Annotated in this window: 38 protein-coding genes, 1 tRNA gene, 1 other RNA gene and 1 pseudogene (1 of these 41 running past the window's edge); 29 read left to right on the top strand and 12 right to left on the bottom strand. The window is 44.7% G+C overall.

Annotation, left to right across the window (positions count from 1 at the left end; genetic code table 11):
- From B5G04_RS08565 to aroB, 4 genes and pseudogenes are all read right to left on the bottom strand, one after another.
- A pseudogene (locus tag B5G04_RS08565) lies at positions 1-269 on the bottom strand (TaqI-like C-terminal specificity domain-containing protein) (its annotated part extends 514 nt beyond the left edge of the window); the annotation flags it as partial.
- Between the two features lie 8 nt (positions 270-277).
- Positions 278-886, bottom strand: a complete 609-nt coding sequence (locus B5G04_RS08560; RefSeq protein WP_087396787.1) for a master DNA invertase Mpi family serine-type recombinase — start codon at positions 884-886, stop codon at positions 278-280.
- A 220-nt stretch (positions 887-1,106) separates the two neighbouring features.
- Positions 1,107-1,181, bottom strand: a tRNA-Pro gene (locus B5G04_RS08555).
- 303 nt (positions 1,182-1,484) lie between these two features.
- Positions 1,485-2,546: a 3-dehydroquinate synthase gene (aroB, locus tag B5G04_RS08550; protein ID WP_087210933.1), complete on the bottom strand. Its 1,062-nt coding sequence runs from the start codon at positions 2,544-2,546 to the stop codon at positions 1,485-1,487.
- Positions 2,547-2,694: 148 nt separating this feature from the next.
- Between aroB and B5G04_RS08545 the strand changes: the two genes are divergently transcribed.
- The 3 genes from B5G04_RS08545 (at position 2,695) to B5G04_RS08535 (ending at position 11,842) form a co-directional block, all read left to right on the top strand.
- The gene (locus tag B5G04_RS08545; protein ID WP_087210930.1) at positions 2,695-5,547 is read left to right on the top strand and encodes a TonB-dependent receptor; all 2,853 of its coding nucleotides are present in this window, start codon (positions 2,695-2,697) and stop codon (positions 5,545-5,547) included.
- Between the two features lie 297 nt (positions 5,548-5,844).
- Positions 5,845-7,296 (top strand): transposase, encoded by a 1,452-nt coding sequence (locus B5G04_RS08540; RefSeq protein ID WP_087394992.1) that lies wholly within the window; start codon positions 5,845-5,847, stop codon positions 7,294-7,296.
- Between the two features lie 112 nt (positions 7,297-7,408).
- Positions 7,409-11,842 (top strand): hybrid sensor histidine kinase/response regulator transcription factor, encoded by a 4,434-nt coding sequence (locus B5G04_RS08535; protein ID WP_087396784.1) that lies wholly within the window; start codon positions 7,409-7,411, stop codon positions 11,840-11,842.
- Positions 11,843-11,980: 138 nt separating this feature from the next.
- Here B5G04_RS08535 and B5G04_RS08530 read toward each other — a convergent pair whose 3' ends face one another.
- Both B5G04_RS08530 and B5G04_RS08525 read right to left on the bottom strand, forming a co-directional pair.
- The gene (locus B5G04_RS08530; protein WP_087210923.1) at positions 11,981-14,305 is read right to left on the bottom strand and encodes a BamA/TamA family outer membrane protein; all 2,325 of its coding nucleotides are present in this window, start codon (positions 14,303-14,305) and stop codon (positions 11,981-11,983) included.
- A 27-nt stretch (positions 14,306-14,332) separates the two neighbouring features.
- On the bottom strand, positions 14,333-18,934 hold the full coding sequence (locus B5G04_RS08525) for a translocation/assembly module TamB domain-containing protein (protein WP_087250662.1): 4,602 nt from the start codon (positions 18,932-18,934) through the stop codon (positions 14,333-14,335).
- 139 nt (positions 18,935-19,073) lie between these two features.
- Here B5G04_RS08525 and B5G04_RS08520 point away from each other — a divergent pair, with 139 nt between their 5' ends.
- Together B5G04_RS08520 and B5G04_RS08515 are read left to right on the top strand one after the other, a co-directional pair.
- The gene (locus B5G04_RS08520; RefSeq protein WP_013617806.1) at positions 19,074-19,979 is read left to right on the top strand and encodes a nucleotidyltransferase; all 906 of its coding nucleotides are present in this window, start codon (positions 19,074-19,076) and stop codon (positions 19,977-19,979) included.
- A 192-nt stretch (positions 19,980-20,171) separates the two neighbouring features.
- Complete coding sequence (locus tag B5G04_RS08515) at positions 20,172-21,488, top strand: NAD(P)-dependent oxidoreductase (RefSeq protein WP_022040335.1); 1,317 nt, start codon at positions 20,172-20,174, stop codon at positions 21,486-21,488.
- Positions 21,489-21,686: 198 nt separating this feature from the next.
- Here the strand turns inward: B5G04_RS08515 and B5G04_RS08510 are convergent, their stop codons facing one another.
- Complete coding sequence (locus B5G04_RS08510) at positions 21,687-22,583, bottom strand: Rpn family recombination-promoting nuclease/putative transposase (protein WP_204247006.1); 897 nt, start codon at positions 22,581-22,583, stop codon at positions 21,687-21,689.
- 381 nt (positions 22,584-22,964) lie between these two features.
- On the opposite strand from B5G04_RS08510, the gene B5G04_RS08505 reads away from it, so the two are divergent.
- From B5G04_RS08505 to B5G04_RS08490, 4 genes are all read left to right on the top strand, one after another.
- Complete coding sequence (locus B5G04_RS08505) at positions 22,965-23,897, top strand: transposase family protein (RefSeq protein ID WP_087395870.1); 933 nt, start codon at positions 22,965-22,967, stop codon at positions 23,895-23,897.
- Between the two features lie 107 nt (positions 23,898-24,004).
- Positions 24,005-24,808 carry a helix-turn-helix domain-containing protein gene (locus tag B5G04_RS08500; protein WP_087396782.1) on the top strand — a complete coding sequence of 268 codons (804 nt, stop codon included), beginning with the start codon at positions 24,005-24,007 and terminating at the stop codon, positions 24,806-24,808.
- Positions 24,809-24,906: 98 nt separating this feature from the next.
- Positions 24,907-25,269 (top strand): VOC family protein, encoded by a 363-nt coding sequence (locus B5G04_RS08495; protein ID WP_162612723.1) that lies wholly within the window; start codon positions 24,907-24,909, stop codon positions 25,267-25,269.
- 99 nt (positions 25,270-25,368) lie between these two features.
- Positions 25,369-26,190 (top strand): helix-turn-helix domain-containing protein, encoded by an 822-nt coding sequence (locus B5G04_RS08490; protein ID WP_087396780.1) that lies wholly within the window; start codon positions 25,369-25,371, stop codon positions 26,188-26,190.
- 192 nt (positions 26,191-26,382) lie between these two features.
- Here B5G04_RS08490 and ssrA read toward each other — a convergent pair.
- Both ssrA and B5G04_RS08480 read right to left on the bottom strand, forming a co-directional pair.
- Positions 26,383-26,779: a transfer-messenger RNA gene (gene ssrA, locus B5G04_RS08485) on the bottom strand.
- A 210-nt stretch (positions 26,780-26,989) separates the two neighbouring features.
- Positions 26,990-27,991 (bottom strand): malate dehydrogenase, encoded by a 1,002-nt coding sequence (locus B5G04_RS08480; RefSeq protein WP_022039409.1) that lies wholly within the window; start codon positions 27,989-27,991, stop codon positions 26,990-26,992.
- 374 nt (positions 27,992-28,365) lie between these two features.
- Between B5G04_RS08480 and B5G04_RS08475 the strand changes: the two genes are divergently transcribed.
- The gene (locus B5G04_RS08475; protein ID WP_087250656.1) at positions 28,366-30,588 is read left to right on the top strand and encodes a cation:proton antiporter; all 2,223 of its coding nucleotides are present in this window, start codon (positions 28,366-28,368) and stop codon (positions 30,586-30,588) included.
- Positions 30,589-30,598: 10 nt separating this feature from the next.
- Here the strand turns inward: B5G04_RS08475 and B5G04_RS19765 are convergent, their stop codons facing one another.
- Positions 30,599-30,769: a hypothetical protein gene (locus tag B5G04_RS19765; RefSeq protein ID WP_158100075.1), complete on the bottom strand. Its 171-nt coding sequence runs from the start codon at positions 30,767-30,769 to the stop codon at positions 30,599-30,601.
- Between the two features lie 877 nt (positions 30,770-31,646).
- On the opposite strand from B5G04_RS19765, the gene B5G04_RS08465 reads away from it, so the two are divergent.
- From B5G04_RS08465 to B5G04_RS08420, 10 genes are all read left to right on the top strand, one after another.
- Positions 31,647-32,222 (top strand): DUF3575 domain-containing protein, encoded by a 576-nt coding sequence (locus B5G04_RS08465; RefSeq protein WP_087396776.1) that lies wholly within the window; start codon positions 31,647-31,649, stop codon positions 32,220-32,222.
- 21 nt (positions 32,223-32,243) lie between these two features.
- Positions 32,244-33,650 carry a DUF3868 domain-containing protein gene (locus B5G04_RS08460; RefSeq protein WP_087397080.1) on the top strand — a complete coding sequence of 469 codons (1,407 nt, stop codon included), beginning with the start codon at positions 32,244-32,246 and terminating at the stop codon, positions 33,648-33,650.
- Positions 33,651-33,837: 187 nt separating this feature from the next.
- On the top strand, positions 33,838-34,119 hold the full coding sequence (locus tag B5G04_RS08455) for a hypothetical protein (protein WP_143270447.1): 282 nt from the start codon (positions 33,838-33,840) through the stop codon (positions 34,117-34,119).
- A gap of 179 nt (positions 34,120-34,298) precedes the next feature.
- Positions 34,299-36,434 (top strand): fimbria major subunit, encoded by a 2,136-nt coding sequence (locus B5G04_RS08450; protein WP_087396772.1) that lies wholly within the window; start codon positions 34,299-34,301, stop codon positions 36,432-36,434.
- A gap of 87 nt (positions 36,435-36,521) precedes the next feature.
- Positions 36,522-36,842 (top strand): hypothetical protein, encoded by a 321-nt coding sequence (locus B5G04_RS08445; protein WP_087396770.1) that lies wholly within the window; start codon positions 36,522-36,524, stop codon positions 36,840-36,842.
- A gap of 66 nt (positions 36,843-36,908) precedes the next feature.
- Complete coding sequence (locus B5G04_RS08440; protein WP_087396768.1) at positions 36,909-37,961, top strand: FimB/Mfa2 family fimbrial subunit; 1,053 nt, start codon at positions 36,909-36,911, stop codon at positions 37,959-37,961.
- Positions 37,962-38,089: 128 nt separating this feature from the next.
- Positions 38,090-39,988, top strand: coding sequence for a hypothetical protein (locus B5G04_RS08435; protein WP_143270446.1), 1,899 nt, complete (start codon positions 38,090-38,092; stop codon positions 39,986-39,988).
- Entirely contained in the window at positions 39,981-41,636 is a 1,656-nt protein-coding gene (locus B5G04_RS08430) for a DUF4906 domain-containing protein (protein ID WP_087396764.1), read from the top strand. Before B5G04_RS08435 ends, B5G04_RS08430 begins: the two co-directional genes overlap by 8 nt.
- Positions 41,637-41,663: 27 nt before the next feature.
- A complete protein-coding gene (locus B5G04_RS08425; protein WP_087396762.1) occupies positions 41,664-44,000 on the top strand; it encodes a DUF1566 domain-containing protein in 2,337 nt (778 codons plus the stop codon).
- 20 nt (positions 44,001-44,020) lie between these two features.
- Positions 44,021-46,924 carry a hypothetical protein gene (locus B5G04_RS08420; protein ID WP_087396760.1) on the top strand — a complete coding sequence of 968 codons (2,904 nt, stop codon included), beginning with the start codon at positions 44,021-44,023 and terminating at the stop codon, positions 46,922-46,924.
- Between the two features lie 97 nt (positions 46,925-47,021).
- On the opposite strand, the gene B5G04_RS08415 is transcribed toward B5G04_RS08420, so the two are convergent.
- Complete coding sequence (locus B5G04_RS08415) at positions 47,022-47,255, bottom strand: hypothetical protein (RefSeq protein WP_087396758.1); 234 nt, start codon at positions 47,253-47,255, stop codon at positions 47,022-47,024.
- Positions 47,256-47,352: 97 nt separating this feature from the next.
- Here B5G04_RS08415 and B5G04_RS08410 point away from each other — a divergent pair, with 97 nt between their 5' ends.
- Together B5G04_RS08410 and B5G04_RS08405 are read left to right on the top strand one after the other, a co-directional pair.
- Entirely contained in the window at positions 47,353-48,315 is a 963-nt protein-coding gene (locus B5G04_RS08410) for an Rpn family recombination-promoting nuclease/putative transposase (protein WP_087396756.1), read from the top strand.
- A 50-nt stretch (positions 48,316-48,365) separates the two neighbouring features.
- On the top strand, positions 48,366-50,111 hold the full coding sequence (locus B5G04_RS08405) for an ATP-binding protein (protein ID WP_087396755.1): 1,746 nt from the start codon (positions 48,366-48,368) through the stop codon (positions 50,109-50,111).
- Here B5G04_RS08405 and B5G04_RS19760 read toward each other — a convergent pair.
- Positions 50,051-50,380 (bottom strand): hypothetical protein, encoded by a 330-nt coding sequence (locus B5G04_RS19760; RefSeq protein ID WP_158100074.1) that lies wholly within the window; start codon positions 50,378-50,380, stop codon positions 50,051-50,053. The genes B5G04_RS08405 and B5G04_RS19760 overlap by 61 nt on opposite strands.
- Positions 50,381-50,484: 104 nt before the next feature.
- Between B5G04_RS19760 and ruvX the strand changes: the two genes are divergently transcribed.
- From ruvX to rplT, 7 genes are all read left to right on the top strand, one after another.
- On the top strand, positions 50,485-50,904 hold the full coding sequence (gene ruvX, locus B5G04_RS08395) for a Holliday junction resolvase RuvX (protein WP_087396751.1): 420 nt from the start codon (positions 50,485-50,487) through the stop codon (positions 50,902-50,904).
- A 201-nt stretch (positions 50,905-51,105) separates the two neighbouring features.
- Positions 51,106-51,660: a peptide deformylase gene (def, locus tag B5G04_RS08390; protein WP_022040187.1), complete on the top strand. Its 555-nt coding sequence runs from the start codon at positions 51,106-51,108 to the stop codon at positions 51,658-51,660.
- Positions 51,657-53,666 (top strand): tetratricopeptide repeat protein, encoded by a 2,010-nt coding sequence (locus B5G04_RS08385; protein ID WP_087396749.1) that lies wholly within the window; start codon positions 51,657-51,659, stop codon positions 53,664-53,666. The genes def and B5G04_RS08385 overlap by 4 nt, the downstream gene beginning before the upstream one ends.
- A gap of 205 nt (positions 53,667-53,871) precedes the next feature.
- Positions 53,872-55,815 (top strand): threonine--tRNA ligase, encoded by a 1,944-nt coding sequence (gene thrS, locus B5G04_RS08380; RefSeq protein ID WP_087210722.1) that lies wholly within the window; start codon positions 53,872-53,874, stop codon positions 55,813-55,815.
- A 103-nt stretch (positions 55,816-55,918) separates the two neighbouring features.
- On the top strand, positions 55,919-56,524 hold the full coding sequence (infC, locus tag B5G04_RS08375; protein WP_087396747.1) for a translation initiation factor IF-3: 606 nt from the start codon (positions 55,919-55,921) through the stop codon (positions 56,522-56,524).
- Between the two features lie 55 nt (positions 56,525-56,579).
- Complete coding sequence (rpmI, locus tag B5G04_RS08370; RefSeq protein ID WP_022040183.1) at positions 56,580-56,777, top strand: 50S ribosomal protein L35; 198 nt, start codon at positions 56,580-56,582, stop codon at positions 56,775-56,777.
- Positions 56,778-56,883: 106 nt separating this feature from the next.
- Positions 56,884-57,234, top strand: coding sequence for a 50S ribosomal protein L20 (gene rplT, locus B5G04_RS08365; RefSeq protein WP_087210727.1), 351 nt, complete (start codon positions 56,884-56,886; stop codon positions 57,232-57,234).
- Positions 57,235-57,671: the final 437 nt, after the last annotated feature.

Here is a 57,671-nt window from a genome sequence, read left to right as displayed (position 1 = left end):
CCACGCAGAATCGGTCGTATAAGTTCAGCCGTTCGTGTACGCTCGTCTTCCGATTGGCAGTTGGCAAGTATTTCCTCTCGTTTCTCTGTGGGAATAATAAATGCCTCATTGTAACCAGTAAGAACACCGCGGTAGATATTTATATCCCAATCTTTAAGAGGCGTGCCCACTGCTTCAATCTTTCGCTTGATACTTTGTTCTATCGGCGACAATATTACCCACGAGTCAGAGTCGTTGAAATCACATTCCGACCCGTTTTGCTGCACGAAAACGCTCGTTATATGTCTGCCAAAAATGTTTTGATGTAACGAGCCAATGTGTTTCTATCTACCTTACATATTACAGCTATCTTTCGTTTAGATATATTTGCATTCAGAAGTTCTTGAATCAAGCGTCTTTTCTTGTGCAACTTATATTTTTCAGGAGAACTTCTCTTCCCTTTTGGACGACCTAAGATTACACCCTCTGCTTTTTTTCGTGCTAATGCTTCTTTTGTACGTTGACTAATCAAGTTACGTTCAATTTCCGCAGATAAACCAAAAGCAAATGCCAATACTTTGCTTTGAATGTCCTCGCCTAAACGATAGTTATCTTTAATTGTCCAAACTTTACACTCTTTGGTCATGCAAAGGTTAAGAATCTCCATTATCATAAAAAGATTCCTTCCTAAACGTGAGAGTTCTGCACAAATTATAAGGTCATCCTTTTTAATTTGCTTGAGCAGTTTACCTAATTCCCTTTTGTTATAGGATTTAGTTCCACTGATAGTTTCTTCTATCCAACCATCAATTTTGAGATTTTCACGTTCACAAAAATTGTTGATTTCAAAACGCTGATTCTCTACAGTCTGCTTATCACTGCTTACTCTAATGTATCCGTATATCATAATAAACTATTGTTTTTATCCAATAGGCTACGGAAATATGTTAATAAAAGAGTTACAGTAAACAGATATAAATAGCAAGAAACATCCCTCTATCTACTTTGCTTTTGTTTGTATAAAAGCGTTGGCTTAATATAAAATGGGGCAGATTGTGTCATAAATGTGTCATTCACAAAAGCAAAAAGGAGCTAAGCCAATCGCTTAACTCCTTCATTTCCACCAGTCGGGGTGACTGGATTCGAACCAGCGACCACACGCCCCCCAGACGCGTACTCTAACCGGACTGAGCTACACCCCGTCACTTTTGTTTTGCGAGTGCAAAGGTAACACTTTATTTTGAATCTGCAAACAAAAAAAGATTTTTTTTGCTTTGTCCTCAAGAGGCTATTTAAATTTATATGAATATCAGGTAATACCCGTTAGCGGAATTAATGTTGTATATAATTCTATTAGGGCTACTTCATTCTATGTCCTCCAATGAGGGGATGTATATCCCCGGTATGGAGGGCATAAAACCAAACCGTTTGCGGATGGGGGTTATGAACCAAGATAATAGCTAAACTATGAGCGTGTTTTTCATTGTTTCTCTACTACAATTCTGTTATCCCATCGTTTCTGAATAAAAATCAAGCATATCATAAATATCATCTTGGGTGGCAGTCTGGTTGATATGAATATCACCTACTTCGCTGATTAGTGTAAAGTTAACCTTTCCTTCAGCACTGTTTTTCTTATCATGACACATAAAAGCATACAAACGCTCATAATCCTCGCAGGTGAAAGCCACACGGCCATAATTTTCTTTAATAAATTGCAAAGTCTGACGAAGTTTTTCCTTGGGGAATCCCATACGTAAGTGAGAATAATACAGTTCGCATACCATCCCGGCCGCTACAGCATAACCGTGCAAAATAGGACGACCATTTTCCAAAGCAAGACTTTCGAAAGCATGTCCTACCGTATGCCCGAAATTTAACGCTTTACGGATACCTTTTTCAAATGGGTCTTGTCTTACAATCTGCTCTTTCACCTCAATGGACTTACCTACCAATCTTTGTAGGCACCCGTAATCAATCCGGTTCAAATCAAAACCAACCAGTTCGCTCCAGTGGCAGGCGTTACTGATTAGCCCATGTTTCAACATCTCCGCATAACCAGAAAGCAGATTTTCCCGGTCAAGCGATTTCAGAAATCCGCAGTCTATCAATACAGATTCGGCTGGGGCAAATGCGCCGATTTCATTCTTCAGCCCATTGAAATTTATGCCAGTCTTTCCTCCCACAGATGCATCTACCATCCCCAACAATGTGGTCGGAATATTAATCATCGAAATACCCCGCTTAAAAGTAGCAGCTGCAAAACCTCCTAAATCGGTTACCATACCTCCGCCTAAATTTATCATCAGCGAACGACGTGTAGCCCCTTTCAAACTCAATTGCGTCCACACATACGCCAATGTTTCCAGGTTTTTGTGCACATCCTCTACCCCTATACAAATTTCAACGGCATTTTTCAAGAAAGGAAACCTACAGATAATCGGAAAACAAAAGACATGTGTGTGTTCATCTGTCAAGACAAACACTTTGTCGTGTTCACTTTTCGTTACCGCTTTCTTTAAATCATTTTCCAACTGATTGCAAATTACTACTTCCTGCATACTCATAATTATTTGTTTAATTTGGGGCAAAAATAGAAAAAAGTTAGCAGCAAGACGAAAGCATTAACAAATATTCAGGATGAAAGATTAAACCTTATCTTGCTTTTTCTGTCAAACAGGCGACAAACATTTAGACATTAATTAAAAGAAGACAATGAAAACGTGGGTTATGGGGTTACTACTGATGTTCGCAGGAACAGCAACCTTTGCACAAGGCAACAGTAGATTAGGAAAGATTTCAGGACGTGTAATTGATGCAGATGACCAATCACCGGTAATGGAAGCTACAGTACAAGTGTTATCATTACCAGACAGCACAATGGTGACTGGTCAATCAACCGATTTGAACGGACGGTTCTCGATCAATGTACGTCCGGGAAATTATGCATTGAAAATATCATTTATAGGCTATACATCTGATGTAAGAAGGGTGTCTATTACAAAATCCAAACCAAATCTGAATATCGGAACGGTAAAAATGCACATGGATGCCGTAATGTTGGAAGCGGCAACCGTAGTAGCCCAGGCTCCCGAAGTAACCGCAGTAGCAGATACACTGGTGTACAACAGTTCGGCATACCGCGTACCTGAAGGCTCTGCCCTGGAAGAACTGGTAAAAAAACTTCCCGGGGCAGAAGTGGACGAAAATGGAAAAATCACCATCAATGGCAAAGAAATTACGAAAATCATGATTGACGGAAAAGAGTTTTTTGCAGATGACCCTAATATCGCCATGAAAAACCTTCCAGTCAACATCATCGACAAAGTACGGGCATACGACAAACAATCAGATATGGCACGTGTGACAGGTATTGAGGATGGTGAAGAGGAAACCGTGCTTGACCTAAGCGTAAAGCCGGGTATGAACCACGGATTTTTCGGGAACGTAGACGGAGCGTACGGTACAGAAGACCGATATAGTGCCAAACTGCTTGCCAACTACTTCAAAGACAAAAAACAATTCACCGTTATAGGTTCGGCAAACAACGTAAATGATAATAGTTTTCCCGGTGGAGGTGGCGGTTTCCGCCGTCAGGAAAACGGCCTGACAGCTGTGAAAATGCTGGGAGCGAACTTTGCTACCGAAAACGACAAGTTCAAATCGGAAGGAAGTATAAACTTCAATTACAAAGATGCTGACCAAATCAGCAAACAGTCGTCTGAGACATTCGTTTCCACCGAAAGCAGTTCGTTCAAGAATGCTATGGACCATACACGCAATAAAACGACCAATCTGACAGCAGATGCTTTCATGGAATGGCGTCCGGACACAATGACCACGCTGATATTCCGGCCACGTATCCGTTATGGAAAAACTGACAACAGCAACGGACAGAATTCATACACTTTCGACCAAGACCCTGTATATTCTACAGATGAACTGTTCAACACCGATGATATTACCTCACTGGTTCCCGAAGCCAACATTGTCAATAGCGTGTTGAAAAACTCGTTGAGCAAGAGTGATGATATTACTGCCGGAGGTTCGGTGATTATCAACCGCAGACTGAACAGCGAAGGACGCAACATCACCTTCCGCGGCAGATACAACTATACGAATAGCAGCAGCGAACAATTTTCACTTTCAGAAACCGAATATTTCCAACAAACGGATGAAGAACGATTCGAACGTTTAAACCGGTATATCAATACTCCCACCAAAAACAGTGAATACAATGCGCGGCTGACCTATAGCGAACCTATATTCAAAGGTGGGTTTTTACAATTCGGATACAACTTCCAGTATAGCCACTCTACCACTGACCGTTCTACTTACGACATGCCCGAAGAGTGGACCCTTGACGGCAACACTTCCGGAGGAACACTCAATACCGACTTAAGTAAGAATGCCACCTATAATTATTACAATCACCAGGTAGATGTTTCATTCCGTTGGATACGCGAAAAGATGCGTTTCAATATCGGTATGTCCTTCCAACCCCAACGCTCTACACTTAGTTATTCGCAAGGCGACTATCAAGTAGATACTGTACGGAACGTGTTCAACTTCACACCGACCCTAGACTTCCGCTACCGCTTCTCCAAAACCAGCCAGTTGCGTATCCGCTACCGTGGAAGAAGTTCACAACCTGATATGATAGATTTGCTTCCGATTTCGGATAATACCGACCCTCTGAATGTAACGGTAGGAAATCCGGGACTGAAGCCAACTTTCACCAACCATTTGCGCGTGGAATACAACATATTCAAAACCGAAACCCAGCGTGGTATGTTCTCGTTCTTCAGTTTCCAAAACGTACTAAACGACATCAGCAACCGACGTATTTATAACTCTGAAACCGGAGGATACACCACCATGCCTGAAAATATCAACGGAAACTGGAACTTATTCGGCATTGTGGGAAGTAACATTGCCTTACGTGACAAACGTTTTACCATCAACACCTTTACACGTGCCAATTACCAAAATATGGTGAGCTATATCAGTGATAACCAGACCACAACTGATGCCGATAAGAACACTACCAAACGACTGTCATTAGGCGAACGTTTACGCGGAACGTTCCGAAATGACTGGTGGGAGTTATCACTCAACGGTTCACTGGATTATACCCATTCGCGCAACAGTTACCAAACATCGAACAATATGGATACTTACCAATTTTCGTACGGAGCCAGTACCAACGTGCGCCTGCCTTGGAACATGACTATATCGACTGATATTTCTCAAAATTCACGTCGTGGATACACCGATGCCAGCATGAACCGAGACGAACTGATATGGAATGCACAGATAGCTCAAGATTTCCTAAAAGGCAATGCAGCTACAGTAAGCATTCAGTTCTATGACATTCTGAAAAATCAAAGCAACATCAGCCGTACCATCAGTGCAGCCATGCGACAAGATACCGAATACAACGCTATCTACAGCTACTGTATGGTACACTTCATCTACCGACTGAACCTCTTTGGAGGCAAACAAGGACAAATGGGTGGTCCCGGTTTCCGTGGAGGACATGGTCCGCACGGACCTCGCCGGTTCTAAAAAACGATCAACAAACGGGCACTTATACTTTATTATACTCACCGCTATCATTCACATCCAAGAAAAGGCTCACAGCGTCGCCGACAGAACACCTGTGAGCCTTCTTTTTGCATAGAGCCAAGACATGCTGACATAAAACCATTTTCTTAACCTAACTATACAAGTCTTATACAAGTTTCAAGTTTCGCAAGTTAATAGATAACCTTCTTCTTGGGATATAAAAGAGGCACAGGGATTTCCACATATCGCAGAAAATGAGTAATTTTATAGTTGCAAATCAAAACATTACTCAGCCCTATGCCCTTGCACAAAGTTACAGACTTTCTTTCAGAAATCAGCGCATTTTTTAGAAAAAATGACGCGCATAAAGCGATGTATTCCATACTGGACGTTATCAAATGGTTAAGAATGAATGAATCCACCTTGTTCGGCATGAAGAGCAAGTGCAACAATGTGTATCCGTTGTTGCAGGTGTTCCAGGCTTTGCTGTTGTACCCGTGTTTCATGGTCCGTAACCCTTATCGTTTCACCGGGTCTTCCTTAAGCGGCTTGCTGGGATGCAAGAAAGACGTGTTCTACCGTTTCATGAGTAATCCCAAGATAAACTGGCGGAAGTCCGTCTATCACCTCACCCTCCAGCTTTGGTCGAAGATCAGACTCCGCTCCGGGCGCAAGGAAGGCACGGTCTGTCTGATAGTCGATGACACGGACTATCCCAAGACGGGACGGCGCATGGAGAACATCGGCAGGGTGTTTTCCCATGTCCATCACAGGTGCATCCTCGGTTTCAAGGCATTGTTCCTTGCCGTCACGGACGGGACAACCCAAATGCTTCTGGATTTTGCACTGCTGGGTGAAAAAGGAAAGGATGGAAAGTTCGGGATGTCCGATGAAGAGCTCGCAAGACGTTTCACCAAAGGACGTGACAGCGGCGACGCCTTGCAGGAGCGTATCGGTGAATACACGGCAAAGAAAACCGACCTGATGATTGCCATGATAAGACGCGCCATCCGCAAAGGGGTCAGGTTCAGGTATGTGCTGGCAGACAGCTGGTTCGCCTGCAAGGATGTCATCCGGTTCATCCGCTCCCGCCACGTCAGGTGCGATTACCTGGGCATGATCAAGGTGGGAGAAAACAGCAGGACAAAATACTGTCTGGACGGGAAGCCTTATACCGCGCCGGCCTTGATCAGGCACCTTAACAGGCAAGGCAGGCGGAAGTACAGCAGGAGACTGCGTTGCTATTACATCGTGGCGGACGTGACCTTTGCGGATACCAAGGTACGCCTGTACTTTGTCAGGAGAAGCAAACGGGGCGCATGGAACGGCCTGATGACCACGGACATACGGCTTGAGTTCCTTGAAGCGTACCGGATTTATGCCCAAAGGTGGTCTTTGGAAGTCGTGTTCAAGGAAGCGAAGGGGCTGTTGGGGCTGGGCAAATGCCAGGCCGGCAACTTCGCCTCGCAAATCGCGGCGACATCCCTGACGGCTTTGCAATACAACATCCTTTCCTTAGTGAAGAGGTTTGCAGCCTACGAGACCATGGGAAAGCTCTTTGAAGACGTAACCAAGGATTCTTTGGAACTGTCCGTTGCGGAAAGGATATGGGGCGTCATGCAAGAACTGGTCATTGCGGTTGCGGAACTCTTCGGATTGACTGATGAAGATATCTATCAGGCTATCATCAACAGGGAGGAAGATATGAAACATATTTGCGACATTTATAGATTAAAACCTGCAAGTTGAACTTGCGAAACTTGAATACAAGTCTTACCGGACATCGAACGGATTATTCCGGTATCTGTTTGGCTCGTATCAAAATATTGCTTACATTTGCTTACTTTATCAACCAAGAACCATGAAAACAATCTTCTGCTACATATTTTTATCTCTGCTGACATTCCTTCCTGTCCGGGCGCAACTGAACTGCACATTCACACATTATTCGCAAGAGAACGGACTTTCGGAAAACACCGTAATGGCTATGGTACAAGACCATGACGGCATGCTATGGTTTGCGACATGGGATGGAATCAACCGCTTCGACGGGTATGACTTCCAAGTTTACAAAGCACGCAAAAGCAATGAAGTGGAATGGGCATCCAATCGCATCGATTACCTATATGTAGACGCCAAAGGTAATATATGGTGCATCGCCTACGACGGACATGTATTTCGCTTTGACAAACGTCGGGAAACCTTTGACGAAATTTTATCTCAGGAACCGGAAAGCAATCTTGTAATAACCAACATTGTAACCTTGAAAAACGGAACAGTATGGTTGCTTGCCGGAAACGATGGAGGCATACGTATTACACCTGCAACCTCACAGCAGAAGGAAGGACAAAAAACTTACCTTTCGAGCGCATGTGGGGAAAAGGGCACACGCATCTACAACATACATTTGGATAGCAAAGGAAGAGAATGGCTGCTTAGCGAAAACGGTTTGCTCCGTATAGACCCTGATGGGAAAGAAACAAGTTATTTTGCCGATACCCATCCCCGGAAAAGACAGCAGGAACAACCGTTTTTCGATGTACTGGAAGTAGAAGGAATGTTGTGGTTCACCTCACGGCAAGGACGTGTATGGATATACAATACAAACAATGACATATTCACATTGAAAGAACTTCCCATACAAGACAACATTATCGCCATCCGCCAGCTAAAAGACGGACGTATGGTATTCGCAGCCCCCAAGCAAGGCATCCTGATAACTGATACACAGACAGAATCCATATATTTTTATGGAGCAGAGCAAGGATTTGACTTTGCCAGTTCACCCATCATCTCGATCTACGTAGACAGTCATGACGAAATATGGGCAGGTGTAGACCGTTCGGGGTGTGTATGCCACTTGAACCCAGACGAAAAACAACTGAAAGTAGAACAGATAAAAGTAGAAAAAGACCCGGCCGACCGCTCGATACCTGTATTCTCTATCTGCGAAAACCGGGACGGAAACTTATGGGTACATCCTGTAGGCGGAGGATTGTCCTGGTTCGATCGTGACTCAGGCAGGCTATTGCCTTTTTACGATGAAGCCGGAAGCAGTGAATGGCGCTTCTCAAATAAATTGCATGCCATGATGACCGACCGCCAGGGGAATCTGTGGCTAGGTACCCATTCGAAAGGACTGGAAAAAGTTTCGTTCTTCGATAATGAATTCCGCCTATACAAACCCTTGGCATGTCATTACGACACTCACGCCAATCAAGTGCGTGCCTTGTGCGAAGATTCACAAAAACGTATCTGGATAGGTACACGGGACGGGAAAATTACCATCTTCAACACCGATATGGCTTCTTTAGGCTACCTTACCGCTGATGGACGTATCTCTTCATCGGGCACTCCGTTCATTACCCCAGCCTACCGCATCATGGAAGACTCGCATGGCACCGTCTGGATAGCCTCAAAAGGTGGTGGCATTATCCGTCTCGAACCACAGGAAGGAAATAAATCTTATCGTCCGACTCATTATACGTATGATGCCAACGACATTTATAGCTTGAGCCACAATAGTGCTTATGATATCTGCGAAGACGGAAAAGGACGTCTGTGGATAGCTACATTTGGGGGAGGTATCAACTGCATGGAACCTCAGGCAGACGGAAGCTATCGTTTCATTAACTTTCGCAACAACCTGAAATCATATCCAATGGAACGTTGTTACAAAGCACGTGCCTTGCAACGCGATGCCAACGGTACAATGTGGATTGCTACATCGAATGGACTTCTTTCTTTCGATGAAGACTTCACCCGCCCAGAAGCCATCAGCTTTCATCTGCATGCACGTACTCCGGGCGACCCTGAGAGTTTAAGCAACAACGATATATATGATATTCTGCTCACTGGGAAAAAACATTTGTTCTTTGCTACATTCGGCGGTGGCTTGAATAAATTGAAAGACATAGACCATAAAGGCAAAGCACGTTTCTCATCTTACAATACTACCAGCGGCCTACCCACCGATGTACTGGTATCACTAGCCGAAGACGAAAAAGGAAATATATGGATAGGTACAGAAAGCGGACTGAGCCGCATGGATACTCATAAACATCGTTTCGACAATTTTCTGCGACGCGAACTGGGAGAAGAATTGGCCTTTGAGGAAAATACGGCCATGGTACTCACCGATGGAAGACTACTCTTTGGGTCGAACCGCGGAGTGCTTGTATATCGCCCGGAAGAAGTAAAGACCAACAATTATGTGCCCGAAATTATCTTTGCCGGCCTGAAAATAGCCAATGAAAACATCATGCCTAAAGCCGGGACGGTACTGCCAGAGTCTCTGAACAGTCTGGGCAGTCTTGTACTTCCCCACACCAAAAACACCATAGCTCTCTCATTTGCAGCACTTGACATGAACTTCCCGGAAAATATCAAATATGCTTATATGCTGGAGGGATTCGATGAAGAATGGAACTATGTAGGCAAACAGCGTACGGCTACCTATACAAACTTACCTCAGGGGGAATATACTTTCCGCATCCGTTCTACCAACGGAGCAGGTATATGGGTAAACAACGAACGGCATTTGCCTATAACTGTCCAGCCTGCTTTCTGGGAAACCCCTATCGCTTACGGACTTTATGTCATCGTTTTTCTCGGCATATTGCTTGGTGGAGCTTATATTTTATTCATTATCTACCGCCTGAAACATGAAGTTTCTGTAGAACAACAGGTTACAGATATCAAACTGCGCTTCTTCACCAACATTTCACACGAATTACGTACCCCACTCACTTTGATAGAAGGTCCGCTAAGCTATATTTTAAAACGCAACGACCTGACACATGAAGTGAGGGAGCAGCTACAAGTTGTAGAGCGGAATACCCACCGTATGCTACGCCTGGTGAACCAGATTCTGGATTTCCGCAAAATACAGAACAACAAGATGAAGCTCTGTGTAGAGCAGGTGGATATCGTTCCTTTTGTCCGTAAAATCATGGAAAACTTCGAATCGCTGGCCGAATCAAACAAAATAGATTTCATCTTCGAAAGCGAACAACCTTCGTTGAAGCTATGGGTAGATGTAGACAAAGTAGAAAAAATTATCTTCAACCTACTCTCAAATGCATTTAAATATACTCCACAAGGCAAAAGTATTAAAGTCTTTATACATGAAAATGAAAAGAGCATAGCAATAGGCGTGCAAGACCAAGGAATCGGTATTCCTGAAAGCATGAAGAAATCTTTATTCGTACGTTTCGAGGCTTTACTGGATAAACATCTGATGGGAAACAGTACGGGAATAGGCCTGTCGCTTGCCAAAGAACTGGCAGACCTACATCATGCCGACATCCACGTAGACAGTAAGGAAGGAGAAGGGAGCTGCTTTACTATAGAATTCCAGAAAGGCAAAGAGCATTTCGGTGAACAAGTGGAATTTATTGTTTCGGACAATGTCGAGCTATCATCCGAAAGCAATTTGCCGGAAATAAAACAAGAACCTCAAGTTGAAAATACTTTATCCGGAACAATTACCGACCGAAAAACAATGTTGCTGGTGGAAGATAACCTGGAACTACGTTTCTTCTTACGTAACATTTTTAATGAAGAATTTCAAACCATCGAAGCATCAAATGGTACAGAAGGTGTAGAAAAAGCCCGCAAATATATCCCCGACATCATCATCAGCGACATCATGATGCCCGAAAAAGACGGTATAACACTGACGAAAGAATTGAAAAGTGACATGTCAACCAGTCACATACCTATCGTTTTACTGACTGCCAAGACCGACATGGACAGCAAATTGCAAAGTATGGAACTGGGCGTAGACAGCTATATCACCAAACCCTTCAGTGCCGTATATCTGAAAGCACGTGTAGACAATCTGCTCATGCGCCGCAAACGGCTGCGCCAATTCTATAGCGAACACCTGATGAACACCAATGCTCCGGCTACAGAAGAGGAAGCAAAAGTGGAAAAAGAAGTGCAAAATTCTATTTCACCACAAGACAAACTCTTTATGGACCACTTGACGGAATTTATGGAGAAAAATCTGGATAATGGTGATCTGATAGTGGACGACCTGGTGAAAGAAATGGCGGTAAGCCGCTCGGTTTTCTTTAAGAAACTGAAATCGCTTACTGGATTTGCCCCAATCGAATTCATCAAAGAAATGCGCGTAAAACGTGCTGCACAACTGATAGAATCGGGCGAGTTCAATATGACCCAAATTGCCTATATGGTAGGTATCAACGACCCACGCTATTTCAGCAAATGCTTTAAACAACGTTTTGGAATGACACCTACAGAATACAAGGAGAAAGCGCGGAAAAAATAGAAAATGAATATTCACATTTTGTCCAATACGCCCCTACATGGGATGTTTGCGGATATTCAGTAAATAGAATGAATATCCGCATTTTTGTGGAATTCATAAAAAACAGACCAGCATGTCTGTACTCGCTATGGGGAAAATTCAGAACGGATAACCAATAGCAAAATGCAGACCTTGTCCGTCCTTGAACCGGGGAATGTTATAATACCCAGAACGTCCGGTTTCATAAGGCACGTGGAGAGCAATTCCCCAATCCAGACGAAGGACAAGAAAAGACAAATCATAACGGATACCCACACCAGTACCTACAGCTATATTATCGAAAAAATGTTTGAAAGTGAATTCCGCACCGGGACGAGCCTCATCTTTCCGCATCAGCCACACATTGCCTGCATCAAGAAAGACTGCCCCGTTAAGATTTCCACCAAACATATTCGAGAAAAGCCTGAACCGATACTCCAGGTTTGCTTCCAGTTTGATGTCACCTGTTTCATCTACATACGAATAGGCAGCATTATCTGCCGGATGAAAACGTCCCGGACCCAACGAACGTACCGTAAAGGCACGGATGCTATTGGCACCTCCCACGTAAAACTGCTCATTGTAAGGTGCAATAGTCTTATTGCCATATGCCCAAATCACACCTGCCATCAACCGTCCTGCCAGCTGCTGTTTTTCATTGATGTAAAACAACGGGCGTATCTCACTGGTAAATTTCAGGAATTGGGCAAAAGGGGTTCCTAAAAATTTCTTTTCTTTTTCTTTGAATCCTCTTCCGAAAGCAGCATAAATAGCCGACGTGATATTTCCTGCCGAAGTGAACGAGTTCTCCCACCATATCCGCCAACGGCGTTGACGCCACGAATCATCATAAGTAAAAGTATACGAAATGGAAGGGATGAACTGGTCGTCCAAACTATGAAAGAGCATTGGGTTTGCCAAAGCAATCGAATCGAATGTAGCCGTACGGCGTTGCAAGTGATTGAAAGCAAGATGAACCGGTGTGACGGTATGTTTCATGCTTCGTGATTTCTGAAAGCTATAAGATATACTTCCGCCAAAAGAAAGCATTTTGAAATAACGGGCACGGTTCACCTGCTCTGCATAGATGCGGAAATGGGTTTCGGAAGGGAAACGGAACGGATCTATCCGGTTGCGTACCCAAGGAATGACAATGCGCGGAAAATCAAGTGAAAGCGCAGCACCCAGTTCATACGAATTCATAACCGACTTGTCACCGTCTACCGTCGAACTGGTCTGCCATTCGTACGAACCTTTCAGTTCCAGATTCAGCGAAGCCCCCATCCTCAGGAAGTTCTTTTTCGTAAGTTTGAATATAGCTCCCGGACCAGTCTGCTTTGTACTCTTGGTCGTGACATTCAATTCCAATTCACTATCGTAAGGCAAATCGAACATGGCATTTACCCGTACATCAAGCGTATCTTCACCGGAACGAGGCAAGTATTGCATCTCGTTGAACTTAAACACTCCCAATCGTGAAAGTGCTTCCTGGGTATAATCTTGACGTGTCTGTGAATAAAGTTCTCCTTTCCGATAAAGAAAACGCTTACGCAATACATCGAAGCGCAATCCTGGCTTGTCTCCGGCATAAAACACTGTAAAGTCACGCAATTTCATTGAGTCAACAGGAGGTTCTCCGTTGTATCCTGTCAAATAAACAGCTGTCTTCCCGATATGATAGGTTTTTAAGGCTTCTTTCGGAAGATTGGCAGCAGGAACCATCTTCAGCATCACATAGCCGGGACGCATCAGGGTGTCGGCTAGAAATGTCAGGAAATCGGTACGTGCATAATAATATCCGTGGTTGCGCAACAAATCTACCACCCGTTGACGTTCTGCATTCAGGGTATTGACATTAAAATAATCATCGGTATGTACCAGTCGCTCCGATGAACGGGCATGAATCAGACTGTCGGTTCGGGGAGCAAAACCTTCGTATAGCAATGTATCTATCCGGTACGGACGCCCCATATCAATATCATAACTCAATTTTACGGCACGTTCGTTTTTGGTGCTGTCTATTTTCCATGTGACATGCCCATCGAAGAAGCCATAATCACGAAGCAAGTTGCCCGCCACTTTGGCACGGGTATCCGGATTCACTTCCGATAGCAGAACGGGGTCGGCAGCCAGATGCTTGAATATCCACCTGCCGAAACCTTTTTCATATCGTTCAAAGCGATTATACATCCATAGTCCGAAAGGAATAGGAAACCGCACATTCGGATAGGTCACGATAGCATTGTTGGGAGCAATGCTGATGGCTCCCATCACTTCGTCTAATGCCGTCTGTCCGGCTTTGGTTTCATCTTCATTCTGGATTGTGATATTTTTCAGTCCCAGATAGAGGGTTTCTCCTTCGGGCAAATGCTTGGTGGTAGAGCATGATGACAACCCTGCCAGCATCCCGAGCAAAACGAATATATATGCGTCCAGTCTTTTCATTAGCTTCTATACCTTATTAATATACCTTCATTGCCCTTCGCTTATACCTTCATTGGTAGGTTTGTTTTTTTTACGCGAACGGAAGATAAAAAGTTCGCCCAGCTTACTTACTTTTTTTCTCAATACAACACCTACTCCCGTTTCAATCACTTCACCATCAAGTATGCTTTCGTAGTTTTTATCGTGGAAAATCTTGATATAGCGCGTGCCGCTATTGTCCAGTCTGTATTCCAGCGAGATATTGTCGATAAACGATTCTTCCTGTTGCTGGGCATCATTACCTGTCGAAATCTTCCCACCTATCACCACTTGGAAGCGGTTGTTCCAAAAACGTTTGGCAAACTGGAAGTTATAGTCTGTTCGTGAAGCTCCGCTTCCTTGCTCGGTGGTTTCCATACCGAAATTGATGTCAATGGTTTTCAGCGCACTACCTGCCACTTTATTGATTTCGCTTTGTAGGAAAGAATTCAGCATACTGTTCGTATCAAAGCCATTGCCCGTGCTTCCGCCTCCCATATACATACCGGTCACCAGCATCGTTACAGCAAGCTTGTTTTTCTCTTCTTCCGATTTCCCCGCCAGTTCGTTCTGCATTGTCCCGTCTTCGGGAGCTTCCAAGGTAAAAGCAAATCCCAAGTTTTCCAGCCGGTTGGTCAGGCGCACCCCAACATCAAAATTCACCATTCTCGAACTGTTGTCATCCGATGCCACCGAAGCCCGTACCCGCTCCGAGGCTTTGATGTTAAGATTAGGGTTCATCAGGTCGCCTGTCCACTCAATATAGCTTCCGCTCTGTATGTGGAATGTCTTCAGTGGAATAATGGGCATTTCATACTTCATTTCTCCACTCATCAACGAATAACGTCCGTTCAGTACCATATTTCCATCTGGCTGGTATTGAAAGGAAAGGTCACCTCCCCCCTCCAGCAACATATAGTTGCTTCCGTCTTCGTTCAGGTCTACACGTGCCTGTACCGCCTCGTCGATATGCAGGGTCATCAATACATCAATACCTCCCAACGACACTGGTTTGAATGTCCGCAAATCCACCTGTGCTGTATCACGGAAGTCAACGAAGGTTACCGTTTCGCTCAAACGGTCTTCTACGGTAAGAGGAGAATCTTTCAGGATATATGTAAAATCGCTGTTCCCCAAGATGTTCATATTTCCCCGCATTGTCAGATTTTCGGGAGACCCTTTTACCATCGAAGCGAAATCGACATAAAGCTTCCCATATACTAAGGATTCTTTTGTCCGTTTGGCATTGATAAGTTCGAAATTGCGTGCATTCATCTGAAGATTGACATCGATTGCAGCAAAATCATTTACATCCACATAGCCATCGATGGTAAACGGTGTAGCCCCCTCGGTATAGATATTAAAGCGTTTGAATTCCAAACGGTTCTGATTGATTCTAAGGGGACGATTGTCTAAGCGCAGGTTCAGTGAAGCCTGAGGGATTCCTACCTGTACACTATCCAAGGCAAACTCTCCGTCAAGAATCGGTTTTAAAGTAGAACCGTTCACATTTACGCTTCCATCCACGTCACCTGCAAGTGTAGCCATTTTCCCCGGGATGAAAGCATTGGCAATGTGTAAGGGAAAATGGTGCAGGCTTACCTTTGCATCGATTCTGTCTTCTGTCTGCTTGTCAAGAGCGGTTGCATAAGTACCGTCCAGATTCACCGCCTCTTTCCCATCAATAGTGATAAAACCGTCAATGCCGTGTGCTCCATTTTCCTGAGGCAAATAAACCGCCGACATTCCCCAGTCGCCCAAAGATTGCCGGTTATATGCCAGGCGTTCTACCTGCATCTCGGCTGCAACTTGCATATCTGCTTCCGTCTGCACATAATGTACTTCTGCACTCACTCGTCCGGCAATATCGGGCATATAAGGCACCACTCTGCGAAACTCGGCTATATCTATGCGGTTCAGAGCCAAAGTCAAGTCTTGCAACGCAAGGGTATCGGGTGTAGAGGTCAGCGACAAGCCGGTATGAAGCGTGTCCGTCAAGCGCAAGTCGGCATGTATACGTCCTTTGTCGGCAAGGTAAATGTAATTGTCGGGATTTGCCTGGAAATGACGGTATACTAATATGGGGGTATCGGGAGAAACATGTAAGCTGACTCCATCGGGATGCAGGCGGGCTTCTAATCCCAGGTCGACTCCTTTCTCACGCTTATTATTCAAATACATTATCCGAAGCCCAGCCCGGACAGAGTCAATACTTCCTCCCATACCGATATCGAAAGCTTCCTGACGCTTGCTGGCCAATGCTTTTACACCACTATGAAACAAGAAGCGGGTAGAATCTTGGCGGGCATCGAAAAATATGGTGTCCAGCCGCAGACTATCGGTACGTAAACCATAAAGATTCATTTCGGCATTCAGTCCGTCGGAAGGTGAAGCGGTCATCTTTGCCCGAAAACGGTCATACCGCAAATGATTGGCAGAAAGCAAGTTTGCAACCGGATTATCCGAACCGGAAAAGACTCTCAGTTCTGCCTGGGGCAAGAGAAGTTTCAATGCCCGTTGGTCCAGCTTACGCGCTTTCCATTGACGGTCGAATTCCTTCATCAGTGCTGTAGCACCGGTCCCCAAGCGCTCCACTCCGTCAGGCGAACGGAAAAGAAAAGTCAGGTCGCCTGCATTTACATAACTCCGGATAGAATCGGAAGCCATCTCCACTCCGGCATGAAGGTCTTTTGTGTGAAACGTATTTTCTTCCGTAGCAAGAACAATATTGGTCAGCGATAACCGTACACGATGGCTTTTCTTCATATCGGTCTGGGCATAAGCTTTGATGTGAAGTGATGGAGTCAGTTTGGTTCCTGTTACCGACAAAGCTTTCAGGTCCAGCCGTTTCACCTGTGCGTCTAAGTCTGCTTGAATGGCATTGGGACGAAGCGAAGCATTAAGGCTGGCAGAAACGTCCACGGCATGGTCAGACACAAAGAGTGCCACATTGCCTTGCGACTGACGGAGGTCGGCTTCGAGCTTCAATCCCGAAAACAGCCTATGCCCATAACGGAGATGAGATACTTCAGCATCTGCCTTCGCTTGAGTATGAGGGGAAAAGAAATCCAAGCCCACTCCTTCCGCATGCAATGTAGCAGAAAGGCCGTAAAGTGAGTCTTGAGGCATGAAACGGTGCAAATTCAGGCTATCGATATCTATCTGTGCTTTGTAACTGGCCGAAATCAGGTTATATCCTGCATCCAATACTATTTTACCCTGTCCTCCATCATTCAGTTTCATTTGGGCTGCAAGCTGATTTCCCGTCAATGAAGCCATCCCTTCCAAACTCATTCCCGTAGGAACAGCTACACTTTCCCCTGTAAGAGCTTTCAGAAAACCAAGGTTCCCGGTTTGTGCCTCCAGATGCAACAAACCATCGCGCCGCACACTATCAAGTGGAAAAAACATTTCTCCGCTGGCTTCGGCACGTATGGCTCCCGGAAGTGTAAGCGATAAGGCTGTAAGACGCAAATTGTTCAGACTTCCATCTATTCCGGCACGTACTTGCAGAGGTACCGATGGATAATGACGTACAAATTCATCGGGCATGTCCGTCACTACTTTCAACAAATCATTTTTACCGATATCTGCCATCAGACGTGCCCGTATCGTTCCTTCTTTGTCCGTATCCATCGCATCCCAATCCATCGAAGCGTTTAGTTCTATAACCGAATCAGGAGTCTTGATGCGGAGTGAAGGCACATTCAGCGTATGAGCATCCGACACCAGCCTCCCTTCGCCAGAAGTGATTTCCAGTCCAGAGTGTTCTTTCAGGTTCAGATTCCGGATCATAGCATGTATATCGTTTCCTGCATAGCGTAGCGAATCCATACGCAGGTTTATTTCAGTCAGGACGATGTGTGAAGGGTCTATTCCCTTTTCAATGGGAGCGAGTGTACCCGACTCAAACGTAGCTTTTCCACCTTCCAACGAAAGTGTACGTGCCGCATACGCCATCTGATGCAGGTCAACATCTCCTTCGCGCAACGAAAGTCGGTCAAGTGCTATTCCCATCCGAAGTGTATCAAGCGGCATTTGCATGGCAAAGGAAACATCTTCAAAGTCGATTTTGCGCAAGCGGAACTTCCAGTATACCGGTGCCGAAGCAGTGGTATCGGCAGCAGAGGTATCGGCAAGACACATCGACAAGTGAGTATCTTTCAGAGTAAGCTCATCTATTATGGCAGTTTCAGGGCTCAGCTCCACTCCATGCGAAGCAATAAACAGATTCCCCAAATCCCCTTTCAATGTCATGCCTTCTATCAGGCCTGCCGTATTTACCGAAGCTTTACGTAATTCCAGTCCGTCCAACTCCACCTTTTTCTTAAATAAAGGGAGCAACTGCACCTGGGCAGTTAGCCGGTCGGCATATAGTATGGTGTCGCCGGTATTAATGACAAGTGTACGGTGCACCACCAGATCGAGTGGAAAAGAAAGCGAAATTCTTCCGATGGAAATCTGCATACCCGTAGCTTCCGATGCATACCGGGTGGCAGTATTCACCAGAAAATTCTGTATGGGAGGCAGATAAACCAACACACACAACACAACAAACAATATCAGCGGAGATGCTATAATAATCCCCAACCGGCGAATGTTTTTCTTCATAAAAATGCAACCAATTGCTTTTGCAGATGCGAATATAAGCAAAAATAACCGAATTGCATCGTTTTTTGATTGATTTGATAACATCAACCGACTGAAAAATCTTTAACTTTGCACCATACATTAACTAAAACAATACACTATGAAACCAACTTTATTCGTTCTTGCCGCCGGAATGGGAAGCCGTTACGGAGGTCTTAAACAACTGGACAGCCTGGGTCCGAACGGAGAAACCATCATGGATTATTCCATTTACGATGCAATCCGTGGAGGATTCGGCAAACTCGTGTTTGTCATCCGTAAAGATTTCGAAAAAGATTTTCGCGACAAAATCATCAGCAAATACGAAAACCACATCCCGGTAGAAGTCGTATTCCAGTCTACCGACAAACTTCCGGAAGGCTTTACTTGCCCAGCCGAACGTACCAAGCCTTGGGGGACCAACCACGCCGTACTGATGGGTAAAGACGTTATCAGCGAACCGTTTGCCGTTATCAACGCCGATGACTTCTATGGACGTGACAGCTTCGCCGTAATCGGCAAATACCTGTCCGAACTTCCTGAAGGCGCGAAAAACCAATATTGTATGGTAGGCTTCCGGGTAGGAAACACATTAAGCGAAAGCGGAACCGTGGCACGGGGTATCTGTTCGACCGATGCGGAAGGACACTTGACCACCGTAGTAGAACGTACCGAAATCATGCGCATCGACGGCACCGTATCTTATAAGGACGATGACGGGAAATGGGTGGGCATCGCTGACAACACCCCGGTATCGATGAACATGTGGGGATTCACGCCCGATTATTTCAAGTATTCGGAAGATTATTTCGTAGATTTCCTGAAGGAAAATATCGACAAGCCGAAAGCCGAATACTACATCCCGCTCATGGTGAACAAGCTCATCAACGAAGGTACCGCCAAGGTGAAAGTACTCGACACCACTTCACGCTGGTTCGGCGTAACGTATGCTGCCGACCGTCAGGGAGTGGTAGACAAATTCAAGGCACTTGCCGATAGCGGCGAATATCCTTCACCCTTATTCTGATAAATCACTTATTTTCACCACAGATTACACGGATTTTATTATCATCCGGGTATTCTGTGGTGTTTTGTATGCATTTTATTCATGTATAATAAATGTTAAACAGCACATAAATGTAAACACTGTATGGCAATATAAGAAATAAATAGCCTAATTTTGCAAACTGTAGTTTACAATATTAGATTATTTATTTATATGAACGAAGCAAAAGAAACCTTTCGTGAAGTGAATGAAAGCTTCACAACCAAAGAAGCTATCGACGAAGCAAAACGATGCCTGAACTGTAAAAATCCTTCCTGCAAAAAAGGATGTCCCATTGATAATGACATCCCCGATTTCATCCATCAGCTCTCTATGGGGAATATGGGTGATGCCATGCGCATCATCAACGAAAAGAGCAACCTGCCTGCTATCTGCGGACGTGTATGTCCACATGAAAAACAATGCCAGGGACATTGTGTGCTCTATGCCAAAGGAAAAGGCATCCAAATCGGTAAGTTGGAACGCTTCATTGCTGATTTCGATACCGAAATGAATCTGATACGGGAGAAACTTCCGCAAAAAACACGAGGAAAAGTTGCTGTTATCGGCTCAGGACCTGCCGGACTTACCGTAGCGGGTGATTTGGCACGACAAGGATTCAACGTCACCATCTTCGAAGGACAAAGCGAAGCGGGAGGAGTCTTGATGTATGGAATCCCCGAATACCGCCTTCCCAAAGCAGTAGTAACCAAAGAAATACAAAAAATAGAAGCATTAGGGGTAAATTTTATTCTGAACTGTCTGGTAGGAAGAGACATTACTATCGACCAACTGTTCCAACAAGGATACGATGCCATCTTCATCGGAACTGGTACCGCACTTCCCAAAGACTTGAATGTACCGGGCAATACACTTCGTGGCATCGTCCAGTCATCTTATCTGTTGCACATGGTCACTATTTTTAACCAGAACATTGTGAGTCGTGATGCCGTACCGATGCATGAAGGCGATCGGGTAGCGGTCATTGGATGTGGAAATGTGGCTATGGACGCTGCACGTACCGCCGTACGTATGGGAGCTTCAAGTGTAACAGTTCTCTATCACCGTACCGAAGCTGACATGAGTGCCATTCCTAGCGAATACCAGGAAGCTGTGAAAGAAGGAGTGAAATTCATGTGGAAAACCTCTACCAAGGAGTTTTTGGGGGACGGAGATGGAAAAGTGACCGGTATCCGTGCAGAAACTCCCGAAGGTATCCAAGACCTGCCATTCGACTGTGTCCTGCTTGCCATCGGGTCACGTCCTGCCAATCGCATCGTATCAACCACTACTGGCATAGAGGTAGACGAAACTGGATATGTTATCGTGAAAGAGCGCCCATACGGAATGACTACCCGCCGGGGCGTATTTGCAGGAGGTGACGTAGTGCACCGCCCGCACACCGTAGTACTTGCCATGAAAGCTGCCAAACAGGTAGCAGCAGGCATTGCACAATATGTAGATGCCGTGAAATTATTGTCTATAGAGTAGAAACTGTTTATACTTTGAACGGTGTGCAATTGTGCATTTTAATGGTCATGCCGGATTACACAGCCGACATGACAAGCAAGCTTTATTCTCTCTGTCATATAGCTGCACCGTTTGTAAGATTAATAATCTTACAGCGTGAAGATTAATAATCTTACGGCATGAAGATTAATAATCTTACAAACAAGGCAGCTATGCGATTTATAGTTTTTCGATTTCGTCTTGAGTAAATCCTGTATATTTCATGATGATTTCCATTGGCATACCATCCATTTTCATTTGTTTAGCTATGCCAGCTTTCGTTTTTTTCGCGCCAATATTTATTCCTTCGGCACGCCCCTCAGCACGTCCTTCTAAACGTCCCTCGCCTCTTGCTGTTACAATGTTATCACGTAAGATGACCACATTGTCTAAATGGCGGTAATACGCATTCAGTTCTGCCTTGCTCATGCGTTCAAGCCGCAGTTTCTCACGGGCTTCTTTCAATCCGGGCGCAGTGGCATCGGAAGGGATATCTCCTGTGTTGAGGAAATAAATCCATTGTTCCAAAGGGACTTTCGACCATTTATTAAAATCGTTTACTTTCAGTATGTAATACTCCGGATAAAGATCGCTTACAGCAGTGACATTAAATTTCTGACGTTGGAAAGGAGTCAGGTTGAGTAGTTCTCCGTTGTGAATTCCTCTAAATTCAGTTTTGCCATGATATACTACGTCCGTACCATTTCCCAAATTGAAATAAACAATGTTCACACTGTATATTTTCCGGATATGGTCATAGCCCTGTCCACGATTGATATATTCGGTGATTAATTTGGAAGTTCCAAATAGCATACGTTGGAAATAGGCGTACTCCGTATTGTTCTGAACTTCAATAATAAACAGTTCTCCTTTGTCGTTTTCCGCTAATAAATCCACGCGGTTCTGCTTATCATATTCGTCCTCCTGATTGCTTTCGCTTTCCAATAACTTGTTTATAGTTATCTTTTCATTAAGCAATGTTGTCAGCAGGCCTTCTAACACGCTAAAATTCGCTTTGTCACGAAGCAACCGTTTCATGGCCCAGTCAAAGCGGATATATTTGTTTTGTTCTTCCATAAGGATCATCTTTTTCTTTATATGCAAAGAAACAACTTTATTTCGAGAAAGGCAAACGGGAGGCAGCTTTTATTAATTTGAATTGTTTAATAACAGAGGCTTTTGTTTGACAAAATCAGATTATTTAAGTTTTATATTTTATTGATATTCAGTTGTTTTTTTTAATTTTATCGTTCATGTAGGAAAAGGGAAAATTGTTGCTTCAGAACTGTTCTCTTAAAAAGTTAAATGAATGTCCGCGATGCGTCCTTACAAGCAATTTGGCAACATAAGGACATTTATAAAAGTTTTTCTTAACGATAGGAAGATACAAGCTATATATAAATAGAGTTTATGTAATTTAGATTTGTTATATATCGCGCATACGCGTACCTTTGCAACATGAATTACCACGACCATAAAGACAACAGCAAAAGTTTCCGTGCCTTGACGGGAGTTAGCCATGAACAGTTTTGTGCGCTTCTCCCTTATTTCGAGGCTGCGCATGAGGACTATTTGTCCGAGTATGAAATGACCGGGGAACGCCGTAGCGGAAAACGCCGCAGTCCTTCCATCTACAAGAACAGCCCCCTTCCCAGCATATCCGACCGCCTGTTCTTCATTTTGGTTTATTTGAAAAACAACCCGTTGCAGGAATATCATGCGGCCTGTTTCGGAATGAACCAGAAGCACTGCAACATATTCATCCATTGCCTGACTAAAATCCTTCGTCTGTCCCTTAAAGCGAAAGGTCTTGTCCCCGCAGAAACCGACAAGGAGCTTGCCGAACGGCTGGCGGAACTTTCCAAGGAGGGGGACAAGCCGGTGCTTCTTCATGACGGGACGGAACGGGAGATTCCCCGTCCGGCAGACCGGGACATGCAAAAGGAGCGTTACAGCGGCAAGAAAAAACGGCACACGGTCAAGAACGCCGTCATTGTAACGATGGCTTGTCTGGTCATATTTGTCAGTCAGACCGTTTCGGGCAAGACCCACGACAAGAAGATGGCTGACACAATGTATTCTTTTCCTGTGCCTTGCACCTTGTATCAAGATACGGGATACCAAGGCTATGAGCCTGAGGGGGTGGAAATCATACAGCCGGTCAAGAAGCCCAAAGGGAAAGAGCTTTCCAGGCAGGACAAGGAATACAACAAGAAAGTTTCCGCCATCAGGGTGCGTATAGAACATGTCATAGGAAGCGCGAAAGTCATGCGCATCGTCAAAGACGAGTGCAGGCTCAGGGCAAACAACTTTGTAGAAAACATCTTTTCCACATGTATGGCACTGCATAATCTCAGAATTAAAATCAACCCTTGGAACTATCATAACTAATTTACATAAACTCTAATATACTGGCACCTTGCACTAAATGTCCCTTTTATTCTATCCGAAGCAAAACACTCCTTATACTTTTGCTCGTTCATTAAAACACTATTACAATGCAATCATTCAAAATAATACAACCGTCACCAATATTGCGTCGCTACATTCGCCATTATTGGATATTACAGAGTGATATGGCAAATGCTGCGCCCGAACGCACTTTCCCATTAGGTTGCATACAGCTATTTTTTCATAAAAAGAAGCGATTATTCTCGCAAACCCATCATAAAATGCAGCCCCGATATTTCGTTTGTGGACAAGAAAAAGGATATACAGATATTTGCGCAGATGGAGATATAGAGATGCTTGTTGTTGTGTTTCAACCTTATGCGGCAAAGCTGTTTTTCCGGCAACCATTATCCCTTTTTCAAGGAGAAAATATAGCGATAGAAGATGTGGAAGATAGAGAACTTACCGAACTTGTCCATAAAGTAGCTGATACTGGAAACAACATTCATTGTATAAATTTGATAGAACAATTTCTATTGCATCGTTTAGTTGTATGTTCAGACTATAATATAGATAGACTTTCTGCTGTAATTCAAGACATTAATCTTAACCCATACCTTGATGTCTGTAAATTGGCGAATATTGCCTGCCTAAGCACAAAACAATTCATACGGATTTTTACGGAATATATTGGGACTTCGCCTAAAGAATTTCTGAGAATTATAAGAGTGCAACGGACTTTGTTCCTGTTGCAACAAAATCCTCCATACAATTTTGCGCAAGTAGCTTATAGTTGCGGTTTCTCCGACCAATCTCACATGATAAGAGAATTTAAGTTGTTTACAGGATATACACCTTTAGCATATCTATCGGTTTACACTCCTATATCTGATTATTTTTCTAACCCGTAGAATGTCCGGATTCTTCTATCCACGTCCTTATGGTAATCGTAATTTTGCAATGTCTTAGCGTAGGACAAAGCAAAGTAATAACTAAAAGAAAAAAGAACATGAAGAATTTAATCGCATTCTTTGAAATCCCCGTTACCGACTTCTACCAATCGGTAAATTTTTATCAAGCAATCTTCAGGATGGAATTTATGGTAGCCGAATACAGCAATGAGAAAATGGCTTGTTTTGTACAGGACGGACAAACGGTTGGTGCCATATCCTATGCACCTGACTTCAAGCCCTCAGAGCATGGCGTTTTAATTCACTTTAACTGTGAAGACATTGACTGGGCTATCCAGCAAGTATTGAAACAGGGCGGAAGTATTGCTATTCCTAAGACAAAAATCCAGGCTGAAGGGAAAGGGTATTTTGCCGTATTCACCGACCCTGCGGGTAATCGCATAGGACTTTATACCGACTAATATGTACCGATGGAAAAATATAGCTGCAAATGCAATAACTTGCAGCTATATTTTTGCCCCTAATCAATAAGAAACGGCAAAAAGCCTTACCTTTGTAAAATGATTCTAGAGGATTTCAAATTTTACAAACCATGTAAGTTACTGCAACCTTACGTCAGGTATTATTGGGTATTCAAAAGCAATCAACCGCAGAATACCCTTACTTTTCCTATTGGTTGTCCTCAAATCATTTTTCATAAACAGATGCCGCTCTATATCCCTGAACTAAACACGTTCCAAGACAGACTGGCTATCAGCGGTCAGGTTAATTTCCCGTCACACCTATATGCAAACGGAAACGTAGAAATGATAGTGGTGGTATTTCACCCTCACACGATGAGTATGTTTCTGAATTTACCCACATCGCTTTTCTACAACCAGGAGGTTTCCGGCTATAGCCTGGAAAATAAGAAATTGAATGAACTGGCTATACGGATATCCGGTTGTGAAGATAATTCTGTCTGTATAAACTATATCGAAAAATGGTTATTGTCACAAATTGCCAACAACTTGTCCGAAACTTCATATAACATCAAGAGAATGGATGCTGCTATACGGCAGATATACAGTTTTCCTCAAACAACCGTAACCGAATTGTCTTCCATTACCTGCCTATGCAAAAAACAGTTTGAACGGTTGTTCCATTCATTGGTGGGCATGAATCCCAAAGAATATGCCCGTATCGTCCGATTCCAAAAGGCTTTGGCACAAATGCAGCATCAAACGGGCAAAGAAATTAGCCAGGCACAAATAGCATACGCAAGCGGCTATTCCGACCAATCGCACTTCATACGCGAGTTTAAGAAGCTCAGCGGATATACACCAATGTCTTTATTAAAAGTTTCAGCCCCTTATTCTGATTTGTTCACCAATCCTGTATAAATAACTTGTTTGCGGAATTAGAAATTGTTTTGAATTTATCGTGTGTTGATTTGGGATGGTTTTTGAGGTATTTCCGCTTGTGTGATGGGAAAGATAGATCCGTTAAATGAGCATAAAGGAACAGGGGCAAGAGGGAAGTACAATATTTATAAAAAATATAATCCGCTGTAAATAAGCGGATTATATTTTTAATAGTGGACCTGGAGGGAGTCGAACCCTCGTCCAAACAAGGAAGCCATATGCTTTCTACATGCTTATCTCTGCCTTCGGTTTTCGTGCGTAAGCAAGACCAGAGCCACCCACTTGCGCCTTAGCCTTTAAAATTTCATTCTGGTCGCAAGGCTGGACCAGAACTATTCCCGATTTTGCTGCACCGCTTGACCAAACGCCTCGGAACAAGAGCTTTTGAGCGATGTCTCGTTTCCGTCACTGTGACGGAAATAAAGTTAATCTACTGTACTTCGATTAAGCAGCGAGAGCATAGTTTTCGTTGCCAGATAATTGTTCAGTAACTGAGATTATAGTGCAAATCACTGACGCACTGCATGCTTACATACCACATCTCTTGCTGTCAAATCCAGTCAAGCCCTTAAGTGATGATTGTTTGCAAAGATAGGTATTATTGGGAAGATAACAAAATAATCTGTCACTTCTTTTTCTTTTCTTTTTCCTTTTTTGTATTGAAAAAGCTTATGCCGGGATAAAAAAACTCCCACAAACATTTGTTTGCAGGAGTTTTATGGAGATAGTATTTATTTGTTAACTCAAAATCTGAGCCGATTTGTTGCCTTGCAACTTATTATTTGATGTTCGGATTCAGCTTGTTCCATTCAGAGATAGCAGGAAGAACGCCCATAGCGATTACTTCATCACGCAATTCGCAGAGGTGAGCGTAGCTCTTGTCCAAAGCAGCTTGTTCTTCTGCAGTTCCGTTCAGAGCAGCGCAGTGGCAACCGTCAGCAGTGATTGAAGTTTCCCATGCCATCATGATGTGGTCGTACTTATCGTTTGAGATATATGTACCAGCCGGCCAGCGGAATGCCTTGCCACCCATAGCAGCACCAATCATTTCGATAGAAACGTATGCCGGGCTTTGGAATGAAGAACGTCCGCGCAATGCGATGATGTTAGCACCGCCTTTGGTTACTTTCTGTTGGATTTCTGCCCATTGTTCTTTGCTCAGAGCGTCAGTGCCGATGATGTCGGTCAACGGTTTGCCGTTAACTTTAGCAGTAGAAGCGAATACAGCCATCTGTTCGCCGTGACCACCGTATGTGCGGCAGTTTTCAACAGCGTCCATAGGTACGTTGAAGTATTTAGCCAGTTCACTGCGCAGACGGGTAGAGTCGAGGGCAGCCAAGGTAGTAACCTGTGAAGGTTTCAAGCCTGAGTACAACAACGTAATCAGACCGGTGATGTCAGCCGGGTTAAAGATAACCACGATGTGTTTTACATCCGGGCAGTATTCTTTTACGTTCTTACCGAATTCTTCAGCGATAGCGGCATTGCCTTTCAGCAAGTCTTCACGAGTCATGCCTGCCTTACGTGCGGCACCACCTGAGTTCACGATATATTTGGCACCTGTCAGCGCTTCTTTGATGTCTGAAGTGAAGGTTACGTTTACGCCTTCGAAACCGCAGTGGTACAATTCTTCAGCCACACCTTCCAATCCCGGAGCATACGGGTCGTACAAGCAGATGTTAGGAGTCAAACCCATCATAATGGCAGTCTGAGCCATGTTAGAACCGATCATGCCGGCAGCACCAACAATGGTAAGCTTTTCGTTAGTTACAAATTCCATAATTCTATTATTTTAGTTAAGTTATACGGTAATTCTTTTTTCTGACCGATGCAAAGATAAAAAGTTCTTTTGTTTGTGAGAATCTTTGTGCATAGAAAAGTGTGAAAAATCTGCATCTTTTCAACTTAATTACGGAAATATTTCACTATTTTTAAGTTGATGACTCCATTTTTGTAATCAGCACTTGGCAAAATGTGAAATCGGGGTGTTGTTTTCAGTTTGTTATGGAATATCATATTTGCGTGAGGCAATGTTTTGGGTTGTGACTGGGAGAAAATACAGGTGACAGATATAAAAAACATTAAGGAGGAGATGCCGGACATCTTTTGTCGGTTGATTTTGATTAATTTTGCCCCGATAAAATTTTAACGAATATGTCCGAATTAGCTCCATTAATTACCGATTTAGGTATTATTCTGGTTGTGGCGGGATGCGTCATGATTCTGTTCAAGTGGCTGAAACAGCCGGTTATCTTGGGTTATATTGTGGCTGGGTTTATTACCGGTCCTTCTGTGAGTTTTTTGCCTACGGTGTCTGATACGTCTGACATCAAGATTTGGGCAGACATCGGTGTTATTTTTTTGTTGTTCGCCATGGGATTGGAGTTTTCTTTCCGCAAGCTTTTGAATGTAGGCTTGAGTGCTATGGTGGCTACCGTTACTATTGTGTGCGGTATGATGTTCTTGGGATATGTGGCGGGAAATATGATGGGATTTTCTCATATTACCAGTCTTTTTTTGGGCGGAATGCTTTCTATGTCGTCTACGGCGATTGTTTTTAAGGCTTTCAATGACATGAACCTGCTCCAGCAGAAATTTACAGGAATCGTGTTGGGCATTTTGGTGGTAGAAGACCTTGTAGGAGTTGTCATGCTGGTGGTACTTTCTACGTTGGCTGCAAGTAGTCAGTTCGAGGGCACGGCGTTGCTGGGTAGCCTGATGAAGCTGGTCTCTTTTCTGGTGTTTTGGTCGGTATTGGGGATTTACCTGCTTCCTACCTTAATAAATAGGATCAAACGTTTTGTCAGTGATGAGATTCTGTTGGTGGTTTCCTTGGGGCTGTGCTTGCTGATGGTTATGATTGCAGTAAGAGCAGGGTTCTCTTCGGCATTGGGAGCTTTCGTCATGGGCTCTTTGTTGGCCGAAACCTCTGAAAGCGAACGTATCAGCCGGGTGGTGCAACCGGTTAAGGATTTGTTTGCAGCTGTATTCTTTGTATCTGTAGGTATGATGATAGACCCGATGGTTATCCGCGATTATATTGTGCCTATCTTGTTGCTGACTCTTTTGGTTCTGGCAGGGCAGAGCTTTTTTGGTACTTTCGGAGTTTTGCTTTCAGGACAGCCATTGAAGCTGGCGATGAAATCAGGGTTCTCGTTAACACAGGTTGGCGAGTTCGCCTTTATTATTGCCTCGTTAGGTGTGAGCCTGAAGGTGACAGATACACATTTGTATCCCATTATTGTGGCAGTATCTGTCATCACTACGTTCTGTACACCTTATATGATACGTTTTTCCGAGCCTGCATACCGGTTTGTCGACCGTCATTTGCCGGTATGGGGCAAGCAGGCTTTGTCGCGCTATGTTTCCGGTTCCATATCCGAGAAGCACCAGAACGACTGGCACCGTCTGTTGCGGGGAATGATAGTAGGCGTGTCGGTGTATCTGGTTCTCTGCATAGGCGTTATAGTCATATTCTTTTCTAAAATACATCCTTTCATCCAAGGTCATCTGCCAGGACTTCAGGGCGATTTGCTGGGTGCTTTGATTTTGTTGGCAGTGCTTTCACCGCTTCTGTGGGCGATGGTGGTCAAGAAAAACCATTCGCCCGAGTTCCGCCGTCTGTGGGCAGACAATCTGGTAAATCGCGGTGCTTTGTCATCGCTGGTGTTGATTAAGATTATTCTTTGCATTACCATTGTAATGAGTGTTGTGGTCCGTTTGTTCAATGTGGCGTCTGGATTGGGACTGGTTATTGCTTTACTGGTGGTGGCTGGACTATATTTTTCGAAACGTATCCGCAAGCGTTCGTTGGAGATTGAAGAGCAGTTCGAAGCCAATTTTCAAGGACCGGACGAAGAAAAGAAAAGCTCTTCTTTGTTTGACGGGGTGGGAGACACTACTTCATTGTCCGACCTCCATGCAGTCGATTTTACCGTGCAGCCCAATTCTGTTTGTGTGGGTAAGACGTTGAAAACACTTGCTTTCCGCACCCGTTATAGGGTAAATATCATTACTATTGGTCGTGGCGATGCAGTCATCGATATTCCGCAAGGTGACGAGATGCTTTATCCGTATGACAAAATTACTGTAGTAGGTACCGATGAAGACCTTTCGCAATTTGCTCGGGCACTGGAGCAGAAAGAAGCCTGTGCCGGTAGCGGAACATCTTCACGCAAAGGGACACGCATTACTAACGTATGTGTCGACGAACATTCTTCCTTGTTGGGCAAGAGTGTGGGCGAAGTGAAATCCGACCGTGCTATCATTTTAGGTGTAGAACGGGGCAAGGAAGTGGTGAAGAATCCTTCTCCAGCATTTGTGTTTCAGTCGGGTGATATCGTATGGATGGTTGCTTCGTTTCGTAAGCCGGTATAGGCGCGAGGCATTAAGAAGCTGTTTTGAATTTCTCCAAAAAGTTTTTCTTGGCTTGATGTATCCGTTTTCGTGTGTGCTTTGGGCGATTTTTTGGTCTTTTTCGCTCCTGTTCTTCGTCAGATAGCCCGCTATCTTCCTCATCACAGAAGCAAAAATGCCTCAAAAACTCATCCCAAATCATCGCACGATAAATTCAAAACAGCTTCTAAATGTGTCTGAATGGCTCAGGCGTTGAGTGGATTTTTCCCGAAATTGCTCAACGCCTGAGCTGTTTTTGTTTTATGAATTCCGCATTTTATATTATATGCGGTCTAGATTTGTGCATTTTCTCACCACGGAGGACACAGAGTACCACAGAGGAAAAATTTAAAAGACTCTGTATACCTGTGTCTGTGGTGAGAAAATGCACATTTTAATGCCGCGCAAAGTATACCAATAACTTGTAGGGGCGTATCTCATATGCCTTGAAAACATCCACGTGGATAAGTTGGTGCATTCTAATGTAAGCCCGCAAATATAGGTGCGTCGGCAAACGCATATAGGTCTATCTGGTGTAAGATTATTAATCTTCAGGCTGCAAGATTATTAATCTTACAAGCGGAAGATTAATAATCTTACACCAGACGAAGTTTTCTGCGTTGGGAGAAGAAGAAAATAGCAACAACCTTTTAAATAATCTGCGTATGATAAATTACAGTTTAAAAATGCGCGGCGAACGGAACGAAGACAGCATACTGGAACTGTGACATTGGCAAAATGTATTAAATCATACCGCTCATGGTATGACTCCTGATTCGCATTATTTAAATGTACAGACTTAGTTATGTTTCGGCACCTCTTTTTCAATGCTTTCCCATGATTTTATTATTTTTTTTGAAAAAACTTCTATTGTTTTTGCTCATGTAAAATATTTTATTTAAGTTTGCTGCGGATTACTCATAATGTGATAAGTAGAGATTTTGTTGCAAGTTTTTTCTTTAATAGATAACCGGCTTGCATAAAGATACTAAATTAAGTAAAATGTACCGCTATAAATAGGCGGAAAAAGTAGAGATGCTATGAAATGTTTATTAACCATCTTGGTATGTATGATGGGAGTTTTCGGTTATGCACAAAAATGGGTGGTGAAGAGCAATTTGTTATATGATGTAACCACTACAATGAATGTTGCGGCAGAAGTAAGTCTCTCACCTAAATGGACATTTGATATGTCTGCTAACTGGAATCCTTGGGATTTTTCAGCAAATAAGAAATGGAAACAATTGTCTTTCCAGCCTGAAGTGCGTTATTGGTTTTGCGAAACCTTTAACGGGCATTTTGTTGGTGCACATCTGTTGGGCGGCATCTACAATATGGGAAACTGGAATACCGGTTTTACTTTCCTTGGTACCGATTTTGGACAATTGCAAGACTATCGTTTTGAAGGTTGGATGCTGGGAGCGGGTATTGCTTACGGCTATCAATGGTTGCTCTCCAGGCATTGGAGTCTGGAGGCAGAAATAGGTATCGGTTATGTTTATAGCCGGTATGACAAGTATGAGTGTCCCCATTGTGGCGATTTGCTGGAAGAAAACAAACCGCATAATTACTTTGGACCTACCAAAGCTGCTATTAATTTGATTTACGTATTTTAAAAGACGGAAGGAGGAATGGTTATGAAAACAATCTGTTTATATAGTCTGTTGGCTTTGCTTCCGTTGGTACCGGTTGCTGCCGATGAGGTGAAACGTTTACCGGGTGGTGCCGAGGTGAGTGGCGTGGACATCCGGAAGCAACGCGATAGTGTGGTGATACGTATGAACCTCAACTTAAGCGGCATGGAGGTAGGGCGTAACCGCTCTATTGTAGTAACTCCTTTGTTTTATGCAGAAGGGGAAGAAGAATGGCTCCCTGCTATTGAGGTAATGGGGCGTACCCGTTATTTGTATTATCAGCGCAATGAAGAATCTCTTTACGCCGATAGTCCATATACCATTATAAAAAAAGACAAAAATGCAACACAACAGGTCGGTTATCAGGTATCTGTTCCTTATCGTAAGTGGATGGACCGTGCTTCCTTGGTAGTGGCGGAAGATACCTGCCAATGCGGTGAGGTCAGTAAAGGCAACAGCATCCTTTTAGCGCAGGCCGACTTGGTGTTTACACCTCGTCTGGCATACATCAGTCCACAGGCAGAAACCCGTAAGGCACGTGCGTTGAGTGGTGAGGCGTATTTGGACTTTCCGGTAAACAAGACGGTGATTTATCCCGAATACCGCAGGAATACGGCAGAACTGGCAAAGATACGTGCTACCATCGATACTATCCGTACCGACAAAGATTTCAGCATTACCCGAATCAGTCTGAAAGGATATGCCTCGCCCGAAGGCAGATATGCCGCCAATGTGCGCCTGTCCGAAGGACGTACCGATGCCTTGAAGGATTATCTGATGAGTGAATACGGCTTCGAAGCCTCCCTGTTCCGCACCAATGCCGGAGCAGAAAACTGGGCAGGCTTGCGCAAGTATGTGGCGCAAAGCGGTTTGGCGGATAAAGAAGCCATCCTGGCTATCATCGATAGCGAGGAAGAACCCGATGCCAAAGAGCAGCGCATCCGCAGAGAACATGCGGCGTCTTACCGCACCTTGCTGCAAGACTGCTATCCAGCCCTGCGCCGTACCGATTATACGGTAGATTATGTTATCCGCGGTTTCAATGTAGAAGAAGCAAAAGAGGTCATCAAGACCCGTCCGCAAAACCTCAGCCTGCAGGAGATGTTTGCCGTAGCGCAGACCTACCAGCCCGGAAGCGAGGAATTCAATCATGTATTCGATGTAGCCGTGCGCCTGTATCCAGCCGACCCGATAGCGAACCTGAACGCTGCCAATGCGTTTTTGGAACGGAAAGAGGCCGCACAGGCACTGAAGTTCTTAGACAAAGCAGGCGATACGCCCCAAGCCGACAACGCCCGAGGCGTGGCAATGATTCTGTTGGAACGTTACGATGAGGCGGAAAGGTACTTGCGTCGTGCAGCCCAGGCAGGCGTAAGCGAGGCAAACGAAAATTTGAAATACATTAGGTGAGCAGATGCTAGTTGACCAGGTACTAGGTACCAGTTGACTAGGTTCTGAATAGTTTAATAGTACTTGGTATCTAAAACCTAGTCACCTGGTACCTAAAGAAATAACGCTCTTTGACATAGTGGGAATAAAAGAATAATTTGTATCTTTGCATACAGATTATAAACGTAATAATGAGGAGGATAAAGCCATGACTGAGAATTCCGCATTAGCCATGCAACGCGAAGCATTGATAAACGAATTGCGAAACGTTGACGACATTGGTGTAATCCAAAAAACGCAACGCTACCTAAATCGTGCTTTAGCGGCGGTAAAGAAAGCGGCAAGCAAGACGCAGGAAGAGGATGAGGAGGAATACATCAGCAAAGAAGAGTTGGAACAAAGATACCTCAGAGCCTTTACGCAGATGTATCGTGCCAAGAAAGAAGGCTGGAAATTGAAATCAGCGGAGGAACTGCTCAATGAATTATAATATCAACAAACAACGTCCGGCCAGACACAATCCCACAAAGCTACAAATATTCTTTTAAACACATTCCCCCACAACTCTAAGTTCCCTCCCCATGGAGGAGGGTTAGGGAGGGGCTTCCCACTACGTCATAAGAGCATATAAGGCAAAGGATATTATTAACTTTTAATTTATATGCGATTATGAGAAAATTTAAGTTTTTTGCTTTGGCATTCGCGGCAATAGCTTTTGCCGGATGCTCTGATGATGCAATCGACGGGCAAGGCGGAAACACTGGCACAATAGGTGACGGTACTCCGGCTTATCTGACTATTTCGTTCTCGACTAATGGCGGTAGTAGTAGCCGTGCTGATGATACGAATATAGGAGATACAGATGGTAATCAGGAAAATAGTGGTCATACAAGTGATGGCGTTGAAGGTGAAAGTAAGGTTGGTAAGGTTTTAGTCGTTGTTTCACCTGTATCAGATGCAGGAAGTGGATTTGCTAAATTATATAATAGTTTAGACGAAGAACCTGAAGATAATACTACAGAAGGCTTTTATGAAGAAAACCCAACTACAAAAACGTATAAGAATGCGCAACCCATTGAAGTCACTACAGGTGAATATAATGTGTTGGTTGTGATCAATCCGGTTGCTACAATATATGAAGATTATCTGGAGACAGGCAATAATATTAATGACGGGATAACAACTGGGGTCGAAAGTTTGTATAACTCAATTGTGACTGGGCAATATGATTATACTCCTGCAACGGGGCAAGAAACTACTTATCCTGATAACTATATTAATTCTGCTAATAGTATTGGTATGGGATTGGCTTTTGGTGGTACATCATCATCAACAGCTGATGCTGCATTTATGATGGCTAATAAGGAAGAAGTGCCTGTTACACTTACAGTTGACAATACACCGGATAATCCAGCTGAAGCTGAAGTTGACGTAGAACGTGTATTATCTAAGATTACATTCCGTGAAAAAGCAGCTGATAATGAACTTGCTGCAAATGCCTATGAAGTGCCTGTTCTGATTAGTGCACCTGCTATTGTAGTCGACGGAGCAATTCAAGATCCAGATTCTGATCCGGCTACTTATACTGTTTATAAGTTGAATAAAGCAAAAGATGCATTAGGTAAGGATATTTATGTACGTTATACAGAAGAAAATGGAGAAAATAAATTTGTAGCTGCATATAAAGATTCGGGCACAGACTATACTCCGACAGGATCATCATCATCTATTGATATTTATACGGCATTAACTGCTGTAACCGTGGCTGGTTATGTAGAAGCAGATAAGGATAACTCTTATGCAGTAATAGATAAGGATTTGGATGGAGTAGTTGATGATGACGAAAAGAATCAAGTAAATTTACAATTCGATACAGATGCTGCAGAAAGTGATACATGGTATGTAAAGTTGGAAGGATATGCTTTGGTAAATCTTTCTAAGAAAGTTAATTATATAAGACATACCGTTACAAATGGTGTGATGAATCCTTTTGGTACAGTTAGCAATACAAGATTCTTATGGACACCTTATTGGGATGAAAAGAATGGTGTAGTGTTCGTTGAAAACAATGGAGAAATGAAGTTTCCTAATACAGTGGATCCTACCGAGTGGTTCTTTAATACATTAGAAGAAGTTTCAGATGAAAGTAAAACTTTAGCTATTTCAGAGGATGCTATAAATTTTGATGATGCTGACTTTTATAAGTCATTATCGTCTTTAACTGTTGATGGTGGAGATGCGGAAAATACAGGAGATCAGCATAACCCATTGCCTAATAGCGGAGATTTAGGTAAATTAATGGCTTATTGTTTTGAGAACTCTACGGATGTAGCACATCAAACACATGGCTTGAGCACTGGTATCTCATTTGTTGCAAGAATTTATTCAGATAAAGCTTGCACTGAACCTATAAATGATTTATATCTTTATGCAGGTCACCATTATACATCGCTTGCGCAAATGAAGCAAATATTAGGAGAGGCTGCACCTAATGTTGATGACGAATCAACAAAAGAAGAGCTTGAACAAGCTGGTGTTATTCAATATAGCAGTAATATTTGTTATTATTATTCAACAGAAATAAAGCATTATGACAATGATGAACCTACTGTTTTAGGACCGATGGAATATGCTATTATGCGCAATAACATCTATTCATTGTCTGTAAGTAATATAAAGACGCTTGGTGATCCGTTTGTAGATCCTACTCCAGATACTCCAAATGAATCAACAGAAGCGGCTTTAGATGTATTGGTTAATTTGGAACCTTGGATCGTCCGTTACAACGATATTGAATTTAATTGATGTATACGTAATAACCTTTGTAGGGGCGAGGCTTTTCGTCCTTGTGGATTGGCAGGCCATGCCCCTACAATAAAATAAATCAGAAATATGTGTCAGAATAATCAACAACCCTCGGTCATCGTATTGACTTACGATTTGGATACGACCTGCGACAAAAACATCAATGCCGAAATCAAAGCATTATTGGAAAAGCTTGAATGGAAAGCATATAACGTATGGGGCTTTTTACCCGAAAGCACATTGATGAAAAAGAATATCACGATTGATGAGGCTAAAACCGACTTTGATTGTGCGTTGACCAGCTACAACGGCTCTCATACAGGAAGTACCCCTATGCAGTATGCCAACTATACACGGGCGGCTTTTTTTGCCATAAGTGATTATGAGATATTGCCAATAAAAAAGTGACAAAACCCAACGCACTCATCCTCACCATTATTAATTATTAACTGTTAATTATTAATTAAAGAAAAGATGAAAACCTTGCTTTACTCCATACATCATCAGGTACGAAAAGCTTTGCTGGCTATGGCAATCGCCCTGCCTATGGTTTCATGCCATACCGTTTGGGACGATGACGACGATTGCCCCGTAGAAACCGAGTATCGGGTAAAGTTTGTGCACGACTATAACATGCTCTTTACCGATGCGTTTGCCACGCAAGTACGTTCCATTACCCTTTATGCGTTCGACGAAGACGGCAAGCTGGTGCTCCAGCAATCCGAACAAGGCGAAGCCCTGAGCCGTGACGATTACACCATGAAGCTTGACCTTGCTCCCGGGAATTACCGGCTGGTAGCATGGGCAGGCTTGGCAGAAGGCAATGCCTATACCGTTCCCGTCCTTACCGAAAACATATCCGACAAGGAAGACCTGACGTGCCGCATCAACCGTTACCCCGCTACGCTCCACGACGAGCCGATAGACTCCGTAGGCTATCTGCATCCGTTATGGCATGGCATCGTAGAAACGCAGACCCTGACACGTGCCGCAACGGAAACACAAGTCATTACCCTGCCGCTGATGAAGAACACCAGCACCATCCGTGTCATCCTGCAACAACTGGCGCAAGGGCAGCTGGATGCTTCGCAGTTTGACTTCACCATCACCGACGAGAACGGCATGATGACCCACGAAAACCGTTTGGTGGAAGGCGATGGCGTGCTGACCTACATGCCCTACCATCAGGCGCAAGGCTCAACGGTAGTAGAAGGCGAAGCCTCCGAAGAGCAACTCAACGTGGTAGTGGCAGAACTGAGTGTAGGCAGGTTGATGGCAGATGCAGACACCCGTCTTACTATCTCCAACCGCCAGACAGGAGAAACCATATTGTCTATCCCCTTGATAGACTATCTGGAGCTTTGCCGCACGGTGGCAAACTACGACATGCCCCTGCAGGAATACCTCGACCGTGAAGACACCTACACCATGACGTTCTTCCTCGACAGCAACCAGTCCTGGCTCAACACCCAAGTAATCATCAACGACTGGATAGTCCGTTTTAACGATATAACTCCCGAACTCTAATGAAACCGCATCGCCTATATATAATAATGTGTATCCTCTCCCTGCTCTCCTTTGCCGGTTGCAGGGACGAAGAGCCCGTGCAGTCTGCCGAAGGTAAGCGGACTATCACGGTCAATTTGGGCATTGCGATGAGCAGGGTGGCATTGGATGATACAGATTTGGGTGATGATAGCCAACCAACTGATATGAAGGTTTGGATATTCGAGCATGGTACTGGAAACCGTTTGGCTTACATAACGGAGACCCAGCCGGTTTTTTCAGGTTCGGATGCGTTGGGAGAATTGGTAAATACAAAAGAATACGTTGTAGAAGTAGAAAACGAAATACAAGCGTTAGATTTCTACGTCGTGTTGAACAGCGAGAACGGCACGGGGCTTAATTTAGAAGAAGCTGCTACTCCGTCTCAGATAAAAGAAGCAACCTTTACAGGTGTAAAGGCTAATTTGAAAGACAATCAAGTTCCCGCATACGGCTGTTTGGAGAATTTCGATGTTTCAAAGCATCGGAATAGTTATGACGTACCAGCTATCAAGCTGACCCGTGCCGTAGGCAAGCTGGAGCTGTTCTTCACGAAGGAGAACGAAAACTCAGAGTTGATGATAAAAAAAGTGACGTTAACCAAACTTCCGGATAAAGGGTATTTGGTAAAGCCTGAAACTTATAGTTTGAACTATTCAGACGACCCCCGGACTCTTTTTGAATCGGAAGAAGAAAAAGGAACAGAAATTACAGCTGTACTGACAGAAACAGACGCATCATTAGGCGATTTCAGCCAATACCAAGATGATGCATCCAAACTGCAAAGCTTAATGTCTGCTTATCTGCTCGAAAATCCAGATGGAGGCAAATGGGCAGGAACCGAAGACGACGGAAACTTGGATTACACCTATCCGGAAAATTTAACTAATGTAACAGATAATCGTTACGTCATGACTGTAAACTATTCCATTGGCGGAACTGACAAAATGCAAGTAGTGTATCTGCCAGCCATCGAGCGCAATGTTTGGAACAAGATATTTGCGAGGGTGAAGGGCGGTACTTTGCAGATTCAGTATAAAGCAATGCCTTGGGAAACGGTAGTTACATCGATTGGGTATGCGCCACAACCGGTATTTCCTGATGAAGAAGGTAAAACCGTTTTTGATAGTGACGATCGATACGAAAGCGAGGATTATTATGTGTTGTTGCCTAAAAAAGAATATGATGGGAAAGATACTCGCAGTTTGATGTATGAACTTTATACAGAAGCTAAAAGTGGAGATCCTGAAGCTGTGTTGTGCTATGTTTGCCGTCCGGGATATGTGGACAATAGCAAAGTGGATAATCTTACATATTTGAAAGATGGATCCGGTGGAGCGCGCTTCTATTTTATGCTTACAGGTCCTGAAGGTGCTACATGGGAAGCGCACTTGAATGATCCTGAAGGCAACTTTGCTTTTTCCACAACGTTTGAAGATTCGGAATTTGAAGACAATGCTGATGGTTATCCTGTTGGAGTTTATAAAGTAACCCACGGTATTGCCCGACTAAAACCTTATGTCATACAAATTATCGCAACTCATAACTATACCGGAACTACTGATAATCCTAAACAAGAAGGAACGGAAAGTGAAGTAAAATATCCGGAAATAACAACACCTGCTGGCAATCAAGAATGGGGTGATAAGACGTATTTTGGCAATAACTACTTGACAACGTGGGGTGAAAAGCAATGGAATGATAAGAACGTAATATCAGCAGAATTTTATATTACAGTTAAACTGACAGACGGAACAGAGTACGAACTGGATATCAATCCGTCCTACAACGGATATAATCAAAAAGCATTTAGTGATGAAGGCTTTTATTATAAAGATAACCGTCGTTACGCTGGAACCGATACTCGTATCTGGATTAGACAGCTTCGTGCACAATATAATGGCGAACATGGCATAAAGAACTATGTAGACATGGCCAAACATGTGGATGAAAGAAGTGAAGACGAATGGTGGAGAGTAAACCCTTATTGGAATACGGACAATGAATAAAGTTTTACTACATAGTATCCTGCTCCTCTGCACGCTATGCCTTGGTTGCATAGCATGTTCGGAAGAAACCGCACCACAACCCGCAATGGATGGTGGAGACGGAAAACTGCGTATTACTTATAAGATAGCCGGTACGTCCATGACCCGTGCGTCATTCGGTGAGGAACCAGGTCTGACCGGCTGGAACGAGAACAAGATTGTACGGGTGGACTTGTTTGTCTTTGCGCCCGATGGCAATTGCCACAAACATATTGTGGATGCGACCGATGCCGACGGACAGCCGCTGGCCGACCGGGCAGACGGCATATACACCCCACTGACCACTGACGAACTGACCTACGAGGAGGTGAGAGACGGAGGCTATACCTATTATATGGTGGCCAACTGCGAACAACTGGCAAGCGTGGACAAGCCCACGTTGACCCAACTGCAAGCAATGATGATAGACTACATATCCATCAGCTATAATACAACGCAAAAGCTTTTTGTCATGGACGGCAAAGGAACGGTTGATCTCAATGGAGACAACATTACCCTGAGCTTCGACCTGGCAAGGGCCGCCGCAAAAATACGCCTTACCGTGCTTGACGAGAATGGTACGGACATCACAGAGCAATGCAGCTTCCGCCTTCACAATTATGTCCCGCAAAAAGCATGGGTACTGGCACGCGAAGAGGATGAAGCGGATGACGTGAATGCCTTTTACGCTTTAAGTGTGGAGGAAGCGGATATCCTTCGTGAAAGTATGGATACAGCAACTCCCTATGGCGAGTTGCTGAACCACGAAAACAAAGTCGTATTCTATTCCTACCCCAATGACTGGTTTGACGAGAGCAAGGCCCATCTGGCTGACGGGAAATGGACCATTGATGACTATACCAAGGAAGACCCCATTCTCCGCGACCAACAGACTTATATCCTGCTGGAAGCTCCTTATGACGGAGTGGACTACCATTACGAGATTCCCGTCAATCTCTCTACTTATGAGAACAACGATGCCGCCAGTTTTACCGGAGCGCAATATAAGGAAATCCGCGACCTCTACCGCCTGCAGCGTAACCACATCTACGACATCACGGCAAAGATAGACCGGCGCGGAGGCGGACTGGACCTGACCTGCAACGTACTGGAATGGGACAACGGAGGAAGCATCGACATCAGCTACGACGATGCCTTTGCGGGCACACTGACACTGACCACAGCCACCCGGGTGTTCCCCGATGATGCAGGGACTACAGAGGAGAATGAGGAGGCTCTTGCCGTGGTATACGGCGATGACGAGAAGTGGGCCACCTTTACTTTCCGCATGACCAAGCCGGTGGTCGCCACCTGGACGGCCAACCTTACGGACGGCTCGCACTTCGAGCTGTACAGCCCCACCGGTATGGCTTCGGGCATAGGCGTAGGCGACTCCGCAGGCAGTGAAGAAGGACTGGTCACCTTCACCATACGCCCTACCCAGGAATATTCGGTAGACGAGACCTATGAGACCGAACTGTACATCAGTGTCCTGTCGGTCAATGGCGAACATCTGGGCGAGCAGGAAATCAATCCCGAAACGCATTATCCGGGCACCCTTATGCGCATCAAGATACGCCAAGTGTCCTTGGACCAATGGAACGGACTGTCCGCACAGACGCAACCTTAATGACGAAATCCTAAAACCGCGTGAACGATGAAAAGATATGACTTCCTATATATACTCTGCCTGCTCGCCCTCTTGTGCGGGACCATCAGCAGCTGCTCCGAAGACCCGTTGGCAGACGGACTTCCGGAGGAGAATCCGCATGGGCTGGTGTTGCAGCTGGCCATAGACGGAAACCCCGTGGTCACCCCCTCGGCGGCTTCCACACGCATTGCCGCCGACCCCACGCTGAACGAAAACCTGGTGGAAAAGGTAGATGTGTTCTTCTTCAGTAATGACGATTTGCACAAGCACGTCAATGCCACATTGGGCACGGACTACCGCATTGTGCTGGCCGGTGCAGACTGGAAGACGCAGTTTCCCGCCATGCAATACGACATCTATGTCGTGGCAAACCGCCATAAGGATACGGACTTGTCCGGAATCAGCACCGTAGCAGAACTGATGAAACTGATAGATACGGACAATGAGGTGTACAGGGTAGAAGGAGAACGCATGTCAGAATCGAAAACCTATTCGGGCAAAACGTTCTTGATGGACGGCAAGGTGACATGGACTCCTCCGGCTACTGATGACGCCACCATTGAGGTAGACCTGAAGCGGGCGGCGGCAAAGATTGTGGTGAATGTGTCTTTCTCCGAAGCCTTTATAACAGACCAAATAGACATTATCGGTGTAAGAAAGAAGGTGGTGAACTACGTGCCTCAGGTCGTGGCTTTTGCGGATGCCGGTTATCGGGAAATGGAAGTCATGGGCGATGCGAGTACAAGTGACTTTGCCGATACCGACCATACGAACGGGGAACAGGGTGCCAAACGCAAGGATGTGCTCTATGCCTACACCTATCCCAATCACTGGGGAGAGAACATGGAGCGGGAGACCTATCTGCTGGTAAATGTCCCCTACAACGACAACAACGGTACAGATAAGACGAATGATGACACCCCCTATCTGTACAACTATTACAAAGTCCCCATCCGCTTCTCTGCGGATACGGACGAACTGCACCTGGACCGCAACATGCAGTACACGGTGAATGTCACCATAGACCGCAAGGGCAACACGGAGATTGACCAGCCAGTGACACTGACCCCTACGTTTAATGTGGCAGAGTGGAAAACGAAGGACATCAATGTGGACAATGACAGCCCGAACTACCTGGTATTGAGCGATTACGACATAGAAATGCACAACGAGGAAAAGGTGACGATTGAGTTCTTTTCTTCTTCTCCGCTGGCGGCAAACAACATGGGCGTACAGATTACAGAAGCGTATTATGTGGATAAGGATGGTAATAATGCGACAACCCAACATTATTATTACATAGAAACTGATTGGTGGGGAAATAGTAATCTGGAACAAATCACAAATCGTGATGGAGTAGACATCAAAGATTTATGTGAAATCACATGGGATGAAAATACCTTGACCGGAACCATTACTTTTAAAAGTGAATTTATAAAGGAATATCAAAGTGGAGGGAATCATTATGACAACATTTTGGCAGCCACCAATATCACGGCAAGGTATTTCACTTTGCTTGTGACCAATACAGATAGTCCGGCTACAACAAAAGAAGTAAAGATTACTCAGTACCCGTTGGAATATATCATGGGAGTGCCTGGATGGTATTCTACACGCAGTGATTTTGGTGCAAATTGGGAAGACCACGAAAACGAAAAGGAGTTTAATGATTCACCAACAGTATCCAACACTGTTTTTAGTTCTAAATATTTCAATGAAGATGATAAACATATTTATACCTATATCTCACGAGGCGTTAATAGCCGATGGGTTGATTGGGGTATATTTGGCGGATATTGGGAATATTATGGACCTCCTTATGAAATAGTTTCAGGTGAAGATCAAAACCCTCAGAATAATAACCGCATGTACTTAGTTCAGTTGACAAGTACAAATAGCGAATATACCATTGCTCGCCCGAAAACAGATTATGAAAATGGACAATTAATAACGGTGGACAGTGAAGAAAATAATGAATTGGTTTCACCTGCTTTTATGCTTGCTTCTCAATTAGGTACTGTTTCTTCAGGTATATCATGGAGTAATGCAAAGGAACAATGCAAGAATTATATAGAGGTTATAAAATTTTCAGATGATGAAGAGCCATATAGATTAGATGATTGGCGATTGCCTACTAGGCAAGAGTTATCTATTATTGCTGATTATCAAAAAAGACAACCTCAAGTGTTAGATGAGGTATTGCGAGGATCTAGATACTGGACAGCACGCGATGGTGTTGCATACGATGTACCTAATTCTACTACAAGTGGAACCGGTGTCCGCTGCATCCGCGACGTCACCCCTGCCGATCTCGAAGAGTTCGCCAACCACGGCATTCGTTAACCCATAAAAGAACAACGTTTATGAAACAGATAATATACCAATTCTTAGTCATCTTGCTCTTAGGAGCATGTACAACTTCCTGTACCGATCAAAAGATAGAGCAAGGCAACAGCGTGACTTTACCCAATGGTGAAATACGCTTAAACGTCACCGCCAACATTCCTGTGCCCAAGCAGGTGGTTACACGCGACATTGACCCGGACGGACTAGGCGTTAAAACCCTATGGCTGTTTTGCTTTAACGAATATGGCGAATATATCGGTAGGCGTGAGGCAAGCGGATTCCAACTTGATAGAACTGAAGAGGGCATAAATTATTACTCTTTCACCGTGGAAATCCCCGGCTCCACTCGCATCATCCACTTCCTGTCCAATGTCTATCTGGACGACTTCAACGACCGCGACAACTACGGGCGAAACGAAACGACCATAATCCCCGCCTTTGTGTCGGCATCGGGACGCATGTGTTATTGGGGAAGGGTGAAGTTGGACAGCGAAGAGGCCTTGACCGCATTTGCCGAGAGCGACAACGTCACCCTCTACCGCAACCAAGCCAAGGTGAAATGGGATTTATCCGAAGCTCCAAGCGGAATGAAGATTCACGGCTACGGCATCTGCAACCGCCGTGCATGGGGAACCATTGCCCCGTTCAATCATCAGGCTGAGAATGGCGAGGAGTTCGCCTTTAGCTTGGAGTCTCCTTACATCACCGAGCCTGCCGAAATCTATCAGATGCTTGCTTCCGACCCTACGGAAGCCACCGTGCAAGGCAAAGAGTCGGATGGCGACCCGCACTACATATTCGAAAACCCCAACACCATGGACGCTCCCGTCTATGCCATCATGAGGATCAGTACGGATGGAAACATAGACCATTCCAGATATTATAAAATCATGTTCGTGGACGACACGAAAGACCAATTGCCTATCTACCGCAACTACGAATATGTCATCCGCATCAAGGGGTTGCCCCAAAGCATGGGCTACGGCTCCTTTGCCGAAGCCAAGGAAGGCATAGCCGCCAACAATGCCTGGGTGTCGGTAGACCCGGAGATTCCCGAACTGACCGACGGGGAGAATACCGTCAACATCCTGAAAGGCACTACGCAGATATTTACCTCAGGCGGAAATAAAAGCATCGCCTTCACCTATACAGGCAGTGAGGAAGATATCAGTGTGAAGTGGCTGGAAGACGGACGCAACGTGTCGAACTCTGAGGCCAGCTTCAGCGGTCCTGACACGGAAGGCAACTATTCCATCAACATTGAATTGAACGCTCCCACCGGAACGCCGCGAATGGGTACCTTGCTGTTGCGCACGGGCGTGTTTACCCGTCAGATCAAGGTGTACCTGATGCGGCCGTTCAGTTTTAACCCCGTATGGGTATCGACCGGTGTGCCTATGGAGAAAGGCGAGCGCATGAGCATGACGTTCGTCGTCCCCGACACCTATCCCGCAGAGCTGTTCCCGTTTGAGTGCAAGATATCCACCAACAAGATGAACGCCAACTCCGAATTGAGCGGCGAACTGCCCATCGTCATGGAAGACACGAAGTTCCGTGTAGGCAGTGACTCCATCAAGACCACTTGGGGATATAAATATGTATATACAGTCCTGGAACCCGGCATCCAAGAAGTGTTCTTCACGCTGAACACCAGCGACGGCACAGACCAAGGCGTGTCGTGGAAGTCGGCAACCGAGGAGAGTGAAGAGGCGTGGGGCGACTGCCCTTATGGAGACAGCGGTAATGAGCTGTATGAAGAAAATCACGGCCATGTGTTCCTGCAAGCCGAGAACTTTGAAGATGCGCACCGGTTGGTGTCGTTTCAAGGCAGTGAAACAAACCGCCGCATCACCATTAACGGAAGCGATAGCAATAATCCGGGTTTCCTGGAAATGGACGTACCGCCTACGGTGAACCAGGAGATATCAATTACTCTTAATTTCAGTTCAGCACCGGAAAATGGCACACTCATGCGTGTGGCGACAACGGCAACCGAGCCTGACAATAGAAACTTATACCTCACTGACGAACAGCTTGCGGATCGGGATCTTCCTACCTCAAATGGTCTTGTGAAATACTACTATTATCAGTTTGGCTATAATGCTTCCACTCAACTTACGTTGCATTTCGTGACCACCTCATCGGACGTGGAAGACCTGATACGGTTCTCCATAGACCAAGAGAACAATATGAATGCGGATGATATCAACCTCTACAAGTCCGCCGGTGTGAAACTGACCGCCAGTCCTGCCCGCTTTGACTTCAACACCTTTACCGTAGACGATGACAACCCCGATGCGGAAGGCGTGAAATACGGACTGGACCACCCCATTACCGTCAGCTTCAGCATACCGGAAGCTGCCGTGCAATACAATGACGTCACGTTCTTGCTGGAAACGCAGCACCTGACACCGGCAGAGAGCAACGTCTATCCGTTGACACCGGCAGAAGGAGGCTACCGGTTCACCGTTCCGCAAGGAACAACGGGAGACATTGTATTGCACTTCCTCACCAACCGCATTGCCAATGGCGAGACCGTCACCATCGATGCCGTAGACAACACCGCTTTGTTCAACCCGGCATCGTACACCTACAGCAATACGCCGATAGAGGGTACCCTTGCCTTGGACGGGGCGGATGCACCGCGTCTGAATACCAATTCATTCATTACCTTAGAACGTGTGAACGGCACCCGTGTAGGCATCATCACAGTGGATAACGTGGATGGAAACAACGTGGCAAGCTACCATTTAGACCTCCGTACGGAGTATGATTTCACCATGGACGAAACACTGACGATATACTATAACTCGTTGGGGAGTCCGCAACAGATTTACCAGGCTACCACCACCTTCCAGACACTGGTGGACGATGCGGAGGCAGATGGACGCGTAGAGCGGATAACGTTGAAAAAACCATAGTTGCTCTTTGTTCAGTGTGACAAGGATTTTAAAACCTTGTCAACAGAAAGACATTAATTATCTCTATCAACAGCAGGGAAGCGTCCCTGCACATATTTTAATTAGTAATCTCAGAAGCCGGTTCGCAGGGATGCGCGTCGGCTTCGCCTTTTAGGATGGACTTTATGGCAGAGCAAAACTGTTTGCGGACAATCTTCGGGGTATTGCCACCATGCATCATGGTATTTCCGGAGTAAACCAGGCTTATCCGGAAATGCAATTGTTTGTCCGGTCCTACGCATTCCAGTCCTATTATAGAGGACTGGAAATGTAGATAAGTGTTGTCAGACATGCTTGGACATTTCTTTTTGGAGCAGGATTTCTTCAAAGGTGTTGGTAAACTGATAAAGATTCCCTAACTTTGTATGCAATCATTAAAAGCATCGATTATGAGATACTTGGATCCTAAAGCCGACCTGACTTTCAAGAAAGTGTTTGGCGAACACCCCGACTTGGTCATCAGCCTGCTCAATGCCTTGCTGCCTTTCGAAAAGCCCGAAGAGGAGATTGCGGAAATCGAATACCTGACACCGGAACTGGTGCCGGAGACACCGCTGAAGAAGAACAGTATCGTAGACGTGAGGTGCAAAGACAAAATGGGCAGGCAATTTTTGGTGGAGATGCAGATGCTCTGGTCTCCTGCGTTCATGCAGCGTGTATTGTTCAACGCCTCGAAAGCGTACGTGCGCCAGCTTGGAGGCAGAGAGAGCAAATACGAACTGCTACAGCCCGTGTATTCGCTCAACTTGGTAAACGATATTTTCCTGCCGGATGTGCCGGAGGCTTACCACGACTATAAAATCGTGCAGGTGGAGCATACGGACAAGGTGATAGAAGGGCTGAGGTTTATCTTCGTAGAGCTTCCCAAATTCAAGCCACAAGATTTCAAAGGCAAGAAAATGGCGGTACTTTGGTTGCGGTATCTGACGGAAATAGACGAGCATACGCGGCAAGCCCCCAAAGAGTTATTAGAGAATCCGGAAATCTGCAAGGCGGTGACGCAAATTGAAGAGTCTGCTTTCAGCGATGCGCAACTCTGGTGGTATGATGACTTCTGGGATGCCGTGCGGGTAGAGAACACTTTGATAAGCGATGCTTTGCGGGAAGGTATGGAACAGGGCATACAACAAGGTATACAACAGGGTATACAACAAGGCATGCAACAGGGTATGCAAAAAGGTATAGAACAAGGCCTGCAGGAAGGCCGGCAAGAAGGTTTGGAAAAAGGCATACAACAAGGCATAAGGCAAGGCAATATCCAAAATGCGCGTGGCATGAAATCGGAAGGCATTCCGGCGGAAATTATTGCTAAAATCACCGGACTCACGCGTGATGAAGTGGAGAAACTGTAATAGGATAAAATCTTTCTTTGTAGAAAGAATCATGTAAAAAAGGATGGATTATGGATAAGCCAAATGTAAAAGGCATCCCTTACGGGGTGGCAAACTTTGAGGAAGTGCGGAGCAAAAACCGGTATTATGTGGATAAGACGATGTATCTGCCTCTTTTGGAAGAGGCAAATGATTTCTTGTTTCTGATTCGTCCCCGCCGCTTCGGCAAGAGTGTGTTCGTCAGCATGATGCAGGCATATTATGATATTGCCAAGGCAGACCGTTTTGAGACGTTGTTCGACGGACTGTGGATAAAGGCTCATCCGACTTCCCTGAAAAACGCTTGCCAGATTGTTTATTTCGACTTCTCGGTTATCGGGAGCGGGTCTAATGAAGGTGAGCTTGAAAGTAACTTCAATAAATATTGTTGCCAGGTGCTGGACATGTTTGCCGAGACATACGCCGGGTTTTACGATAAGGAGTTCGAAGAAAAGGTAAAGGCGGAAGACAGTGCCAGGGCTAAGCTGAACTATATCAATCTGCATGCACGTAAGAAAGGTTATCTTTTATACCTCATTGTGGATGAGTATGACAACTTCACCAACGTTATTCTCAGTGAAGGCGGAAAGGAGCGGTTCCGCAGGCTGACCCACGCCAGCGGGTTCTACCGGGAATATTTCAAGATATTCAAGGTCATGTTCAGCCGTGTTTTTCTGATAGGTGTGTCTCCCATTACCTTGGATGACCTTTCGAGCGGTTACAACATCGGTTGGAATATTTCCCAAGACCCCCGTTTCAATTATATGTTAGGCTTTTCCGAGTCGGATGTGCATACGATGTTCCGTTACTATCAGGATAATGGCAAGTTGCGTTCTGATGCTGATGTCGAGGCGATGCTGGAAGAGATGAGGCCTTGGTATAACAATTACTGTTTTTCGGAAGACTACATAGATGCCGAACGTCTTTACAATTGTGACATGGTGCTCTACTACTTGCGCCACCAGATTGCTTTCGGCCGTCCTCCCAAAGAGATGGTGGATGTCAATGTGCGTACAGATTATAAGAAACTTCAGATGCTGGCAGGTATAGACCGTGGAAACCAGCGGGAAAACCGGATGGGAGTTATTGAGGAAATTGCGGCAACGGGTTCTGTGCTGATGAGGCTGAAGACTTCTTTCCCTGCTGAATATGTGACGGAAGACAATAATTTCCGCAGCTTGCTTTATTACTACGGGTTGCTCACGATGGGGACAAGTTATGGGAACATGATCAAAATGATTATTCCGAATAATTGTGTGAAAGAACAATACTGGAGTTTCATGCGTGATTATTTCAACCGTAGTTTTAAGATTGACAGTATCCCATTGGAACATGAAATGACGAATATGGCTTTTACAGGCGAATGGCAGCCTTTCATTCGCCGTATCGCTGCGGCATACAAGGAAAATTCTTCGGTGCGGGACAGTATTTTAGGTGAACATAACCTGCAAGGTTTTTTCAAGGCTTACCTTGCTTTGAATACACTTTATTTGGTAGAGCCTGAAATAGAACTGAGTTATGGTTATAGTGATTTCTTGCTTCTGCCCGACAGGGTGCGTTATCCGGAGATTGCGCACAGCTATATTCTGGAATTGAAATATGTAAAGCCGGCTGCAACAGATGAAGAGGTGGAAGCCAAAAGCCGGGAAGCTGATGTCCAGTTGGAAAAGTATAGCAAGGATAAAATCGTATGTCGTCTGTGTTCTGGCACGAAGCTTCACCTGTTGAAGGTGGTATTTCGTGGTGCGGAATTATCAATCTGTATGGAAATAGCTTGATGTTCCTCATACGCCCTGAAGACATCCTCATGGATAAGTTGGCGCATTCGAGCGTATGCGATACGCTCCTGCATGGGCAATTGGGGAAAATGAGGATATTCAGAAGCTGTTTTGAATTTCTCCAAAAAGTTTTTCTTGGCTTGATGTATCCGTTTTCGTGTGTGCTTTGGGCGATTTTTTGGTCCTTTCCGCTCCTGTTCTTCGTCAGATAGCCCGCTATCTTCCTTATCACAGAAGCGAAAATGCCTCAAAAACTCATCCCAAATCATCGCACGATAAATTCAAAACAGCTTCTCATATAGTATAAATACGCAATCTTTTAAGGTTTATATAGAGAAGTATACAGAATAAATTCGTATTTTTGTCGCCGATTATGAGCAGAATATTGGCAATTGATTACGGAAAGAAGCGTACGGGTATCGCGGTGACCGACCCGATGCAGATTATTGCAAGCGGGCTGACTACCGTGCCTACGCATGGACTGATGGATTTCTTGCTGGACTATGTGCGGCAAGAAAAGGTGGAGCGTATCGTTATCGGACATCCCAAGCAGATGAACAACGAGGATTCGGAAAGTATGAAGTATATCGTGCCTTTTATGAATCAGTTGAAGAAAACACTGCCCGATGTTCCGGTGGAACTGTTCGATGAACGTTTTACATCGGTCTTGGCACATCAGGCGATGCTTGCCGGAGGCTTGAAGAAGAAAGCACGGCAAAACAAGGCTTTGGTGGATGAAATCAGTGCCACGATTATTTTACAGTCGTATTTGGAGTCGAAAAGAGGAATGTAAGTCTTTGAGTTTTTAAGTTTTTAGGTTTTTGAGTTAAATAATTCGATAATGACAAACAGAAGAACTAACAAACTAAAAAACAGACAAACTTAAAAACTAAAGAACTGACAAACTAAAGAACTGACAAACTAAAGAACTGACAAACTAAAGAACTGACAAACTAAAGAACTGACAAACTTAAAAACTAAAGAACTAAATAATATGATTTTACCTATCTATGTATACGGACAACCGGTGTTACGTGAGGAAGCTAAAGACATTACACCGGATTATCCGAACTTGAAAGAATTGATTCAGAATATGTTTGAGACGATGGATCGTGCCGACGGGGTAGGGCTTGCCGCTCCACAGATAGGTTTGCCCATCCGTGTGGTGGTGATAAACCTGGATGTGTTGGCTGATGATTTCCCCGAGTACAAGGACTTCCGTCATGCTTATATCAATCCCCGTATCGTGGAAACGGGCGACAACATTGTTTCGATGGATGAAGGATGCTTGAGCTTGCCCGGCATTCATGAAAGTGTGAAACGTCCAGACAAAATTCATGTGACCTACCTCGACGAAGACATGAATCCGCATGATGAGTGGGTGGAAGGTTATCTGGCACGTGTGATGCAGCATGAGTTCGACCATCTGGAAGGGACCATGTTTATCGACCATTTGTCGGCACTCCGCAAGCAAATGATTAAAGGCAAACTTAACGGCATGCTGAAGGGCAAGGCCCGTTGCTCTTACAAGGTGAAGACAGTGAAATGATTCGGAAGCTTATTTATATAATATATATAGGAGTGTTTTTCCCGATGATAGCCGGCGCCCAGATTAATACGGACCGGGTGATGGCCATCGGGAAAAACGCTCTTTATTTTGAGGACTATGTTCTTTCCATCCAGTATTTCAATCAGGTTATCAATGCCAAGCCTTACTTGGCCGAACCGTATTTTTATCGTGGACTGGCAAAACTGAATCTGGATGATTTTCAAGGTGCGGAAGCCGATTGTACGGAATCGATTGAGCGCAATCCGTATGTACCTAATACGTATCAGGTGAGAGGCATCGCGCGTATCCAGCAAGAAAATTACACGGGTGCCATACAGGATTACGAGAAAGCGTTGACATTCGATCCTGAGAATACCAGCCTGTGGCATAATCTGGCTTTGTCGCGGATGCGGAGCGAGGATTATGCGGAAGCGAAAGCCGACTTGGATACGCTGATCCGGATTGCCCCCCGCTATATTGATGCTTATCTGATGCGTACGGAAGTCTCTCTCAAGCAGAAGGATACGCTTCAAGCCATGTCGGATGCCGACAAGGCTATCGAAATGGACCGTTATAATGCCGACACGTGGGCTTCACGGGGCATGCTTTTCCTTCAGCGGAACAAGTATGCCGATGCCGAAAGCGACCTAACCGAAGCCATACGCCTGTCGGTGCGCAATGCGGGCATGTATATCAACCGTGCGTTGGCACGCTATTACCAGAACAACCTGCGGGGGGCTATGAGCGATTACGACTTGGCTCTTGACATCGACAAGAATAACTTCATCGGGCATTACAACCGGGGCTTGCTCCGTGCCCAGGTAGGAGACGATAACCGGGCTATAGAGGATTTCGACTTTGTGCTCCAGATAGAGCCGGACAATATGATGGCGGTCTTCAACCGGGGCTTGCTGCGTGACAGGACGGGAGATTATGCCGGTGCCATCAGTGACTATACTACGGTGCTGGAAGAGTATCCCAATTTCTTGGCAGGCTATCAGTATCGTGCCGAGGCTCGTAAGAAAACAGGCGACCTGAAAGGTGCAAGCCAGGACGAGATGAAAGTATTGCAGGCGCAACTGGATGCGCAGAACGGAAAGACATCGCAACAGACTGCTTCGGCCGACAAGACCCGTAAGAAGTCGGATAAGAACATGAACAATTTCCGTAAGATTGTAGTGGCAGACAATGAAGACGAACGTTCGAAATACAAGACCGACTATCGGGGACGTGTGCAAGACCGTAATATCACGATTCTTCCCCAGCCGATGTTTGTGTTGAGTTATTACGAACGTCCGGATGAAGTGAAACACCAGATTAATTATTCGAAATATATCGATGACTTGAATAACCGTCGTGTCTTGCCGCACCAGTTGTTGATAACCAATAATGAAGCTTCGCTTACCGAAGGGCAGGTGAAGCAGCATTTTGCATCGATTGATGACATAACGGAGAAGATTGTGAAAGAGCCGGACAATGCCTTGCACTATTTTGCACGTGCCCTTGATTTTTATCTGGTACAGGATTTTGATAATGCGTTGGAAGATTTAGACTGTACCATCGAAAAGGACAATGCGTTTTTCCCAGCCTATTTTATGCGGGCGATGATCCACTACAAACAGTTGGAATACAGGAAGCGGGATGCAAATTATGAAATAGAGCAAAGTCAGGAAAAAACATTGCAGGTACGTGCGCTGGATTATGCCATGGTGCGCGATGATTTGGATGAAGTGATTCGTCTGGCTCCCGATTTTGCCTATGCGTATTATAACCGTGGAAATATCTATGCCGTGATGAAGGATTACCGGTCGGCATTGGTGGATTATAATAAGGCTGTCGAACTTGATTCGCGTTTTTCGGATGCTTATTTCAATCGGGGACTGACGAATGTGTTCTTGGGTAATAACAGCGAGGGTGTGCAAGACTTGAGTAAGGCGGGCGAGCTGGGTATATTCTCGGCATACAGCGTGCTGAAGCGTTTTACTACAATGAAGGAGGAAGATTAGGTAGTTGAAAGATGATAAGATGATAAGTTGACTAGGTGACAAGGTAACAAGGTTTTGAATAGTTTGACTAAAGGCATTTCAAACCTTGTCCACTCGTTACCTTGTTACCTTGTCTCCTCCTCGTCAACTTATCACCTAAAAATTGTATAATTAAAAAGTTTTGTTTATTTTTGCGACTCAATAAAAAAGACTAACATAAAAGACTATGATTAAGATAACTTTTCCTGATGGCTCTGTTCGCGAGTATAACGAAGGAGTTACTGGTCTGCAGATTGCAGAGAGCATCAGTTCTCGTCTGGCGCAAGATGTTTTGGCTTGTGGCGTAAATGGCGAAACGATTGATTTGATGAGACCTATTAACGAAGATGCCGATTTCGTTCTTTACAAATGGGATGACGAGCAGGGTAAACATGCATTTTGGCATACCAGTGCCCACTTGTTGGCTGAAGCTTTGCAGGAACTGTATCCGGGTATTCAGTTTGGCATTGGTCCTGCTATCGAGAACGGTTTTTATTACGATGTAGATCCGGGAGATGACGTGGTTATCAAAGAAAGCGACCTGCCGGCCATCGAACAGAAGATGATAGAACTGGCTGCACGTAAGGAGCCGCTGGTGCGCAAGAGCATTGCGAAAGACGATGCGCTGAAGATGTTCGGCGAGAGAGGTGAGACATATAAGTGCGAGTTGATTTCTGAATTGGAAGACGGGCATATCACTACTTATACGCAAGGCGCGTTTACCGACTTGTGCCGCGGCCCGCACTTGCCTTCCACCGCTCCTATCAAGGCTATCAAGCTGTTGTCGGTTGCCGGTGCTTACTGGAGAGGACAGGAAGACCGCAAGCAGATGACCCGTATTTACGGTATTACCTTCCCGAAGAAGAAGATGCTGGATGAATACCTGACCATGCTGGAAGAAGCCAAAAAACGCGACCACCGCAAGATTGGCAAGGAAATGGATTTGTTCATGTTCTCGGATATGGTAGGCAAGGGATTGCCGATGTGGTTGCCGAAAGGTACAGCGTTGCGCATCCGCCTGCAGGATTTCCTGCGCCGCATTCAGGCACGTTACGATTATCAGGAAGTGATGTGTCCGCCTATCGGAAACAAGCTGTTGTATGTCACTTCGGGACACTATGCGAAATACGGTAAGGACTCGTTCCAGCCAATTCATACGCCGGAAGAAGGCGAGGAATATTTCCTGAAGCCGATGAACTGCCCGCATCACTGTATGATTTACCGCAACAGTCCGCGTTCGTACCGCGACCTGCCTTTGCGTATCGCCGAATTCGGTACGGTATGCCGTTATGAGCAGAGCGGTGAGTTGCACGGATTGACCCGTGTGCGCAGCTTTACACAGGACGATGCGCATATCTTCTGCCGTCCCGACCAGGTGAAAGACGAGTTCCTCCGTGTAATGGATATTATCTCGATTGTGTTCAAGTCGATGAACTTCGAGAACTTCGAAGCGCAGATTTCCTTGCGCGACAAGGTGAACCGCGAGAAATACATCGGTAGCGATGAGAACTGGGAAAAGGCAGAACAGGCTATTGTAGAAGCTTGTCAGGAAAAAGGACTGAAGGCGAAAGTGGAATATGGCGAAGCTGCGTTCTATGGTCCGAAGCTCGACTTTATGGTGAAAGACGCTATCGGCCGCCGTTGGCAGTTGGGTACCATTCAGGTAGACTATAACTTGCCCGAACGTTTCCAGTTGGAATACATGGGTGCCGATAACCAGAAACACCGTCCGGTAATGATTCACCGTGCGCCGTTCGGTTCGATGGAGCGTTTTGTTGCCGTATTGATTGAACATACAGCCGGTAAATTCCCGTTGTGGCTGACTCCCGATCAGGTTGCTGTCCTTCCGATTTCGGAGAAGTTTAATGAGTATGCCGACCAGGTTCGTCTGGAACTGAAGAAGTACGACATCCGCGCGTTGGTAGACGACCGTAACGAAAAGATTGGCCGCAAGATTCGTGACAACGAGATGAAGCACATCCCTTATATGCTGATTGTGGGTGAAAAAGAAGCTGCCAATGGCGAAGTTTCTGTCCGCAAACAGGGAGAAGGCGATAAAGGTACGGTAAAAATCGAAGAATTTGCAAAAAATATTGCGGAAGAAGTTCATAATATGATAAATAAGTGGTAACTTTGCAACCGCATTTGCAAAAGTCATTTTGGCTTTCGGCAAAAAAGAATAACAATAATTACATTAATAATATTATAAGCAGACAAAGGAAACAAGTATTTGAATGAAAAATGACAATTTGAAAGGGCAACATCGAATCAATGAACAGATTCGTGCCAAAGAAGTCCGTATTGTGGGCGACAATATTGAATCGGCTGTTTATCCTATAGCACAAGCTTTGCGGATGGCTGAAGAACATGGTGCCGATTTGGTAGAAATTTCACCCAATGCTGTTCCTCCCGTTTGTAGAATTATTGATTATTCTAAGTTTCTTTACCAGTTGAAGAAACGGGCAAAGGAGCAAAAGGCAAAACAAGTGAAGGTCAATGTAAAGGAAATCCGTTTCGGTCCTCAGACTGACGAACACGATTATAACTTCAAGTTGAAACATGCTATCGGGTTCTTGCAGGGAGGCGATAAGGTGAAAGCATACGTTTTCTTTAAGGGACGTTCCATTCTCTTTAAAGAACAAGGTGAAGTGTTGTTGCTTCGTTTTGCCAATGATTTGGAGGAGTATGCGAAAGTGGAGCAGATGCCTATCTTGGAAGGAAAGCGTATGACTATTGCATTGTCGCCGAAAAAAGCGGGTGGAACAAAGAAACTTGCTGCTCCGAAAGCGGCAGAACCGCGCGAAGCAGGTGTTGTAGAAAAGAATGAGAAAAGTGCGTAACGTGCCGGTATAGTGCGTTGCCACAGTTAATAATAATAATTAAAACTTAAACAAGATGCCAAAAGTAAAGACTAACTCCGGTTCTAAAAAAAGATTCGCTCTTACCGGAACGGGTAAAATCAAAAGAAAGCACGCTTATCATAGTCATATCCTGACTAAGAAGACAAAGAAGCAGAAACGAAACTTGTGTAAAATGGGTTTGGTTCACAGCGCAAACTTAACTGCAGTGAAAGAACTTCTTTGTATGCGTTAATCTTCGCAGGTAGTGTAAATGTATTATTTAAATTATTAACCGAATGCATTAGCCTCAAGTCCGGTTGTAAAACATCGGCGCTAACATTCAAAAATGAATTAAAACTATGCCAAGATCAGTAAATCACGTTGCTTCAAGAGCAAAAAGAAAGAAAATTTTAAAATTAACTAGAGGTTACTTTGGTGCAAGAAAGAACGTTTGGACCGTTGCCAAAAATACATGGGAAAAAGGTTTGACTTATGCATACCGTGACCGTAAGACTAAAAAACGTAACTTCCGCGCATTGTGGATTCAGCGTATCAATGCTGCTGCCCGTCTGGAAGGTATGTCTTACTCAAAACTGATGGGTGCATTGCACAAAGCCGGTATTGAAATCAATCGTAAGGTGTTGGCCGACTTGGCTATGAATCATCCGGAAGCTTTCAAGGCTGTGGTTGATAAAGTTAAGGTGGCTTGATAGAAGTAAAGAAATCAGAAGAAGGCAACTCTTGGAAAAGAGTTGCCTTTTTCGTTGATGTATGCTCGGCATGAGTATTAGCTAACGGGTGCAAGTCCCTAATGAGCCCTAATAGCGGGAATCATACAGCCCAAAGCAAGGGTGTCCATCGCGAGTTGGAATCTGAAAGAAGCTTGCGGCAAACATCTGGTCTGACGGACAGAAACTTCATATAAGGCATAAGACTGTGGGTAAGGTTGCATCACAAATCAAAGCCCTATAGCTATTCGGAACAGTCAATGTAAATGAAGCAGACATAAGATGGAAAGTTAATACCCTTATCCGAGGAGGTCTCACGGACGCATGATAATAGTGAAAAAGAAATCGAAATCAGCGGAGTAAAGCTTGTCGTGAGAAGTCAGCAGATGTCATAGTAGCAAACGTGTCGAAGAGTTTGT

The sequence above is a fragment of the Bacteroides sp. An51A genome (assembly GCF_002161565.1).
Lineage (GTDB): Bacteria > Bacteroidota > Bacteroidia > Bacteroidales > Bacteroidaceae > Phocaeicola > Phocaeicola intestinalis.
The sequence above is the reverse complement of the archived record's forward strand: the minus strand, read 5'-3'. Positions and strand labels throughout refer to the sequence as shown.

Coding starts and splice junctions, on each gene's coding strand:
- B5G04_RS08415 (WP_087396758.1), bottom strand. CDS start 47,255: ATGTCTGACAACACTTATCTACATTTCCAGTCCTCTATAATAGGACTG.
- B5G04_RS08495 (WP_162612723.1), top strand. CDS start 24,907: ATGAAGAATTTAATCGCATTCTTTGAAATCCCCGTTACCGACTTCTAC.
- B5G04_RS08560 (WP_087396787.1), bottom strand. CDS start 886: ATGATATACGGATACATTAGAGTAAGCAGTGATAAGCAGACTGTAGAG.
- B5G04_RS08520 (WP_013617806.1), top strand. CDS start 19,074: ATGAAACCAACTTTATTCGTTCTTGCCGCCGGAATGGGAAGCCGTTAC.
- B5G04_RS08450 (WP_087396772.1), top strand. CDS start 34,299: ATGAGAAAATTTAAGTTTTTTGCTTTGGCATTCGCGGCAATAGCTTTT.
- B5G04_RS08480 (WP_022039409.1), bottom strand. CDS start 27,991: ATGGAATTTGTAACTAACGAAAAGCTTACCATTGTTGGTGCTGCCGGC.
- B5G04_RS08540 (WP_087394992.1), top strand. CDS start 5,845: ATGCCCTTGCACAAAGTTACAGACTTTCTTTCAGAAATCAGCGCATTT.
- B5G04_RS08525 (WP_087250662.1), bottom strand. CDS start 18,934: ATGAAGAAAAACATTCGCCGGTTGGGGATTATTATAGCATCTCCGCTG.
- B5G04_RS19765 (WP_158100075.1), bottom strand. CDS start 30,769: ATGATTTGGGATGAGTTTTTGAGGCATTTTTGCTTCTGTGATGAGGAA.
- B5G04_RS08535 (WP_087396784.1), top strand. CDS start 7,409: ATGAAAACAATCTTCTGCTACATATTTTTATCTCTGCTGACATTCCTT.
- aroB (WP_087210933.1), bottom strand. CDS start 2,546: ATGAGTATGCAGGAAGTAGTAATTTGCAATCAGTTGGAAAATGATTTA.
- B5G04_RS08405 (WP_087396755.1), top strand. CDS start 48,366: ATGGATAAGCCAAATGTAAAAGGCATCCCTTACGGGGTGGCAAACTTT.
- B5G04_RS08435 (WP_143270446.1), top strand. CDS start 38,090: ATGAGCAGGGTGGCATTGGATGATACAGATTTGGGTGATGATAGCCAA.
- infC (WP_087396747.1), top strand. CDS start 55,919: ATGAAAAATGACAATTTGAAAGGGCAACATCGAATCAATGAACAGATT.
- B5G04_RS08410 (WP_087396756.1), top strand. CDS start 47,353: ATGAGATACTTGGATCCTAAAGCCGACCTGACTTTCAAGAAAGTGTTT.
- rplT (WP_087210727.1), top strand. CDS start 56,884: ATGCCAAGATCAGTAAATCACGTTGCTTCAAGAGCAAAAAGAAAGAAA.
- B5G04_RS08500 (WP_087396782.1), top strand. CDS start 24,005: ATGCAATCATTCAAAATAATACAACCGTCACCAATATTGCGTCGCTAC.
- def (WP_022040187.1), top strand. CDS start 51,106: ATGATTTTACCTATCTATGTATACGGACAACCGGTGTTACGTGAGGAA.
- B5G04_RS08465 (WP_087396776.1), top strand. CDS start 31,647: ATGAAATGTTTATTAACCATCTTGGTATGTATGATGGGAGTTTTCGGT.
- B5G04_RS08475 (WP_087250656.1), top strand. CDS start 28,366: ATGTCCGAATTAGCTCCATTAATTACCGATTTAGGTATTATTCTGGTT.
- B5G04_RS08490 (WP_087396780.1), top strand. CDS start 25,369: ATGATTCTAGAGGATTTCAAATTTTACAAACCATGTAAGTTACTGCAA.
- B5G04_RS08445 (WP_087396770.1), top strand. CDS start 36,522: ATGTGTCAGAATAATCAACAACCCTCGGTCATCGTATTGACTTACGAT.
- B5G04_RS08455 (WP_143270447.1), top strand. CDS start 33,838: ATGACTGAGAATTCCGCATTAGCCATGCAACGCGAAGCATTGATAAAC.
- B5G04_RS08385 (WP_087396749.1), top strand. CDS start 51,657: ATGATTCGGAAGCTTATTTATATAATATATATAGGAGTGTTTTTCCCG.
- B5G04_RS08460 (WP_087397080.1), top strand. CDS start 32,244: ATGAAAACAATCTGTTTATATAGTCTGTTGGCTTTGCTTCCGTTGGTA.
- thrS (WP_087210722.1), top strand. CDS start 53,872: ATGATTAAGATAACTTTTCCTGATGGCTCTGTTCGCGAGTATAACGAA.
- B5G04_RS08420 (WP_087396760.1), top strand. CDS start 44,021: ATGAAACAGATAATATACCAATTCTTAGTCATCTTGCTCTTAGGAGCA.
- B5G04_RS08515 (WP_022040335.1), top strand. CDS start 20,172: ATGAACGAAGCAAAAGAAACCTTTCGTGAAGTGAATGAAAGCTTCACA.
- B5G04_RS08430 (WP_087396764.1), top strand. CDS start 39,981: ATGAATAAAGTTTTACTACATAGTATCCTGCTCCTCTGCACGCTATGC.
- B5G04_RS08530 (WP_087210923.1), bottom strand. CDS start 14,305: ATGAAAAGACTGGACGCATATATATTCGTTTTGCTCGGGATGCTGGCA.
- ruvX (WP_087396751.1), top strand. CDS start 50,485: ATGAGCAGAATATTGGCAATTGATTACGGAAAGAAGCGTACGGGTATC.
- B5G04_RS19760 (WP_158100074.1), bottom strand. CDS start 50,380: ATGATTTGGGATGAGTTTTTGAGGCATTTTCGCTTCTGTGATAAGGAA.
- B5G04_RS08505 (WP_087395870.1), top strand. CDS start 22,965: ATGAATTACCACGACCATAAAGACAACAGCAAAAGTTTCCGTGCCTTG.
- B5G04_RS08545 (WP_087210930.1), top strand. CDS start 2,695: ATGAAAACGTGGGTTATGGGGTTACTACTGATGTTCGCAGGAACAGCA.
- B5G04_RS08510 (WP_204247006.1), bottom strand. CDS start 22,583: ATGGAAGAACAAAACAAATATATCCGCTTTGACTGGGCCATGAAACGG.
- B5G04_RS08425 (WP_087396762.1), top strand. CDS start 41,664: ATGAAAAGATATGACTTCCTATATATACTCTGCCTGCTCGCCCTCTTG.
- rpmI (WP_022040183.1), top strand. CDS start 56,580: ATGCCAAAAGTAAAGACTAACTCCGGTTCTAAAAAAAGATTCGCTCTT.
- B5G04_RS08440 (WP_087396768.1), top strand. CDS start 36,909: ATGAAAACCTTGCTTTACTCCATACATCATCAGGTACGAAAAGCTTTG.